The sequence below is a fragment of the Rathayibacter sp. Leaf248 genome, assembly GCF_920939495.1.
Lineage (GTDB): Bacteria > Actinomycetota > Actinomycetes > Actinomycetales > Microbacteriaceae > Rathayibacter > Rathayibacter caricis.
In genome coordinates, this window is the sequence record NZ_CAKLAV010000004.1 from 1 (window position 1) to 54,659 (window position 54,659).

Below are 54,659 nucleotides of genomic sequence, written 5' to 3' on the forward strand. Positions count from 1 at the left end.
CGCTGAGCGCGGAGGGCGCGGAGCTGCTGGCGCGGGCGTTGAAGGCGATGGCGGATCCGGCGAGGCTCCGCCTGGTGTCGATCGTGGCATCGAGCAGCTCGGGCGAGGTGTGCGTCTGCGACTTCACGGAGCCGGTTGGGCTGAGTCAGCCGACGGTGTCGCACCACTTGAAGATCCTCGTGGACGCCGGGATCCTGGCCCGCGAGAAGCGCGGCACGTGGGCGTACTTCTCCCTCGTCCCCGGCGCGCTCGACTCTCTCGCGGGGATGCTCACCCGCGTCTGATCAGGCGGCTGTGACTCTCGCCGCGAGAGCGTCGACGCGCGCGGCGAGCTCGTCGTAGGCGGCATCGAACGCGGCGTCCGTGCCGGCAGGTACCGGGTCGGGGATCGACCAGTGCAGCGCCTCCGAGCCGAGCTCCTCATGCGCGGCGTCGCAGACAGTGATCACGAGGTCGGTGTCGGCGGCGACGTCCGCGAACTGCTGCGGCGCGCCTTCGGGCAGCGGGAGGCCGTGGCGTTCGGCGGTCGCGATCGCGCCGGCCGCCACCGCGGCGGCCGGGTGGGTGCCGGCGGAGGCGACGGGGATGGGGCTGCGCTGCGCCCAGAGCTGCGCGGCGAGCTGGGACCGGGCGGAGTTCGCGGTGCACACGAACAGCACCCGTCGCGCGGCGGCGGTGGTCGAGGGCCCGAGCTGCTCGAACGCGCCGGGGATCAGGTGGACGTAGCTGCGGCGCCGGTCCGCCTCCGAGCGGCGACGGAGGATCATGCCCTCCCGCTCGAGGACGGCCAGGTGGTGCGCGACGAGGTTCGAGGGCATCCCCAGTCGGTCCTGCAACTCCCGCGGCGCCAGGTCTCCGAGGGTGAGCAGGTCCACGATCCGCAGGCGCGCGGGATCGCTGAGGGCCGCGTGCCGGGCGGCCCGCGCTTCCAATTCGGTTCGCTCGGTGTTCATTGACTCAATCTTGACTGAGTGAACGTGAGCGGTCAAGATGGCCGACGACATGGACACCACCTCCCCTCCTCCGCTCGCTCGTCGGGCCGTGGCCGAGTTCCTCGGCACGGGCCTGCTCGTGGCGATCGTCGTCGGCTCCGGCATCGCCGCGCAGTCGCTTTCGCCGGACGACGTCGGCCTGCAACTGCTGGAGAACTCCCTCGCGACCGGGCTGGGACTGGCGGTGCTGATCCTCACCCTCGGCCCGGTGTCGGGGGCGCACTTCAATCCGCTCGTGTCCGCTGTCGACGCGCTCCTCGGTCGTCGCGCCCGCACCGGCCTGTCGGGCCGTGAACTGGCGGTGTTCGTCGGCGCGCAGCTGCTCGGCGGCGTCGGCGGCGCGGTCCTCGCGAACGCGATGTTCGAGGTCCCGACCGCGATCGCGACGACCGAGCGCGTCACCGCCGGGCACCTGCTCGGGGAGGTCGTCGCCACCGCGGGCCTGGTCCTCGTGATCCTCTCCCTCGCCCGCACGAACCGCGGCCCGCTCGCGGCGGCCGCGGTCGGCGCGTACATCGGTGCCGCGTACTGGTTCACGTCCTCGACCTCGTTCGCGAACCCGGCCGTGACCCTCGGCCGTGTCTTCACCGACACCTTCGCCGGCATCGCCCCCGCCTCCGTCCTGCCGTTCGTCGCGGCGCAGCTCGTCGGTGCCGCGATCGGCGTCGGCATCGCCGTGTTCCTCTTCCCGGGCGCCGCCCGGGCCGCCGGGGACCTCGTGGTCCCGGCCACCTCGACCTCTTCGCACGTCTGATCCGAAAGGCCCATCTGATGCATCTCGTCGCTATCGGCGGCAGCGACGCGGGGATCTCCGCCGCGCTGCGCGCCCGCGAGCTCGACCCGTCCGTCGACGTGACCGTCGTCGTCGCCGACTCCTACCCGAACTTCTCCATCTGCGGGATCCCGTACTACTTCTCCCGTGAGGTGCAGCCGTGGCAGTCGCTCGCGCACCGCACCCACGCCGACCTCGAAGCCACCGGCATGACCCTGCGCCTGGACACCTTCGCGACCGACATCGACGTCGCCGGGCAGCAGCTCACCGTCCGCACCCCCGACGGCACGCTCGACCGGATCGGGTACGACGAGCTGATCGTCGGCACCGGCGCCCTCGCCTCCTCCGCCGGCATCGCCGGAGTGGACGAACTGGGCCCGGAGGACGGCGTGCACGTGCTGCACTCGATGGGCGACACCTTCGCGCTCGAGCGCTACCTCGACAGCCGCGACCCGCAGACCGCGATCATCGTCGGCGCCGGCTACGTGGGCCTGGAGATGGCCGAAGCCCTCACCGTTCGCGGCCTGCACGTCACCCAGCTGCAGCGCGGCCCCGAAGTGCTCTCCACCCTCGACCCCGAACTCGGCGCCCTCGTCCACACCGAACTGACCGAGCGCGGCGTCGAGGTGCTCACCCGCACCACCGTCGCCTCGATCGAGAAGACCGCGACCGGGCTCGCCGTGCACGCCGACCACGACGGGACGCCGCTGACCCGGACCGCCGACGTCGTACTCCTGGTCGTCGGCGTGAAGCCGAACACCGACCTGCTCGCCCGCGCGGGCGCGTCCCTCGGCGCCGGCCGCGCCGTCGTCGTCGACGAGGCGATGCGCACCGGCCTCCCGCACGTGTTCGCCGCGGGCGACGGAGTGACGACCCACCACCGCCTCCTCGGCAGCACCTACCTGCCTCTCGGCACAACAGCCCACAAGCAGGGCCGCGTCGCGGGCGAGAACGCCCTCGGCGGCGACGCCCGCTTCGCCGGCTCCGTCGGCACGCAGGTCGTCAAGGTGTTCGACCTCGTCGCCTCCCGCACCGGCCTGCGCGAGCACGAGGCCCTCGCCGCCGGGTACGCCCCGGCGACGACGACCGCGGTCGCGGACGACCACAAGCGCTACTACCCGGGCGCGCAGCCGATCACGATCCGCATCACCGGCGACACCCGCGACGGACGCCTCCTCGGCGCGCAGCTCGTCGGCCGCCTCGGCACCGAGACCGCCAAGCGCGTCGACACCTACGCGACCGCCCTGTTCGCCGGGCTCACCGTCGAGCAGGTCTCCGACCTCGACCTCTCCTACACACCCCCGCTCGGCTCCCCCTGGGACGCCGTGCAGATCGCCACCCAGACCTGGACCCGCACGAACACTGGAGCTGTGACCCCCGCATGACCGAGAAGCCCACCGTCCTCTTCCTCTGCCAGCACAACGCCGGCCGCTCCCAACTCGGCGCCGGCCTGCTCGAAATCCTCGCCGGCGACCGCTACACCGCCACCTCCGCCGGGCTCTCGCCCGCCGACACGGTGAACCCCGCGATCGCCGCGACCGTCGCGGAGCTCGGCCTCGACATCAGCGACCGCACCCCCCGCGCCGTCACAGTCGAAGACCTCGAGAGCGCGGACATCGTCGTCGCGATGAAGCCCGGCCTCACCCTCCCCGCGACGCCGACCGGCCGGTTCCTGGAGTGGAAGTTCCCTGACCCGACCGACTGGAGCGCCGAGAGCGTCCGCCCCCTCCGCGAGGCCGTCGCCGCTCGGATCCAGGCCGAACTCCTCGACTAGGCACGACACGGAGCGGCGCAAAAACGCCGCCACAGAACGCCGAAACTCACACCCGTACGGGACGATGCGAGCGCTAGTCTCCTCGCCGTGATCATTGATCTAGAGCCCGGCGACGCGCGGTGGGCGGCCGCTCTTCTCGTCCTCCGCGAGCTGCGCCCCCATCTCACTGACGAACTGCTCGAGCTGGTACTGCGAGAAGGCGCGCCCCAAGGTCTCCGCTTCACCGCCCTACTGCAAGACGATCGCTGCGTGGCTGTCGCCGGCTGGCGAGTAGTCGTCAACACGAGCGCCATCAGGAAGCTCTACGTCGATGACCTCTCCACCGCCGCCGCCGAGCGATCCCACGGTCACGGCGCGGCACTCCTAGCCGCCCTAGCGGAGCGAGGCCGGGAACTGGGGTGCAGCGCGATCGAGCTCGACTCCGGCGTGCAACGCTTCGAGGCGCATCGCTTCTACCTACGCGAACGGATGGACATCACCGCCCATCACTTCGCTCGACGGCTCGACCAGTAAGTGCAACGGGCTGCCTCCCCGCACCGTTCAGCAGGGGACCGCCACCGGACGCCGGATGTCAGTGGGTAGTTTCACCGTCCGGACGACGATCCCCATACGGGACGGGCCCGCCCCAGGCGCATCGTAGGCTGCCTTCTCGTGCGGTTCCGTCCACAAGCCATCGCTCGCTTCGGTGCGCTTCTCCCGGCCGGCGCCATCTGCGTGCCAACGTTTCCCCTGTGGAACCCGGGCTTACCTCTCGATGACGCCCTCAGTCACCCGGACGGATCCTGCTCTGTGTGAGCCTGTCGATGACCTGGCTCGGCAGGCAACCGTTGTCGGCGAGGACAGCGCGCACGTGCTTCTTCTGGTCGGCCTCTGACAGCTTGCCGGTCGCAGTCGACAGCAGGTTCGCCCACACAATGCCGACGTCAGCGGCGATCCCGCTGACGACGTCAGGGGTGCTCAGGTAGACGCTCGGCCCTGCGATGCGAGCGTGCTGCGGATCGACAGCCAACCGATCGGAAAGCAGGATGATGGGGCTGCCGGCGGGCGCATGGTCGACGCCGCGGTCCGCGGCAAGCTGATCCATCTGCGTGTTCGCCTGTCGGATGTCCTTCACCGGCAGCAACCCGTCGTCGTGCTCCTCCGACTTCGCCTCCACCGTCATCCACATCGCAGTACCCCACGCCCACGCGGAGTCCGCACGGGCCTGACCCTTCGGCTTCTCCGCGAAGGCTCCGAGGAGCAGCCCAAGACTTGTAAGACCACGCTCGTACTGCGCAGCCTCGTCCTGTGCTAGATCCGCCTGCATCTCCGCGAGCCGCGCTTTGATCGCACCCGTCTTCAGCTTTCCCCGCAGACGCGCCACGATCTCGTTCACAGCCACGACGTCCATCGGCTCCAAGTCCGTCTCCGGCGCACCCGGCAACGGCATCATCTCCCGCAGCCACGTCCCACGGTTTGCGGCCTTCCCCGCATCTCGGATCAGGTCACGAGCCTTCGAGCGCTGCGTCTCATCTTGGGCGCCCAGATGCATCCACACCCCAGCGACGTACAGCAGGAGACCCCGATAGCCACGCGTGGCCTCCGGTCCGACCTGCACGACCGCCTCCTGGAGCTTCTCGCTGGCCGCGACCCACTCGCCTGCGTACGCCAGCTGCCACGCCTCCACCTCCAGCGGTGCGGCCTTGCCGAGAGGCTCAGCAGCGGCCGGCTCGACCTTCTTCACGTCCTCGAGGAACTCGGCGACCTTCTCCTCGCCGTACGTGCGCCAGTCCTTGTCGTGCTCGAGGAACGTCTTCACGTTCTCGATGATGTCGTTCGCGTCGACACCCTTGCTGTTCTCCCACCCGAACAGCACCTCCGCCTGCAACTCTGGTTCCAGAGCAACGATGTTCTCCTGGCGCGCGAAGTACTTCGTGAGATCGGTGCCGCGGATGACGACGACCGCGAAGTCGTTCGGACCCCGAGTGCTCCGACCTGCCCCCTGCACGATCCGCGTCCGGATCCGCTCCGACAGAGCTGAGTTGGCTTCCGCCCGCTCGCTCAGGAACCGCTCCTGTAGCCCGACAGCGTCCGGTTTCCCATCCAGGACAACAATCCGGCACGCATCGTCAGGGAGGTCCATACCGTCGTACCGGTTTGCGAGCCCGAGCACCCCGGTACTCGCCTTCGCGAACGCGAGGAGCCCTTGCTTCTCCAGCTCATCCTTTCCAAGCACGGGGACGTCCCGACCGGCGAGCTCAGCTGCCGCGTCCCTCGCACGGTCTACGGTGTCCTGGCTTAGCACGAGGGCTTTGTCCGTAAGCGCCACTATCCGCTTGGTGAGCGCCAGGCTGTCACCGCCGGCGACGAGGTCGGGGAACACCAACAGGCGTCGACCCGATCTCGGCGCCGTCTTCGACTTCAGCGGCACCCGGACGATCGGCGTGCGCCCGAATGCGCGTTCCAGCTCACCCCCAGACCCCAGAGTCGCGGACAGGTACATTCGCTGCCCGGCCTGCGCGAACACCTTGCTCTCCGACGTCGGCGGGACCATCGGACGGATCTGGATGCCGCTGTACGACAGGTATACAAGGGCCGAGTCGAACCCGGCTCGGATCATCGCGTGGTCGTATTTGTGCGGCCTCCCGAGCTTCGCCAACGTTGCATCGAGAACCTTCAACGCTGCCGGGTCGACGGAGGGGACGATGAGACGCACCGCATGATGAGAGCCAGGATCCGGCGCACCTTCCAGGCGTTGGTACTGAATCCCGGACAGGAACGGCTTCAGTGCGGCCAGCACCGCAAGATACGCGGTCTCATCCTTGGATCGGCGGATGTCGACGCCGTGTTTGTGACCGACGAACTGCTCCGCTGCATGCGCGTCATCGAAGATGAGGAGCCGGGGGATGGGCACGTACGGACGGCTGTTGAAGATGGAGCTGTAGGTGGTGAGACCGATCATCTCGCCCGCCTCGACAGCCATCTCCTCGAGCGGATCCCAGTCGTCATGCTTCCCGATGAGAAGACCGACCGGGACGCCCTCGCGCCTCGCCGTCTTCGCGACCTGCTTCGCGAGCTGCGTTGTCGGCGTCGCGTACAGCACCGGGCCCTCACCTTTCCGGCGCACCCACTCACCGATCAGCAGGCCCGGAATCGTCTTCCCGGTGCCGGTCGGTAACTCGAGAGCGAGGTCCGGGGTCTTCGTGTGCTCCTCGGCGTACGAGCGGATCACATCACCCTGGTGCAGCCACAGTCCGGGCACCGCGTTGCTGGTCCGCGGCATCGTCGGGCTGAGGTACATCTCCTCAGGGGTATCGAACTGCTGAACAGCCTTCTTGGTCTTGCCGACGAACGCCACAGAATGCTCCTCTCACGCCGACAGCTCCGCTGATCGAACCGGGCGCTCAACATAGTCTGGCGCAGGCGCACGTCTCGGCACCGCGTTGGGGGATTGGCGGGAACCGCCGCCCGGCCGGAGTGCGTCGAGCCATGCGTCGATGACATCGAATCCGCCAGTGCCCGATAGACGATCCCCACACGGGACGGTTGCACCCAACCATCGCGGGACCGCCATACTCATGCCATGACCACTCCGACGCGAACCTTGCCGCGGCCAGCAATGAGAAAGTTCCTTTGGTTCGCAGTGGGGGTCGCTGGTCTTGAAGCCGTCATAGCTCTCTTCTTCGGCCTCGCGAACTTGCAGTCATCACCTACCGAGTCAGCAGTCCTCCTCGGTCTCGCCGCGTCCGCGGTGGGAATCCTCATGGAGGTCCTGAGCTTGGCGAACACGCCTCGGACCCGCATGGAGCGAGTGGCAACGTGGAGCGCGATCTTCTTGCTCGCGCTCGGCGTGGCGGTCGTAAGCGGTGGCGTCGTGGAGACCATAGCTCCGGGAGTACTCCCCGGCGCTTCAGTCTTGGTTGCCTTGATTACCGCGATCGTGGCGTTCGCCCCCGCAGTGAAGAAACTCGCTTCTTCCTAGGCTGGGCGCATGTGTGGTCGGTTCGTCGTCAAGGACTCCACGGCGGCTCTGCTGCCGGATCTCGTCTCGACCGACTTTGGGGGTCTGCGCCCGAACTACAACGTGGCGCCGACGAATCTGGTGACCGTCGTGCGTGAGCGCGACGGGGAGCGGTCGGCGCCGGACGTGCACTGGGGGTTCGTGCCGGTGTGGGCGAAGGACTTCAAGAAGCAGCGGCCGCAGCCGATCAACGCGCGGATCGAGACGGTTGCGAGCTCGCCCATGTTCCGGAAGGCGTTCGCGACGTCGCGGGTGCTGATCCCGGCGGCCGGCTACTACGAGTGGACGGTGACGGAGACGGGGAAGCAGCCGCACTTCATCTACGAGCCCGACGCGGCCCTCGCCATGGCGGGGATCGTGTCGGCGTGGCCGGACCCGTCGAAGGCGGAGGACGATCCGGAGAAGTGGCGGCTGTCGACGGCGATCATCACCCGCGACTCGCATGTGGCGCCGGGTGAGGTTCACGACCGGATGCCGGCGTGCATCACGCCGGACGGTTACGACGACTGGCTCGGCGGGCACCTCGACGTCGACGCGCTGATGCAGCTGCTCGACCGGGAGTCGTTCGCGGTCGCGCACGACCTCGAGCACTACGAGGTGTCCCGCGACGTGAACAGCGTCCGCAACAACGGACCACACTTGCTCGACCCGCTCCCTCCCGTCACGGAAGGCTAGGCGGGTGGCCTTCGATCCGTTGACGGGTGCGCCGGCCGCGGCAGGCGGTTATCCGCAGCTTGGGTCCGTGCACAAGAACGGCGATCGCCGGTTCGGTATTGCGGGGGCGCGTTCTCAGGTCCTTGCCGATCGTGGGACGCCGATGCTGTCGAGCCTGTATCACTCGACGGTCACTGAGCATGTCGGGTTGGTGCGGGTCGGAGTCGAGCTGCGGGTGGAGTGGAACGGCACTCACTGGTGGGCGTCGTCGCCGGCCGGTGCAGTCGGCCGGCTCTCCTGGTCGAAGGGCCTGCGGACCGACGCGACCCACGTCCGAGAAGGGCGGAGTCCGTACGACTTCAACTCCGGCACTCTGCTGGTGCAGAGCGTCACGGTCGACCGGGAGGGCGCCGTGGTCGACTGCGGCGGCTATGTCGTCCCGGACGGCCACGATCCGTCCGAGTGGTCGACGTCGACGCCGAACGAGTCAGGGCGAGAGCTGCGCATCACACTGGATGCTGCTGCGCCCGGCGAGGCGGCGGGGGCGGAGCCGCCGGCGCCTCGATCGTTCCTTCGGCGGCTCCTCGGACGCGATCGCTGACGGGAGCGGTCAATCTCGTGGACACGTCCAGCCTGCGGTGGGAGGGTGAGGGCATGTCGAAGCCTCGGACCAAGCTCGCGCGTGCCGCGCTGATCAGTAACGGCATGGTGTGGTTCGGGCTGTCGCTGATGCTCTTCTCCATCGCCGGCGAGCAGACTTACGCGGCCTTCAACGGCACCTGGTTGAACGTGCTCGGGTGGTCGCTGATCGTCCTCGTCGCCGCGGGCCTGGCCGTGGTCGGTGTGATCGAGAACCGGAACATCCGGGCGGGGAAGAAGTACAAGCCGCGTCCTCGTAGCTGACTCCCGCTCGAGCGCGCGGCCGTTCCACGTGCTCGGGTGGGGGGTCGAGGGGGCTCTCCCCCTCGTGGGCCGGCACTGCCGGTCCGCCGCTCCCATCGGCGCCGGGTGCGACGATGGGAGCATGTGGGAACTGGCACACCGGACGCGCGCTGAATCGGCATCGACGGTTGTGCAGAGCAACGCGGCGACGTCGGCCGCGGCGATCGCGGAAGTGCGCGCTGCGATCCCGGAGGATCACGTCATCCTCTATGTGCTCCGGCTCGCGGACGGCTCGGCGTAGGGGTTCAGGCCGTCCCGGCGAGGAGGGCGACGGCCGCTGCGGAGAAGAGGACAACGGCCGCCACGAGAGCGCCGCGGGCTCGGGCGCGCTTGTCGACCGCGACCTCGGACACCTGCGCGGAGTGGAGCTCGGAGTCGCGATAAAGCGGCACGACACCGGCGACGACGAGCGCGGCACCCGTCACGGCCAGCAGCAGAGCGATCCCGTCCCACATGCCGATCAACTTACTCAGCCGCAGGGGCGCCGCTGCGGCGGGGTGCGCGCTGAGTGGTTGTGGTGACGACGGCGGTCGCGCGGGTGAGGTTGGGGCCGATGGCGTCGGCTTCGAGCACGCGGCCGGTGCGCCGGTTCTCACCTTCGCCCCAACTGACGGTGCGCTCGTAGCCGACGACGATCACGGCGTCTCCCTTGTGGAGGGAGGCGAGCACGTGCTCGCCCAGCTCGAACTTCGCTTCCACGAAGTGGGTCGTCGGGGCCTCGTGCGGGGTCCACTCGCCGCCGCGGTATTCGCCGGTGTTCTCGATGACGCGCAGCTTCACGATCTGCACGCGGCCCGCCTGCACGGCTTCGGGGTCGGTGGCGAGGTTGCCGGTGATCGTCCTGGTGCTCATCTGTCGTCTCCTGCTCGTGCGGTTCGTGGGTCCCGTCGACGTCGACGGGCTCTCGGTCGCGGGCTCGGCCGCGGGGGTGTCTGTTGGGTCCTCGGCGGGTAGCTCGATCCCCCAGGATGCGAGCGCTTCGCGCCGGGTTATTTCGACAGGCGGCTCGGACAGCGCTCTGCGCTGTTCGAGCTCGGCGCGGGTGACGTGCTGCCCGGGTATGCGGCGTTCGTCGCCGTAGGCGGCGCGGTAGAGCCGGTCGGCGTCGTTCTCCAGCCGGTCCACCTCGGCCTGCCGGTCCGCGAATCCGGCGAGGTAGCCGGCCCGGAACTCATCGCTCGGGATCTCGCCGCTCATGCGGCGTGCTTGTCGATGAGGTCGGGGCGGAATCCCGACCAGTGGTCCTGATCGCTGGCGACGACGACGGGGGCGGCGGAGTAGCCCAGCTCCTCCATGACGTACTCGAGCGCGGCGGGGTTGGTGGTGAGGTCCACGACGTCGTACTCGATGCCCTTCGCGTCGAGGGCTCGGTAGGTCGCGGTGCACTGCACGCACGACGGCTTCGAGTAGACGGTGAGCATCAGTCGGCCCATCCGTCCGACTCGTCGCCGCGGTGTGGGTCGTGCTCGTCGTTGAGTCGGGTCCAGGCGTGCAGCTCGGCCCACTTCTGGGCGGCGTCGTGGTGTCCTGCCTCGGTGAGGAGGTCGATGATCGGCGTCGCGCGCGCGCAGGTGAGCGTCGGGGCGATCGCTTCCGCGACGGCGGGGTCCGAGAGCGTGGCCGCGAACGTCGCCACGGCTGCCTGATAGGTCGCCACCGCATCGGCGGCCTGCTGCTGCTCGGTCATCGCTGGGCTCCTTCGGGGGTGTGGGCGTCGCCCTCGTCGTCGTCGGTCGCGTGCTGCGCGATCCAGAGGTCTGCGGCTTCGTCCCTTCCAAATGCTCGCAGGAGTCCGGCCAGCGCGTCGACCTCGGTGCAGTTGAGGCGCACGGCCAGGTCGTCGGCGGTGTCCCCGTGGGAGAACACGGAGGCGAACTCGGCCACCGCGTCGAGGAGGGTCGGCTTCTCCGGCGCGGGGCTGGTGGTGATGGTGTCGGACATGGCGTCTCCTCCTCGATGGTGGTGCGGGCTACTGCTGGGTGCGGGTGAGGGTGTCCACGAACATGACGCCCTCGGGGCCGGGGATCGTGGCGGTGTGCGCGAGTGCCCACCCGTTGCGGGCGTGGGCGGCAAGGTCCTCGTCGCGCTCCACGATCTTGCGGAACTGGTGGCGCATCCCCTCCTCGGTGGCGGTCGGGACGAAGGTGCTGACGGTCGTGATCTGCTGCATTTCTCTTCTCCTCCTCATCGTTTTTTTGCCGTGATTCTCAATCAGATTTGTCAAGCCAGCGGGGGTGGTCTGGCTCGCCTGTTCTTCCTTCTCTCCCAGCGTTTTTTTGCCTGGAAGGCACGTAGTGCCGAGCAGGGTCGGAGGCGGGAGCGCAACCCGGAGGGCGGCGGAGGAGAGGTTGTCGGCGCGATGTGAGGGAGCGCAGCGACCGCGTGCCGAGAACCTCGGAGGAGCCGGCCGCGCAGCGGCTTGCGTGGACGCCGCAGGCCCGTACGCTGCCGAAGGCTTCCAGGCAAAAATGCGCGCAGCGCACACCACAGCGCCGACCGAGGTCGGCGTCTGCTTGCTCGCGGAGACTTCCGCCGAGGGGGTTCGATCGGCCAGAGGACGAGCCTCTACTGGGAGGCTGTCTGCTCTTGAGCAGGAGCGCGCCGAGTGGCGTCCGCCTCGTGGCAATACAGCGAAGCCCGATCCCACCTGACGAGGTGGCCCGGATCCTCAGCAGTACGGCCGCGGGTACCGTTCCCTGGCGGTCTGCGTGCTCGTTCGCCTCGGTCTGCGCGGGGATGGAGAGCAGCGCGCTGCCTCGGGCCTTCACGCGAAGGAGCGCGCAACGGATCGTCGCTCTCGCTGAAGCCGCCCGCCGCGCGGATGCTCTCCCAGCGATCTTCTCGCCTCGTTGAACGTCCGCGACTGCTGTGTCGTGTCCTCGGTGGGACCACCTCGGCCCCCGCACTACAGGAGGCATCATGCTCAAGCGAATCGCGACCACTGTGACCACTGCGGCGTTCGCCGCCGTCCTTCTCGCCGGATGCTCGACGGCCGCCGGCTCGGCCGCCTCGTCGGAAGCGCCGGCCGACAGCCCTTCCGCCACCGCCTCCGCCTCCGCTGAGACGGCGGCTCTCACGACGGCGTCCTCGCCGCTGGGCGAGATCATCACGGACGAGGCCGGCTCCACCGTCTACACGTTCACGAAGGACACGCAGAACTCGGGCAGCAGCAGCTGCTACGACGAGTGCGCCACGACCTGGCCGGCCGTGTCGGCGTCCAGCACGACCGCCGCGGATGGGATCACCGGAGAGGTCGGCTCGATCACGCGCACCGACGGGACGACCCAGCTGACCGTCGACGGATGGCCGGTCTACCGGTTCGCGAAGGACACCGCACCGGGCCAGGTCAACGGGCAGGGTGTGAAGGACGCCTGGTACGTCCTCCTCCCTGACGGCACGATGAACAAGGAAGCTGCGGGCATGAGCACCGCCACCCCGGCGTCCTGATGCGACGGCGACCCGTCCCCGCGCAGCGAAGCGCATCGCCCGGACGGGTCGCCGGTTCTCGACAGGCAAGGACCGGAAGGGATGACCCGCAGTGATCGGAGCAACCGAGATGACGGAGTGCGCCGTGGCGCTTCGAGGCGGTGAGCACTGTGCCCCGCCCCGTCGATGAGCTCCTGGCGGCGCTGTACGAGAGTCACGGCCCGGCGTTGCGGCGATTCGTGCAGAACCTCACTCGGAACGCGGCGCTGACGGAGGACGTCGTGCAGGAGACGATGGTCCGGGCCTGGCAGCGCCCGCAGGTCCTCGAACGCGACGCCGACGCCGCGCGCGCGTGGCTGTTCACCGTCGCCCGCAACCTCGTCATCGACGACGCCCGCTCCGCTCGGAGCCGACGCGAAGTGCCGGCGAAGGACGAGGACGGCGGCGGCGCCGTCCCCGATCGCACCGACGCGGTCCTGGACAGCATCCTCGTCGCCGACGCTCTCGCCTCGCTGTCGGTGGAGCATCGTCGGATCGTGGTGGACGCGTACTTCCTCGGACACACCGTCCCCGAGATCGCCCGCCGGCACTCCATCCCCGAGGGAACAGCGAAATCTCGATTGCACTACGGACTGCGCGGACTGCGACTGGCTCTGCAGGAAAGGGGCGTCACCCGATGAACGACCACCACGGAAGCTCTGCGACGGAGGACGAGTACCGCGACTGGGACGCGTCCTACGTCCTCGGCGCTCTCCCCGCGGATCAGCGACTCGAGTACGAGCAGCACCTCAGCGGCTGCGCGGCCTGCCGCGCGGCCGTGGCAGAGCTGGCAGGACTGCCCGGCATCGTCGGTCGGCTCTCCGTCGAGGATGCTCTCGCCATCAGCGCATCGGACGACGGCGAGGACGCGCCGCCCTCCCCGGTGACGCTGCCCGCCATCGCTCACCGTGTCCGGACGCGCCGACGTCGGCGCCGGCTGGTGACGTCCCTCGCCGTCGCGGCCGCCGTCACCGCCTCCGTCTTCGGAGGCGTCGCTCTCGGCACGGGCATCGCGGGCGCTCCCGTGGCGAGCGAGGCGATCCTCGAACCGATGGACCCGATCGCGGCCGATCCCGCTCTCGCTGCGGACATCCAGGTCGAGGGGAAGCCGTGGGGCACCCGGCTGGAGTGGAGCTGCACCTACAGTGGTGATGCGCCCGCCGACGCGGAGTACGAACTCGTGATCACCCGCACAGACGGCAGCACGATCACCGTCGCCACCTGGACGGCGGCCGGGCAGCGCGCCGTCGACCTGGCGGCGTCCACGGGCATCGCCCGGTCGGAGATCACCGGTGTCGACATCAGGGTCCGCGGCACGAACTCCCCCCTCGTCCGCACCGACACCTGAGACACCGCCCACCCGCAGGAGACACCGGCACTGCCCGCGGTGCCGCGGACACCGGACAGGAGCAGACCATGAGCACCGAGACCACGCCGCTGCACATCACCCGCGAGGGCCCGAGAAGCTTCATCGGCCGCAACGCGCGAGGAGCCGAGGTCCGCATCGGCGGGTCGGACGCCGACGGCGTGTTCTCGCCCGGCGAGCTGCTGCACCTCGCCCTCGCCGCCTGCGGCATGCTCTCCTCGGACCACCTCCTCGCCAGCCGGCTCGGAGCCGACTTCGAAGCGACCACCGACATCACCGCGACCAAGCCCGAGGGTGAGGACCGCTACGACTCCATCACCGCCGTGATCCGCGCCGACCTGTCGGCGCTCGATCCCGAGCGGATCGCCTCACTGTCCGAACGCACCCACCGGGCCGTGGATCGCCAGTGCACCGTCGGCCACACGCTCGAGCACGGCGCGGCGTACACCGTCGACGTCGTGGACGACCCGGCCGCTCCCGTCAGCGGTCCGAGGACGGGGACCGTCTGAGATCAGCGCCTCATCGGTCACGACGACCGGTGCCGACCGAGCCGCGGACGTCTGCCTTCAGTGCCGTCAGTCTGCGATTCGCCGACCGGATCCGAGACGATTCGCGAGGCGGAGCGCGTTCACGGAGCGGAGGTGCTGGTCGGCGCGGTGACGTCCGTTGGCCGGTGAGGGGTGCGGTGCCGCGAGTACGGGGACGACACGGGGATCATCGTGCAGGGTCAGATAGCGCATGACCCCGTCGAGCGCCACGGTCCCGTAGGTGACGACGGCGTCGAGCGCGGGCAGCAGCTCCAGCAGCTCACCGAGCGCGAGCCGACCCTGCTCGATGTCCGCGGGGCGGACGCGGCCAGGGATCTCCCACGGGATGAGGTTCCATCGGAGGTAGTGGTCGCGGGAGAGTCCGGACTCGATTCGGGCCGCCCGGAACGCGGCGGCGGTGGGCCCGAGGTTGTCCTCGCTGCAGACGGCAGCGGATCCCGCGGCGATCGTCCGAGGGCCGGGTGACTGCATCAGCACCAGGACGCGACTGGCGGTGCCGCCGGAGCGGGGATCGAAGCCCGGAACGAAGCGTCCGGTCGCGTCCGCGGTACTCCGCCAGGTCTCGGCGAGGGCGTTCAGGGTCCGGATGTCCACGATGGTCCTCGATCCCGGTCAGGCCGGTCGCGGTGGTGCGAGCAGGGTTCCGCGGATCACGGAACCGTGGAACGTGCGGGCGGCGACGATGATCCACGCGGCGACCAGGCCGACGTAGTAGAGCACCGCGAGGCCGGCGACGACCGTGAGACCGGAGTGCAGGGCGAGGCCGTTCAGTCCGGTGACGCAGGTGCCGACGGGGAACGTGAACGACCACCACGTCAGGCTGAACGGCAGGTGCTCCTTCGCGGTGCGGAGGGTGATCGCGAGGGCGATGACGGTCCAGAGCAGTGCGAAGCCGAGCATCGCGAAGCCGTACACCAGAGCCACGACCAGCAGCGCACGCGCCGTGCCGGCGTCCACGACGGTGGGCGCGTTCGAGGCGAGCAGATTCACGGCGGTGATCGACTGTCCGACCGGACCGAGGACGATCCACAGCGTCGGCACCATCCCCGCTGCTCCGACCTTGTGCTGCGCGAGCCGGTTCCAGATCAGGGTGATCACCACCAGCGACGCGACCAGGCTGAGGCCGAAGAAGCCGTAGCAGGACCACAGGAGCGTCTCCCGCGCTTGCCCGGCGGGCGCGTACGGCAGCAGCAGTGCGCCGGTGGAAGCGGACACCATCGGCGGAACGATCGGCATCAGCCAGCCGCCGAACGCCGAATCGGGCTTGTTCTCGTGCCGGGTGAACGCGAGGTAGGGCACCAGGACCGCCGTCACCAGCCCGCCGAGAGTCCCCGCACCCCAGAGCACCCAGTCGATGGTGACAGCGGCCGGCAGGCCGATCCAGTCCTTGCCGAGGAGGAGGGTTCCCGCGCCGACGGTGAGGAACGCCATGGGCGGCGCGCCGTAGAAGTGCGAGAGCACGGGATTCAGGTGGTGCGTCACCGCTGTACCGCGGTAGCGGACCCAGTGCAGCCCGGTCGCGACCGTCAGCGCGACGAGCAGCAGTGCGGCGATCGCCCAGACGACGGTGGCCCCGGTGCGGAGTCCGGGGAACTGGAGGGGCAGGGACGCGGCGGCGACCGCGACGATGCCGGTGCCCATGATCGACGCGAACCAGTTCGGCGTCAGGTTCGACACGATCAGTCCCGGATGCTCCAGCTCCCGGAACAAGCGCCTCGACCGCGGAGGATGCCCGATCGAGGAAGATGCGCGGGCGGGGGAGAGAGTTGTCATGACTCCAGCCTGAGCATCGCCGTCACCAGCCGATACAGCGATCGGGTTGGCGGGGCACAATGAGTGCTTGTGGCGACGCGGCGATTGACGGACCGGATCCTGGATCTCGACACGCTGGAGGTGCTCGAGCGCATCGCCGAGGCGGGCTCGCTCTCCCGCGCTGCCGAAGCCCTCGGCGTCACCCAGCAGGCCGTCTCGGCGCGTCTGCGGGTCGCGGAGCGCGCCATCGGGCAGCCGCTCGTGCGCCGCTCTCCGACCGGGTCCCTGATGACCGACGCGGGCCGGCTCGTGCTCGAGCTGGCCGGCCCGGTCCTCGAGGCGTCCCGCCGCCTCGAGGCGGGCGCGGCAGCACTGCGACAGCCGACCGGCTCACTGGTTCTCGCGGCGTCGCAGACCATCGCCGAACTGCTGCTCCCACGCTGGCTCCTCGAATTCCGACAGCGCACACCCGAGGTGAGTGTGCAGCTGATCGCCGGCAATTCAGCCACGGTCACAGAGCTCGTGAGATCCGGTGCCGCGCAACTCGGATTCGTCGAGACACCAGCGTCCACGGCCACGCTCTCCTCTGACGTGGTCACGGAGGACGAACTCGCTGTCGTCGTGGCACCCGACCACCCCTGGGCACGCGCGGCGAGTATCAGCGCCGAGGACTTGGCCGGCACCGCACTGCTGACACGAGAGGAAGGCTCCGGCACCCGGACGACCCTCGAAGCATGGCTCCACGACGCCGGGCTCGCACTCACGACTCCCGCCGCGATCCTTGAAACGACGGCGATCATCCGAGCGAACGCCCGCGCCGGCATCGCGCCCGCAGTCATGAGCATCCTCACCGTCGAAACAGATCTCGCCGCGCGCTCACTGATACGAGTGCCCCTCCGCGGACCAGCACTCGTGCGACCCCTCCGCGCCATCTGGTCCGATCGCATCGGGTCGTCCGCGGCGGCGTTCCTGGAGATCGCGCACGAGATGCGCTGACCGGTGCACGGCTCGTCGCAACGCCGATCACGCCAGCGGCCGTGTCTGCTCGAGCTGGAAGGCGGTTTTCCGCCTTAGCAACCGGAGGGCGCAGTGCAACCAGCTTGTTCAATGGGGGCAGGGATGACGGGTCTGCAGCCCGTGGTCCTCAGATCGTGGATGGTCTCGCTCTAGTGCAACCTGTCGGCTCTTGTGGCCTGGCTTCCTGCGGGCGCGCGGGCCATCCACGATCTCTTGGCGGCGTGGCTCGAGAGAGGCCTGGATGCGTTCTGGAAGCTGGTTTGCCCTCCGCCAAACCCATTGAATGGACTGAGCTGGAGGGCACGACATGTCGACGACGATCATTGGTATCGACCCGCACAAAGAGAGCTGGACAGCGGTAGCTGTCGGCCCTCGCGGTGAACGGATCGGCGCCGTGCGGGCGCCGGTAACGAGCGCCGGCTACCGGCAACTCCGGCGGTTCGCGGCCCGTTTCCCCGAGCCTGTCTGGGCGATTGAGGGCGCCTATGGTCTCGGAGCACCACTGGCGGCGATGCTGACCGAGGACGGAGTCACCGCATGGGACGTCCCCGCGAAACTCGCCGCACGAGTGCGGGTCCTCTCCACCGGCCACAGCCGGAAGACCGACGAGGACGACGCCCTCTCGGTCGCGGTCGCCGCCACGACGTCCAGCAAGCTGCGAACCGTGCAGGTCGACGCGGCCTCCACGGAGCTGAAGCTGCTCACCGAGCATCGCGACGACCTCGTGCGCACCCGTACCCAGACCATCAACCGGCTCCACGCCATCATGACGTTGCTGGTCGTCGGAGGAGCGCCTCGCAGGCTGACCGCAGACATAGCGGCTGCCCTGCTGCGCCGAGTCCGCTCGACCGAGAGCATGACCACAACACGCCGGCTCATCGCGGTCGACCTCGTCGCGGAGATCCGCCGTCTCGACAAGCGGATCTCCACCGCGACTGGACACATCCTCGAGCGGGTCAATGCGACGGAGTCCACCCTCACCGTTGTTCCCGGGATCGGGCAGCTCACCGCGGGGAAGATCCTCGCCCGCACCGGCCCCGTCACCCGATTCGCTACCGAGGCCCACTTCGCCGCTTATGCCGGCGTCGCACCTCGCGAGGTGTCTTCAGGCGACGTCGTGCGGCACCGCCTCTCCCGAAGCGGCGACCGGCAACTGAACTACGCCCTCCACGTGATCGCGCTCACCCAGGTCAGCATGAAAACCAGCCCCGGCCGAGTCTTCTACGAGCGCAAACGCGCCGAGGGCAAGGGCAGCAAGGAAGCGCTCCGCGCCCTGAAACGGCGCCTGGCAACGGTCGTGTTCCGCATCCTCGTCGCCGACCACCTACGCGCAGCGGTGGGTCCGGCGGGACAACCAGGAACGACGCTTCAATCCAGCGCGGCCGGCTCACATCCCAACGCCGACTCTTCGGATAAGTCACTCACCGAACCCACCTCAACAGAGCCTATCCACGTCGCCGCTTGACCAGAGAGGCGCCCGGAGGGCGGCGGGTGGAGAGAGTTTCGGCGCGAAATAAGGGAGCGCAGCGACCGCGTGCCGAAAGTCTCGGAGGAGCCGGTGGCGCAGCCACTTGAACGGAGCCCGTAGGTAGCTACGACCGCAGCGAAGCGGAGGGAGCCGCGAAGGCTTCACGGCAAAAAGCGTGAGCCCACCGGGCGAACTAGGGCGGCCGGCGCAGCCGGGCGGGCCTCTGGGCGGCGCTCCGTCGCCGCTGCGCGAGTGCAGCTCGCGCCCCGGAACGGGACACCGGGGAGTGTGAGGGGGCCGCCCCTCACGGGCCGGCCCGGAGGCCGGCCCTCGCCCGATCAGCTCGCGGCGGCCGTCTCCGTGGCTGCCTCGCGGGCCGCGTCGAGTTCGGCGGCGGTGCGGTGCCCCTGGACGTCGGCGTAGGCGACTTTGTAGGGGCGGGTCCCGTCGTTCCAGTCGAGGGCGACGGTCACGCTCTTGGGGTTCACGCGGGTCACGACGTGCCAGCCGAACCGGTGCTTGATCGCGTCGCCCTTGGCGATCGTCTCGCGGCTGTGGATCGTGACCTGTCCCGCAGCGGCCTGCGCCTCGCGGACGTCCGACCAGTAGTCGCGCTGGTCTTCGAGCTGCGCGCGCTGGGTGAGCAGTCGCTCCCGGTAGGCGCCGGTCGCAGGGGCGGTCGTCTCGATGTAGCCACCGCCGAAGTTGTGGGAGCTGCCCTCTATCTTCCGCGTGTAACCGCGAATCTCGGTGTCGAGGCGGTCGATGCGGCGGGCGACCATTCCGGGGGCGTAGCGGTGTTCGGTGGTGTGGGAGGCGACGTCGGCGCGGGCGCGGGCGCGGATGGCCTCGCGGTCGGCCTCGACGCTGCGACCCATCGCGTTGTGGGCCTTCTCGATCGCGTTACGGTGCCGCGTCTCGGAGTGGTGGCCGATCTTGATCGGCTCGCCACCCTCCGGGAGCCGATCGAACGCGCGGCGCGCGGCCGCGTCGGCGGTGTCGGCGTCCGCGGCGCGGCGGTCGGCCTTCGCGTCGAGCGCGTCGACCCGGGCCGCCTGGCGCTCGATAGTCGCCGCCTCCGCCTCCGCGGTCGAGCGGAACGTCTCGTCGGCCTCGATGGTGACCTCGTGTCCCGCGTCGCGCAGGGCGGTCGCGGCGCGGTTGATGGTCCACCACTTCGGGAGGCGGTCGCGGGACTGCGGGACGTACCAGGCGCCGATGGAGCGGCCCCAGCGCCAGCCGGACGCCTTGAGGATCTCGGCGGTGCCGTCGCCGCGACTGGTGCCCTCGATGAGGGTTCCGGCTTCGGGGGTGTGGGTGATGGTGAGCATGTCGGTTCTCCTTCTCGGTTCGGGGGTTCAGTCGTTGTCGCGGTAGTCGGCGGGCGTCTCGCTGCGGTCGTGCAGCGCGTAGGCGGCCGGGTACAGGTCGAGCGCTCGCGCGACGTCGACCGGGACGACGACGTAGGCGCCGGAGGCCATGTAGCCGACGCGATCCGCGGGCACCGCCTCCACGGGCTCGAAGTGCTGCAACGTCACCCCGGGAAGCCCCGCGCGGCCCTCACGGGTGACCAGGTGCACGGCCGGGGTCTGCTCGGTCACCGGGTCGCGGCCACCGGCGCCGACGATCACCACCTGACGGGCGGTCCGGCTGATGCCCTCCGCCCCGGGTCCGTGGTACTCGCTCTTGATGACCTCGGTACGGGTGCCGCGCTGCTCACTCATGGTGTGTCTCCCTCTGGCTGATCGTTTTTCTTTGCCTCTCCGGCGGGGAAAACCGTTTGAGTGGAGGCGGCGGAGTGACGCCGATCACGAGCGATGTGAGGGAGCGCAGCGACCGCGTTCGGGATCGGTGGCACGCAGCCGGTGGAGCGAAATAGGTTGAAACCGCGGAGAGGTGAAGAAAACGCAGGGGAACGGGCCGCGCAGCGGCCTCCCTCCCCCGGCCTCGCCGGTGCCGCGTCTAGCGGCCCCCGGAACGGGTAGAGGAAGAGTGCGAGCTGCTGACGGGCGCCGCCGGCAGTGGGTCTAGCGGCTTCGGTCGCCGCGGTCCGGCGCCTGCGCCGGCGTCGTGGGGAAGCTGCGGGTAACGGTCGCTCGTGCTTGCGCGAGGGCCGTGTCGATCAGGGGTTCTCCAAACGCGGTGCGCGACTTGTCGACATCGAGCGTGCGCGGCTGTCCCTTGGCGGGCGTGCTGTAGCGGCGGTAGCGCATGACGGTCGGTCCGGTGTCGGCCAGTCGCTCGGCGGCGACCTCGGGGAGGGAACGTCCGTCCGGTCCTGCGTAGACACCGCGGGCGTACTCGCTGGGCACCCATCGGCCGCCGAGCTCGTCGGCCCCGTCGAGGGCGCGTTCGTAGGACTGCTGCCAGCGGCCGGCGATCCGCGACTCCGACAGCTCGAACGGGACCTCCACGTCGATGACCTCGACGCTGTAGCCGACGGACCCGAGTCGCTGCCCCAGCTCGACGGCCTTCTCGGGCGAGGAGAGCACGGTGTCGATCACGACGTTCAGCCCGTCCCGCACCGCTTCGTTGCGGACGCGGATCGCGAGCTGAGAAGACTCCTCGTGCACGAGGGAGGCCAGCTCGAGCGGGAAGAACCGCTCCCCCGCCGCCTCGGCGGCGCGGACCTCGGGCGGCATGATCGCGCGGTCGTAGCTGCCGTCCTTGATCGCCTCGGTGAGCAGGGCCCGCTTGAACTCGTCCGCGTCGACGGTGATCCACGCGCCGCGGTCGGCGCCGAGCACATCCGCGAGGACGGTCGACTTCCCGGCCCCGGGCGGGCCAGCGAGGATGATCGCCTTCCGCTCCGCACGGACGTCAGGGAACTCATCGCGGTAGGCGGCGACCAGGCGGTCGTGCAGCTCCCGGCGCGCAGCGCGCGGCCGGTCCACGCCGTCAGGTTCGCGGACGAACCAGTCGCGGTTGTTGACCGTCGCCCGCTCGCTGGCAGGGCTCAGCGGGCCGCCGGCCCGAGCCCACTCACGCACCGTCTCGCGGTGCGCGGCGATCGCTGACGAGTCCTCGCCCGTCACCGACCTTGCTCGCTGTAGCGGATCAGGATCTCGTCGTACATCTCCGCGTCGATCAGGTGCTCACTGAACGCGCGCCCGACGTCCTCGAACTCCCCCGCATCCGCGGTCGTCCAGTCGAAGCCGTCGCTGGGCGAGCCGGGCCGGTAAGACCAGCGGCCGAGCTCATCGATGGTCTGCTCGCGCGTCAGCTCGCCCGCGTCGTAGCGCTGGGCGATTTCGTACGTGGTGGCGCCGGAGAACCCGGGGCGCACGTCCGGCACGGCGGCCGCGGACTTCAAGGCGCTGTTGACGGAGGGCTGGGAGATACCGATCAGGCGCGCGAGCTGCGTCTGTGTCGTGTCCTGCGCGGCGCGGCGCAGCTCCCGGAGGTACGACACTCTCGTCACGACCTGACGGCTGCGCAGCCGGCGAACGGTATCCCCATCGGGCCTCTGAGCGATCGACATAGCAACCACCTCCTATAGAACAGTCTATCTCAGGGGCTTGCGGGTCAATAGGGGTCAGCGGGCGTGCGCGGTCGCCAGCTCTCCCCAGTGGGTCGTAGCGCGCAGTGAGAGCGCTTCGCGCTTCATCGTCCACACCGGCCCCTTACGGATCCCCGCGAGGCCCAGGCCGACCGCGGAGCGGCCGTGACGCTTCGTCACGGCGTCGATCGTGGCGCCCAGGCCCTTGGAGTCGAACGCCGTATCAAACACGTCGAGGAAGGCATGTGAGTCCTTCGGGGACAGGTTCGTGAGGATGACCCCGGCCCGCACGTAGCGGGCGCCCTCGCGCAGGCGCGGGCGCAGCGTCCCGATCGCGGCCTTCACGATGCCCACCGGGTCATCGGTGGGCACGGGGAAGCCGGCGAGGCCGCCGGCGGACTCGTACGGCGCGTCCGCAAAGGGCGACGTCGACGCGAACACGCTCATCGTCTTCGTGACGGACTCCTGCGCGCGGAGACGGTGGGCGGCGCGCTGCGCGTAGACGGAGAGCACCTGCTCCATGTCCGCGATCGTCGTCACCGGAGTGGCGAACGAGCGGGAGAAGATCAGCTGGTCGCGGACGGTGCGGGCGGGTTCGAGCGGGATGCAGTCGATGCCGCGCAGCTCGTAGACGGAACGCTGCAGGACCACGGAGAACTTCTTGCGGATGAGCGCGGGGTCCGCGTCGCGGAGGTCGCGGATGGTGTGGATGTTCAGCTCCGCGAGGCGCTTGCCGGTGCGGCCGGCGACGCCCCACAGCTCAGTGACGTGCTGGGAGGCCATGAGCGCGTCGAGCTGCGCCGGGGTGTACCAGTCGGTGTCGCAGACGCCGCCCAGGCGCGGGTGCTTCTTCGCTCCGCCCTTGTTGACGAACTTCGCGAGGGTCTTGCTCGGCCCGAACCCGACGCACACGGGCAGTCCGACGTTCTTGGCGACGGCAGTGCGCATCGCGCGCCCCATCTTCGCTCTCTCCCCCACATCGCCATCGACGCCGAGGAAGCTCTCATCGATCGAGTAGACCTCCTGCCAGGCCGAGTACCGGCCGAGCAGTTCCATCACGCGGGCGGACAGCTCGCCGTACAGCTCGTAGTTGCTCGAGCGGGCGATGACCTCCGGAAGACGGCCCGCTCGGATCAGGGGTTCGATCTTGAACCAGGGGGTGCCGTTCTCGATGCCGAGCTGCTTCACCTCGTCGGAGCGGGCGACCACACATCCGTCGTTGTTCGAGAGGACGACGACGGGCCGGCCGGCGAGTTTGGGGTCGAACAGCCGCTCGCAGGAGACGTAGAAGGAGTTCACGTCGACCAGGCCGATGCGCCGCTCAGAGCGCACGGTGCAGCCGGTGGAGACAGACCGTGACGACGCCCCACACCTGGAGGTCGCTCAGCTCGGGCACGAGGATCGGCGGGTACTCCGGGTTCTCCGCCCGCAGCACCACTCCCCTAGCGGTCAGCTCGAGCCGCTTGACGGTCAGCTCGCCGTCGAGAATCGCGATGACGACGCTGCCGTGGGTCGGTGTGATCGACCGGTCGACCACGAGCTCGTCGCCGTCGCTGATGCCGGCGCCGACCATGCTCTCGCCCGAGACGCGGACGATGAAGGTCGACGTCTTGTCCCGGATCAGGTGATCGTTGAGGTCGAGGGAGCCGTCGAAGTAGTCCTGTGCCGGCGACGGGAATCCGGCCGCCACCGAGTCACTGGTGACGAGGAAGGCGACGGAAACGGCCTCCACGGCCGGAGTCACGATGCGATCTACAACGGTCACGCTCATTCTCGGCCCCTTCCCTCGTCGCATCGAACATATGTTCGAATGCGTCCGAGTGTAGGTCGGCTCCACCGACACGCGCTCCCAGTCCGTGCCCTGAGCGGGATCCAGCCCTCGTTACCGGGCGCGTCCTACCTAGATACCTATATAGGTATCTAGGTAGCTTGCTAGGTGGATAGCTAGCCATATAGATTGGCGCCATGCAGACGATGATGATCTACAGCGAGAGCGGCGGTGCGACAAAGAGCACCACCGCCGTCTCCCTGGCGATGGTGGCGGCCGAAGAGGGGCGGCAGGTGATCCTGATCGACCTGGATCCACGAGGCGCGACCACTAAGTGGCTCGACGCGCAGCCCGTCGACGTCGGGCTCGACGTCGGAGCGATCCTGGGCAACGCAGACCCGAGGGGATGGGCGGATGAGCTCGCCGTGCCTTCGCCCTTCCACGCGAACCTTCGAGTGATCCCGTCCGATCGCAGCGTGAGCGCACGCGAGACGGACGATCCCGGAGAAGTCGGGCACCGCTTGGCGGACTCGCTCGAGGATGTGCCTGCGGACCTCGTGATCATCGACTGCCCGAACCGCCAGGGCGGGTCGCTGATCTACAACGCCCTGACGGCGGCGGAGTCAGTGATCTACGCCGCCACGCCCACCGCTGACGGTGTGGACGGATTCATTGGGGCACAGGAGAGTGTGCGCCGCTACAACGACCTCAGCGACCGCGCAGCGGTCGAGGAGGCCGGGATTATCGTCGGCGGATACAAGGAGACGATCACGCCGCGGGAGGCCACGCACAGCATCGAGCAGATGCGAGAGACGGGGCTTCTCCTGACTCCGCTCGTCCCGCACCGGACCATCGTCGGAGAGGTCCGGTACTCGCACGACTGGTACGGAAATTTCCGCAAGGGCGCACCTGTTGCCGCCGCATACCGCGAACTCGCACGAAAGGTCATTCGATGACGAACGAAGATCGCCCCGCCAGCCTCCCACGACGAGCGCAGCCGGCGCCCGACCGCAGCGACCCGATCACGTCGAGGCCGCGCCCGGCTCCGGCCCCTGCATCGGCGCCGATCACATCGTCCCGGACCACGGTCGGCGCAGCGTCCGCCCGACCTCGGAAGGAGCCCACGGAGGTTCTGCACGCGGACATCGCCGCTGAGCTGTCCTACTACGTCGAGGACTTGCGCGCCGCGACCGGTCGCACGAAACGCAGCATTGTGGAGGCGGCGCTGAGTGAGTACCGCGAACGGAACCCACTCGGTTAAACGCCTGATCTCGAGATAGCCAGATACCTATATAGGTATCTGGCTATCTCCCTTCATACGTCAAAGCGTGGTGCTGCACCAGGAGCGCACGGCAGCCTCGAACCGGTCCGAGTCTGCATTCCACTCGAGCGCGTGCCCGGCAGGGTCTGTGGCGACCAGGGTGGCGTTCTGGTGCTCGTCAGTGAAAGCGCGGCTGTTTCGGAAGGGCGTCGTGCGGTCACCCTCTGAGTGGATCAGGAGGGCGGGAACGGGGAGCGGTGCGTTTACTCCAGTCCAGTCGAGTGAGTCGAAGTTGAGGACGACGGGGGAGCCGAGGACACGGCTGAGAATCGGCGCGCTGAGTGCCGCTATGGCGGCCGCGGCGACGAGGCGGGGGACTCCGGCGTTCGCGGCGCTGTAGAGCACGCTGCTGCGCCAACTGAGCACGGGGGAGACGAGGATCAGGCCGATGATGCTCGATCGGTGAGACGAGCTCGTAGCGAGGCGCAGGGCGATGGAGGCACCGCTGGACCATCCGACGAGGAGGATGCGTTGCGCCCCCTGCGCGATCGCGAGAGCGATCGCCGCGTCGACGTCCGGCCATTCGGTCTGTCCGAGCGTGAAAGCTCCGAGCGGCGCTGAGGGGCCTTCCCCGTCGCCACGGAAGGACGGGACCAGTGACGTGTACCCAGTGCCCCTGAGGGCGTGAACGGTGCGGAAGGCGGCGTCTCGACCCGACAGGCTGCCGTGGATGTGGATCGCCCAGGTGCGAGCGGCGTCGCCGTCGCCGGGGAAGAGCCAGGCGGGCGCGTGGCCAAGCTCGGTGCGGACGGGGATCTCGCGGACGCGCGGGTCAAGTTCTCGAGCGCTCGCGAAGACGTTCCCGATGGGTCGGCTCAGAGAACCGGGGGCGGGGGAGGGCTGGTCGACGTCGAGGGTGAGGTGGCGTTCGATGCCCTCCTCTCCGGTTCGGAGGATCGGACCGAGCACGGCATGGCGGGTCTCTTCGTCGTAGAGCAGCCCGAGCGTGCCGGCCTGATTCGTGATCGGCGTGGAGCCGAGGACGATCTGATCGGGCGCCGGCACGGCGAGGACCGGCGTGGGCCGGCTGCGCTGGGGGCGGATGACACGCCGCGCCACGGTCGCGACGACGGCCGCGCCTGCGGCGCCGACGACAGCGGCAGGGATCGCGCCCCAGAACGCTCCCACGGGCCTACGCGGCCTTCTGGAAGCCGCCGCCGATCACCCGTGGGGTGAAGGCCCGATCGGGAGCGATGAGGGCGCGCACGCACGCCACCGAAGCCCGTTCGGCAGTGGTGGAGGGGACGTCCCCTCGGACCTCGGCGTTCTTGGTGAGCACGAGAAGCTGTTGAGCGTGTGCGATCAACCGGCGATCGCTGAGGTAGGTGGTGATTGCCGGACGCTTGATCAGGCCGTGTCGGACGGCTGTTTTAGATGCCCGCGCGACGACGAGCCGGCGCCGGATGGGCATGACGACCGCCGTCCATCCGATACCCAACATGATGATGAGCAAACCGAGGAAGAAGGGAATCTCGGCGGCATTCCAGGCGGAGTAGCGGAAGGCGTCTCCGCCGTAGCCGAAGTGCGACGCGGTGAGGAAGGCGATTTCGATCAAGCACCCGATCGTGGTGACGGCGAATCCGGTGATGAATACGAGCTGGACGCCGCGCCAGTTCTGGCGAGCGTTGTGGATCGAGGAGACGGAGAGCCACACGAGGGTCGCCATGTAGGCCGATCCGTAGAGCCAGACCGCGGTCTGGTCGAGGCGGTCGATGATGAAGTCGACGCTGGTCTGACCGCGATCGCGGATCAGCAGGAACGGCACGATGTAGGAGCCGAACATGACCGCGAGGCCCCAGCGGCTGCCGACGCGGCCTTCTCCGCCGGCACGACGTCCGAGCGCTTCACGGAAGAACCAGAATGCCGACGTCGCCGCGAGGTCGCGAACGAGGGTGATGACGTTGGTGCCGCCGAGCAGCGCGTCGTAGGTGAAGAAGGGGATCGGGAACCCATAGGTGGAGAGCGCGACGGCGCCGCTGACCGTCGCCCAGAATGCGGGGCGCGCTGCGGGCTTCGCTGCGGCGCGGGGAACCCGGACAAGCACCAGCGCAATGAGAAGCGCTAGGCATACCTGCTGGATCATCCGAAATACGTTTCTTCGCTCGTCCGATTAAGTGTCTGGATACGGCGGACCATCGCGAAAGCTACTTCCTCGATGGCAATCTCCGCCTTCGCTTCCGCGCTGTCCGGGTCGTCCGTCGGAGCGCAGAGATGCGTGGCCCCGTGCCGGCGGTTCGGGTGGATCAGTCGCGGGATGTGCTCACTGAACCAGGCGTCCGGAGCGTAGACGAAGAGGATGTGCGCCAGCTCATGGCAGGCGTTCTGGCTCTGGTAGTGCAGCTCGTCGCTCTCGCGGCAGACGACGGTGCCGAACTCGGCCGTGTCGATCCAGAGGCCGGTGACGGACTTCAAGTCGGCGCTGGCGGAGGCGATCAGATAGATCGGCTTGCCGTAGACCTTCTCGACGGAGGCTTGCAGATCGTCCCAGGTCGCGGCGTCCGGGAGCCCGAGCCTGGCCACGAACTCGTCGGCGGCCTGCACGATCGATCCGCTGCGGCCCTGGCCGTTACGGCGGAGCATCCGCCACCGGCCGCGACCACGTTCCGTGGAGTCTGACGGCATCGATGGACTCCGTTCACGCCTGGCCGGGAGAAGCTCATCTACTTTAGACCGGCAATCCGGGGGGAACGGGACGGAACGGCCCTGCGAGACGCTAGCGACGCAGCTCGGTGACAATCTCGGTGACGACCGCGGCGATGCCGCGCAGCTCGTCTGGTGCGATCGCGCCGAGCGAGCGAGCGGCGACGCGCTCGATGCCGAGGCTGCGCATCGCGCCGTCGAACCCCAAGCGCGCCTCAACAGCTTCGACTAGCTGAGGGTCATCGCGGAGAAGGTAATCGGGATCGACGTCGAGCGCTTCTGCGACGGCGAAGAGCACTTCGACGCGAGGGGCAGAAGGGAGTTGCCCGGCCATGAGCTGGCCCCATTCCTGGCTGTCGATCGAGGCCCCGCTGAGCAGCAGGATCTCGGAGATTTTGATGCGGGAGGTCGAGGCATCAAGGCCTCGCGAATTGAAGACCAGGGAGAGACGACGAGCCAGCTCAGCGGGACGCAGAGCACTGGTCTCTTCGCCCGGAGCGGTATCTCCACCTGTGACGTAGCTGACCAGTTCCTTAAAGGCTACCCGGCCCCGAAGCTGCTTCACGAGTGCGTCCAGATCGGCGTTCGTAGCGTGCACGAGAGCCAGGAGTACGGGGACAGGCATGTCCCGCTCGCCCTTGATGTAGCGAAGCACGGTCCGGTAGGGAAGGCCGGCCCGCTCGGATGCGGCCTTCACGTTGAAACCGGCGTCGTAGATGGCGCTCTTGACGGCCTCACCGATTGCGGCATTGACGCTCGTTGAGTCCACCTCCACACCACGATCCTAGGTCGGCGACGGTCGCCGTGCCGTCAGTGTAGGCAGTCAGTGTCCCATTTGGGCACTTCCGAGTGTCCAAACGGGCATTTCTGAGCTAGATTGAGGGTATGGCGATGAGGGGAACCCACCTGATGAGGGACACGAAGCAGCGCACCAAAGCGCAGCTCGGCGGCATGATCGCTGCGGCGGTGGCGTTCACCATGACCGGATGCTCGGCCCCTGCCGCTGCACCGGCACCCGCGTCGACGTCGAGCGCACCAACCTCGACGTCTCAGACACCTTCGGCCTCTGGCCTCCCCTCTGATGCCGCCACCGACGCAGGGGCGTCGGCTGCGGATCCGGCACCCGTGGACGCCGAGCCGGTCCCCGAGCCCGGAGTCGAGAACGACGCGCTCGCCCTTGCCGTAGCAGCAGTGATGGCCTTCTGCCGTCCCGCGCTGGACTACGACACCTGGATCAGCGAGTTGTATCCCTTCCTGACGCAGCAGGCGGCTGTGGCCTACGAGACGGTCGACCCCGCCAACGTCCCGTGCACAGTCCTCACCGGTGACGCGCGCGTCCGCGACGGAGACGGCACCTTCACCATTCGCGTGCTCGTCCCCACCGACGCCGGGGACTACTCGGTCTACGCGCACCGCACCCTCGAGACGGGCCCGTGGGCCGTCGAGCAGATCACACCCCTGGCATCGGAGTAGCTCGGTGCAGAAGGGGGGACTGGGGGTGCTGGCAGCGGTCATGGTGCCGGTGCTGGCGATCGCGATGTTGTTGTGGGTGCTGTTCTTTGGCGGCTCCGCCGCCGCGGCCTGCCTGCCTGGCGGGGGACCGGTCAACGCCTCCGCGATTCCTGCGGATGCGAAGGTCGGTGCCTACGGACACGACCAGCTCGTGAACGCCGCGCTGATCGTGAACGCGGGCGCGGCGAAGGGCCTCGGCGCCGATGGGCAGACGCTCGGCGTGCAGACGGCGATCGGGGAGTCCTCGCTGGTGAACATCAGCTACGGGGACGGTGCGATCAACCCGGACGGGTCGGTCGCTGACTCGATCGGCCTGTTCCAGCAGCAGTCGAGCTGGGGCACCGTCGAGCAGCGCATGGACCCCGCGACCTCGGCCGGCTTCTTCTACGACCGCCTCGTGAAGGTCGAGGGCTGGCAGGCGATGGAGCCCTCCATCGCGATCAACAAGGTGCAGCGCAACGCCGACCCGAACCACTACACGAAGTACCGCGCCGACGCCGTGGCGATCATGACCTACCTCAACAGCCTCGGCAGCAGCACGACCGCACCTACGGCGACCGCCGCCCCGGTCAGCGCCCCGTCGACGCCGACCGGCACCGCACCGGCGACTCCTGCGCCGGTCGGTGGATGCGTCGCCGTCTCCGGTGACGCACAGGCCCTCGCCGCCGGGCTCGTCACGGCGATGGAGGAGGGCCGGCTGCGCCTGCTCGAGGACCGCTACGCGCAGCAGATCCGCGACATGGCCGCGGGGACCGCCAAAGAGAACTGCGGCATCGACGTGCGGATCCTCCAGGTGATCACGATCGCGCTGAACACGTTCGGGAAGGTCGGCGTCTCCGACCTCAACCGCCAATGCACCGGCTCCCTCCTCGGCGCCGGCACCGGCTCGTCCCACTGGATCAACGGTGGCGGCCACGCTGTCGACTTCTTCTCCTTCGACGGGACCGCCACGACCGGCTGCGACCCCAACGCTCTCAAGCTCCTCGACGTCCTCGACCCCCAGGTCCCGGCGGGCTCGCGCGCCGGGCAGATCCAATGCCGCTCGACCAGCTACGAGCACATCACCCAGTTCACCGACACCCCGAATCACCTGCACTTCGATGTCGGATTCGCTGACGGCCCGCTCATCACGGCCTGACGCCCACCAGCTTCACCGGCGCGTCCGCGGCGGTGATCACCCAGAAATACGAAACGGAGCACATCGTGTCTGTTCTTCTCGCAGCAACCGACATCCTCACCACCGCGGGCGCCCTCGGCGCCGTCGTGCCGGACCCGGGCCCCGGCGGCATGCCCCCCGGATTCGAGGCCTTCACCACCGTCATGGGCTGGGCCAAGTGGGTCGGCCTCGGCGTCGCCGTCGTCGGCCTGATCATCCTCGGCGTCACCATGACCGTCTCCGCCCGCCGCGGCGAAGGCGGCGAGATCGGCGGCTGGCTCGGACGCCTGCTCGTCGGCGTGATCATCGTGTCCGCCGCGTTCACGATCGTCGGCTTCCTCATGGGCGCGTAGCGTCCGGAGGAAACCGACCGCACCACCAACGAAAGGCACGACGTCATGAGCGACACGGAGCAGCGCAACCCGTTCACCAGTCGAGGATTCATCTTCGGAGCGATCATCTTCGGGATCCTCGTGCTGGCGGCAATCCTCCTCGCCGTCACGTCCCTGGGCGGTGGTGGCGGGCAGAACACGCCCGCCACCACCGCGTCGCCTCAGACGTCTTCCACTCCGGAGGTCGACGCGGACGCCGCGAGCGTCTGCGACCTGCCGGGCTACGACGAGAGCGGCACCCTCACCGCCGCCCCCATCACCGAGTGGACCATCGTCGGCACGATGGCCGCCCCCTCCTCGGACACCGCCGGCCCCGGCGTGATCGAAGACGACGGCCTGCGCAGCTGCTACGCCCACACCGTTGAAGGCGCACTCTTCTCCGTCGCCAACATCTGGGCGATGGGCACGGACGGTCGCCTCTACTCCGCGATCTTCGAGCGCCAGACTGCGCCCGGCCCCGGCCGTGACGCGGCGATCGAGGCCGCGATCCCCCCGAGCAACACCGGTGGGAGCGTGCAGATCGTCGGCTTCCGCGTGAGCTCGTACACCGCGGACGAAGCCACGATCGACATCGCCTTCCGCTCGAACACCAATCAGCTCCTCAGCTTCCCCGCTCCCGTGCAGTGGGTCGACGGCGACTGGAAGTCGGTCCTGACCGACGACGGTCAGCCCCCGTTCCGCCCGTCGGCGTTGCAGAACCTCGGCGGCTATATCCCTTGGGCAGGTACCGAATGACAGTGACCCCACCCGCAGGCGAACCCTGCTCGCCTCTCGACGTTCCGTGCTGGTCCTCGGCCGGCATCGGAGACATCGTCTCGCAGGCATCGAATGACGCCTTGCAGCAGTTCGTGAACAACATCCTGGAGGGCTACGGCAAAGCGATCGTCTCGCTCGGCACCCTCTGGGTGAATGTTCCCTCCCCGGTGACCGTGGTCGACCGGGGAGGTGGCGTTAACGGCGCTGGAACCACACCACCCGCACCGGAGGCATTCGAGACGATCCTCGGCTACGTGACGTGGGTGACCGCGGGCCTCGCGGTCATGTCGCTGATCGTCGCAGGCGTGATGATGAGCAGCCGTCGCCGACACGGTGACGGCGAGGCTCACATGGGCCGTATCGGCGTCATCATCTTCGCTGTCTTCCTGCTCTCCTCCGCCTCCGCGCTCGTGACGGGCTTCCTGCCCCTGGCGTTGCACCTGAACGAGTCCTCGAGCGTCGTCGGCTGGGTGCAAGGACAGCTCGAGTGGTACGCCGGCGGCCTCGCGATCCTCTCGATCCTCGTCGCGGCAGGCCGCATGGTCTGGACGCAGCGCGCGGGCGAGTTGCGCACCCTCGCCCGGTCCGTGCTGACTCTGATCGCCGTCGCCGGAGCCGGGCTCGTCGTGATCCGCCTCGCTACCCAGGCGGGTGATGAGTTCTCCGTCTGGATCCTCAACAACTCCACCAACTGCGACGTCACCAACGGCGAGAGCAACTGCTTCGGCACGAACGTCTTCGCGATGATCAGTCTCACCGCGACATCGCCCATCGGCCTCATCGGCCTGTTCCTCCTCGGCATGCTCGCTGTCCTGATGACCTACATCCAGGTCGCGCTGATGATCTTCCGCGGGGCGATGCTCGTCGTCCTCGCCGGCATCTTCCCGATCGCCGCGGCCGCGACGAACACCGAAATCGGTCAGCAGTGGTTCAAGAAGACGATGGCCTGGACCCTCGCCTTCATCCTCTACAAGCCCGCCGCGGCGATTGTCTACGCGATCGCGTTCCGGATGACCGGCACCGACCTGTTCAAGTCGGACGGCACCGGGCTGTTCCAGATCGTCACCGGCCTCGCGCTGATGCTCATTGCGCTCGTGGCTCTGCCCGCGCTGATGCGCTTCCTCGTTCCCGCTGTCGCCTCTGTAGGCGGCGGCGGAGGCGGGGCCGGCCTGCTCCTCGGAGCTGCAGCCGCAGGCGGAGCGGCCGAAATCGCCACCGGTGCAATCCGTTCGCGCAGCGGCGGCGATAGCGGCGGAGGCGGCGGCACTCCCGGCGGGGGCGGGTTCGGCTCGGCCCCGAGCGGAAGCAGCGCCTCCGCAGGCAGCAAGGGGTCACCCGCTGCGACCCCTGCGCCCTCCGGAGCCGGAGGCGGAGCAGCAGCCGGCGGCGGAGCAGCAGTAGGCGGCGGAGCAGCAGCAGGCGGCGGAGGCGCAGCAGCAGCCGGCGGAGGCGCCGCCGCCGCGGCTGGCGGACCGATCGGAATCGGCATCATGGCGGCCGGGAAGGCCGCTGAGGGCGCGAAGCACGCAGCAGGAGCGGTCAAGGCCGCCACGGACGACGCCACTGGCGCCAACGAGAGCGGGAACTGATGAGCACCACGACTCCCACGCGCAGCGCTGAGGCGCCGCGGACGTACGGGAACTGGCGCCGCCCGCAGACCGCGGGACTCGGCGGCCTCGGACAGCTCGCCACGGGCGTGCTGTTCGTCGGCATCCTCTCCTCGATCATTGCGTCGATGTTCTCCGGCCTCGGGGCCGCGCTGATCGTCGCCGCGATCTTCGGCGGGATCTTGCTGACGGTGTCGGTGAAGGACAAGCACGGGCAGAGCGCCCTCGGAAGGACGGTGAATCGCGTGAACTGGATGCGCACGAAGGCCAAGGGAGCGAACGTCTACCGTTCCGGCCCCGCGGGCCGGGCGAAGTGGGGCACGTTCCAGCTCCCGGGACTGGCTGCGGCGTCGCAGCTCTCTGAGCACGAGGACTCGCACGGGCGCCGGTTCGCGCTCGTGCACGTCCCCTCGACCAAGCACTACACCGTCGTGATCGCCACGGAGCCGGACGGCGCCGCGCTGGTGGATCAGGAGCAGGTCAACAACCAGGTCGCGGAGTACGGCATCTGGCTCTCCAACCTCGGAGACGAGCCCGGCATCGAGGCCGCCTCCGTCACCGTCGAGACCGCCCCAGACACCGGCACGCGCCTGCGGTCGGAGGTCGAGGGCTCGATGGACCCGGACGCACCGGAGTTCGCTCGAGCGATGCTCTCGGAGGTCGTGAGCAGCTACCCGGTCGGGTCGGCAACGATCCGCGCCTACGTCGCGATCACCTTCTCTTCCCTGTCTCGCATCGGCGGGAAGCGCCGTAACGCGAAGGAGGTCGCCGCCGACCTCGCCGCCCGCCTCCCCGGGCTGACGACGAGCCTCGCCGCAACCGGTGCGGGCGCTGCGCGGCCGCTCGGCGCTCAGGAGCTGTGCGAGGTGATCCGGGTCGCCTACGACCCCGCCGCGGCCGTCCTGATCGATGAGGCCCGCGCATCCGGTGACGTGCCGGAGTTGTCCTGGACCGACGTCGGCCCCGCGGCCGCGGAGTCCCGCTGGGATTCGTACCGGCACGACGGCGCCGTGTCGACGTCGTGGACGATGACCTCCCCGCCGCGCGGAGTCGTGCAGTCCGGGATCCTCGCCCGTCTGCTGGCTCCGCACCGCGACGTCGCCCGCAAGCGCGTCACCCTCCTCTACCGCCCCATCGACCCGGCCCGCGCCGCGGCGATCGTGGAAGCGGACCTGAACGCGGCGCAGTTCAACAGCTCGGCGTCCACCAAGCCCACCGCTCGCTCGACTCTCTCGACCCGCTCTGCTCAGGCGACCGCGGCGGAGGAAGCCTCCGGTGCTGGCCTGCTCAACTTCGGCCTGATCGTCACCGCGACGACCACTGACGCCGTGCACGAGGCGGACGCCCGCGCGGCGATCGACTCGCTGACCGCCGCGGCGCGGCTGCGGGTGCGGCCGGCGTTCGGGTCGCAGGACACCGTGTTCGCCGCCGGCCTGCCGCTGGGGCTCGTGCTCCCGCGTCACCTGCGCCTGCCCACCGAAGTGAGGGAGTCCCTGTGAGCCTGATCACCCGCCTGTTCTCCTCGAACAGCGACAGCGAGCTCGAGCCCGGAGAGGACGTCGTGCCGGACGGTGCGGTCACGGCCGCGCACGGAGAGACGACGGGGGAGGAGCTGCCCGTCGACGGCCTGCCCACCGGCGCCGTCTCGTCCTCCGCTGAGGCCGCAACGACCACTGCGGCGCCCTCGCGGCGAGCTGCACGCGCGCAGAGCGAGAGCCCGGTTGTCGCGGTTGCCCAGCGGCCGACGCTGGCTCGTGAGCGCACCCGCCCGCGCACCAGGCGCCGGGAGGGGAAGAAGGTCGAGATCCCGCACGGCGGGAAGAAGAAGGCCCAAGGGACCGCGCTGCGCCGTCCGCTGCGCCCGACGATCCGCGGGTGGCTCGGCCGCGGAGGTGGTGAAGCCGTGAACGTCACGGCCGCTGATGAGTTCCGTGGCACGACAGTGCAGGTGTGCGGGCTCTACCCGTTCTCGGTCGGGACGGGTACGCCGATGATCGGGGTGCCGCTGGGGAAGAACCTCTCCACCGGCGCCTCCGTCTGCTGCGACCCGATCAGCTGGTTCCAGCGCGCGAACCTCATCAGCAACCCGTCGATGTTCGTGCTCGGCAAGCCCGGCCTGGGGAAGTCCTCGCTGACCCGCCGCATGGCAGCCGGCCTCGCCGGCTACGGCACCATCCCCCTCGTGCTGGGCGACCTCAAGCCGGACTACGTGGATCTGATCGAAGCCCTCGACGGGCAGGTCATCCCTCTCGGCCGTGGCCGCGGCTACCTGAACATCCTCGATCCCGGTGAGGCATCGGAGGCGGCGCAGCGCCTCCGTGACGAGGCCGACCGCTCCCTTGAGCGGGCTGACGAGCTCGCGCACCAGGTCGACGCGCTCGGTGTCTCCGATGACACCGCGGCGATGATCGCGGAGGTCGGCCGGCTGCGTAAGCACGCCGCGAAGGTGCAGCGCCTCGCGCACCAGGTCCTCGCGGACGCCCACGGCCGCCGACACACGATGGTCGCCGCGCTCCTGACGATCCTCCGCTCCCAGCCGCCGACCGACCGTGAAGAAACGATCATCGACCGGGCACTGAAGTACCTGGACGAGCACCACCAGGGCGTGCCGGTCCTCGCGGACCTCCTGCGCGTGATCCAAGAGGCACCGGACGAGATCCGTCAGGTCGCCTTGGACCGCGGCGACATCGAGAAGTACAAGGACGTCACCGAGAACCTCGAAGCCTCTCTCATCGGCCTCACCACCGGTGGACGCCTGGGCGAGGTGTTCTCGAAGCAGACGACCACTCCGATGCGGCGGGACCGGCCCGTGGTCTACGACGTGTCCTCGATCGATGACTCCGAAGGCGACCTGCAAGCCGCGATCCTCCTCGCCTGCTGGTCCGCCGGCTTCGGGACCGTCAACGTCGCGGCCGCCCTCGCGGACGCGGAGCTCGAACCGCAGCGGCACTACTTCGTCATCCTGGACGAGCTGTGGCGGGCGCTGCGCGCGGGCAAGGGCATGGTCGATCGCGTCGACGCGCTCACCCGCCTGAACCGCGCGCGCGGTGTCGGCCTGGCGATGATCAGCCACACGATGTCGGACCTCCTCGCTCTGGCCTCCCAGGAGGACCAGATGAAGGCGAAGGGCTTCGTGGAACGCTCCGGCATGGTCATCTGCGGTGGCCTCCCGGGCGCTGAGATGCCGCTGCTGACCTCGGCCGTGCCGATGTCGATCGCGGAGCAGGGGATGCTCACCTCCTGGCAGGACCCGCCCGCCTGGGACCCCGTGTCCGGGCACGAGTCCGAGCCTCCCGGCCGCGGCCGCTTCCTGATCAAAGTCGGCGGACGTCCCGGGATCCCGGTGCGCGTCGAGCTGACCGCGGCGGAGAAGGAGGTCAACGACACCAACAAGCTCTGGCACGCGACCTCCCGCGCCGGCCGCGCAGCGGAGCCGCTGCCGACCGATCCCGTGAACATCGAGATCCTGCCGTGAGCGTCCTCGTCGCCCTCGGCGCGAGCTGCGTCGCAGCCGGCGCCGGCGGCGCCTCGATCGTCAGCGCGATCCGCGCCCGCCAGCGGACCGCGGACCGCGACCGGTTCCTGCTCACCCTCTGCTGGGCCGGCGTCGCGCTCCTGGCGAGCTTCGTCACCTGGGACCAGTGGGATCGAGTGATCGCATGAGCGCCGCGACCATCGCCACCTTCGCTCTCATCGCCGTGGCCGGCCCTCTGATCGCCGTCCCTACGGCGATGAGTGTCGAGCTGTGGTTCCGGCGCGAGGCGACCGGACGCTACGCGGCCGGAATGGTCGGCCTCGCTGTGGTCGCTGCCGCAGCGCTCTGCTGCGCGAGCGTGCTGGTGAGCCGGCTATGACGTGCCCGTCGACGCTCGCGTTCGAGGGCTACCTCTGGGCCTGCCAACGGGCGGCCCCAGGCGATCACCGGTTCCACACCACCGACCTGCCCCGCTCGTTCGCTGAGAGGGGCCTCGCGGTCCTCTCCTGGGGGACCTCGCAACAAGCATCCGCCGACGACCGCACGCCGCGGTGGACAGGCCCGATCTACACGGAGGAGTCCGCATGAGCACCACCGCCAACAACCGCCGCCGCGAACCCGGCAAGACCGGCAACGACGCCCTGATGCTCGGCGCCGCCCTGACCGCGATCGCTGCTATCGGCATCGTCTGGGTGGCCGTCGCGGTCGGGTCGCAGCTCGACGGAGTGAACGAGGGCCTGCCCTCGGATCCGTTCGAAATCATCTCGGGCCTATTCCGCGGCCGTGTGGTGTGGTCGACGTCCGCGACGATGATCGCCGCGGCCGCTGTCGCGGTCATCGTCCTCGTGGGCCTCTGGCTCGTGTGGATGCGCTCGCTCGGGCGGAAGAACCGCTCGAGCGTGGACCACGCCGCCCGGTACATGGCGACCCCGCGCGACCTGGCGCCGATGATGCGCAAGCAGGCGCTCAAGAAGTCCGCCCGCCTCGGCGTCGCTGAGAACCCCGGCGTCCCGGTGGGCCGGCTACACCTGGGGAAGCAGATGCTCTACGCCTCGTTCGAGGACATGATGCTGCTGATCGCCGGCCCCCGCGTCGGCAAGTCGACCTCGCTCGTCATCCCCGCGATCATGGCCGCCCCGGGCGCCGTGGTCACGACGTCGAACAAGCGCGACGTGCTCGACGCCACCCGCGACGTCCGCGCCGCCAAGGGCCACGTGTGGGTCTTCGACCCGCAGCGGGTCGCGTTCGAGGACGCGACCTGGTGGTGGAACCCCCTCTCCTACGTCACCGACGACACCAAGGCCGCCAAGCTCGCGACGCACTTCGCCTCCGGCACGAGGGCGATGAACGCGAAGACCGACGCCTACTTCGACGGCAAAGGCCAAGAGCTGCTGTCCGATCTGCTGCTCGCGGCCGCGGCCGGGAACCGGCCGATCAGTGACGTGCTGCTCTGGCTGACCTCCGTCGAGGACGAGACGCCCGTCGAGCTCCTGCACGACAACGGCTACCCGACGAACGCGCGAGCGGTCCGCGGCATCATGAACACCGCTGAGAAGGCCCGCGATGGGATCTACTCGACCGCGCAGGGCATGGCGGTGTGCTTGAAGAGCGCCGCGACCGCCGACTGGGTGAACGCCCGCCCGAACGACACCCGCCAGCAGTTCGTCCCGGAGACGTTCGTCACGTCGACGGAGACGCTGTACTCGCTGTCGAAGGAGGGCGCCGGCACCGCCGGACCCCTCGTCACTGCCCTGACCGCCGCGACCATCGAGGCCGCGGAGGAGCACGCCGCGCGCTCCCGCGGAGGCCGGCTGGCGACGCCGCTCGTCGCCGTTCTGGATGAGGCCGCGAACGTGTGCCGGTGGAAGGATCTGCCCGACCTGTACTCGCACTACGGCTCGCGCGGGATCCCGATCATGGCCGTGTTCCAGTCCTGGTCGCAGGGCGTCGGCGTGTTCGGCAAGGAGGGCATGCTCAAGCTGTGGTCCGCCGCGAACGTGAAGCTGTATGCCGGCGGCGTTGCGGAAGACGAGTTCCTGCGCACCCTCTCCGAGCTGATCGGCACCTACGACAAGGAGACCACCTCCGCCAGCTACAACAAGGGCGTGCGGTCGACCACCTCGGCGCTGCGCCGAGAGAAGATCCTCGAAGTCGCCGACCTCACCAGCATGGGCCGCGGACGCGCGATCATGCTCTCCTCCGGCTCCCGCGCCGCCCTCGTCGACACCGTGCCCTGGTACAACGGCCCGAAGGAGCAGGTCGCCGCGATCAACGCCTCCATCGCCGCCCACGACGCCAGCAGCGGACCGGCAAACTCCGCGCCGGTGTCGCCCGTCGTGACGGTCATACCTCCGCTCGAGGCGCAGCCAGCGGCGGACGTCGACGTGGACCAGGACGCGACTCTCCGGGGTGAGCGATGAGCGACGAGGACCTGTTCGACGTCGACACGGATGCGTTCTCGGCCCCGGTTCGACCCGTCAATTTGCACCCCGTCGAGGCGGAGGCTGAGGACGAGGAAGAGGTGCCGGCGACGTACTTCGGATCCGCCGACGAGTGGGTCCGGAAGTTTCTCCGGCCCTCTTACCGACGCCGGGTGACGGCAAAGGGCCAGGCGGCCGGCGATCGGTGGGCGGCTGAGTGGTGGAGCAGCGTCGAGGCGCTGACCCGCATCGAAGCCCTCTGGCGGATGTGGGAAGAGATCCGCACCAGCGCCGGCTCACTCAGCGCCTACTGGATCAACCACCTCGACCCGCACATGCGAGTCCTGCTCTCACCCAGCGGACCGTTCGCAACGTCAACTGACGAGAACCGGCCAGGCGACATGCTTCCCTACACGGCACCGCCGACCGGGATGTTCCCGCCGGACGCGCAGGTCTGATGTCTGATCACCGAAGAAGCCGTGACCTAAACGTCGGAAGAGCCGATCAACTCGAAGACGCCGTGACCGAATCCTTTGACCGACGCGGTGTTCCTGCTGAGGGTGACTCCCTCACCTGTGAGCAGGACCGCTGACGCAGCGATGCTGAGGTCGACGCTCGCCGCCTCTCGACGAGGGTTGATGACGACGAGGTGGGTGCCACCGCGAAGATAGGCGAGGGGGTATCCCGCCGCCAGGATCTGTCGCGACGCATTGGTGCGCAACGCAGGCGTGCTTCGACGAAGCATGACGAGCTCGCGGACGAAGTGCAGGAGCGAGTTCGGATCGGCCAGCTGCTTCGCAACGGTCGGCCGGGCTGGGTCGGGATCCTGCGGCAAGTAGAGGTCGGCTGTCGGCGCCGTGGAAAAGCCTGCGTTGGGGAGCCGGTCATCCCACTGCATGGGGGTGCGGCAGCCGGCGCGGTTGAAGCGCGGGTCCCAGACGCTGCCCTCGGTGTCCGGGAGCCCGTCGAGGTAGCGCATGCCGATCTCATCGCCGAAGTAGATCGACGGGATCGATCCCCAGGTCAGGAGGAAGAGGAAGGCGGCACGCAGCTGCTCACCTGTGCGCGAGCCGGCGGAGAGGCGGGAGAAGTCGTGGTCGGCGGTTGGCAGGACGAGCAGTCGATCGGCGCCGACCTGCTCGACGCGCGGGAAATCAGGCCCCTCCTCGCCGAGAGCGCCCGCGGCATCGAGTTCGCTCCCGCGACCGCCGAGGTCGCTGCACCGATCATCAATCGGATCGGGCTCACGACCGGACTCGAGCGGCTGACGCTCCTCCTCGAGCTCCTCACGCTGCTCGCTCGCTCACCCGCCGGCGACCGCACCCCGCTGGCGACGGAGTTCTTCATGCCGCAGCTCGACGACCGCGCGGCCGCGATCGTCGACATCGTCCTCGAGTACGCCTTCGCCGGCCACGCCGGCCAGGTCAGCGTCGGCGAAGCAGCGGACCTCGTCAGCATGCACGAGGCGACGTTCTCGAAGTACTTCAAGAAGGCCACCGGCCAGAACTTCAGCGAGCTCATCCGCAAGCTCCGCATCGCCCACGCAGGGCGCCTCCTCACGACGACGACGCTGTCCATCGCGGCGGTCTGCTACGAGGTCGGCTACACCAACCTCTCGAACTTCAACCGGCAGTTCCTGGCCGAGAAGGGCGTCACACCCCGCCAGCACCGACGGGACGCCGGGGAGGCGTCAGCGTAGGCGACGGCGGCAGCAGCGACCGCAAACTGCCATGCCTCTCCAGGTGCGCGGCACCTAAACTGACATAATCTCAATTATGAGAAGCGGCATTGGGAAGCGCCCGGGGGAGCGCGCAAGCCCTGTACCGCCCTCGACGGGCTTGCGTACCGTCGCTGACGACCCGCACCACTCCTCGAGGCACCGGACCGGTGCAGAACAGGTGACAGCACATGACTCGCGAGCAGAACATCGCCTCCCAGCAGGCCTTCGGCGAGGCGGTCAACGCCGGCGACTTCGCCGCGTTCGACGCACTCGTCGCGCCCGACTCGGTCGATCACGACCCGGCGCCCGGCCAGGCACCCGGCCCGGAGGGATACGCCGCGTTCTTCGGCGACCTGCGGACCGCGTTCCCCGACATGGCACTCGAGGTCGAGAAGCTCGTCGCGGACGACGACAGCGTCGCGTTCGCCTACACACTGACCGGTACGCAGACCGGTGTGTTCCAGGGCCACGCGCCGACGGGCAAGTCCGTGAAGATCCGCGGCATGCAGATCAGCACCTTCGTCGACGGCAAGCTCGCCGAGCGCTGGGGAAGCAGCGACGAGCTCGGCATCCTCACGCAGCTCGGCCTCGCACCCGGCGCCTAGCAGGCGGGACTCCGGCGGGTTCCGAGGCTCGTGTGCAACCCACACCTCGGAGCCCGTTGAGCGGGGTCCGTGCGAATATACTGACATAACGTCCATTATCGGACATGCGCCACTGAGCAAAACCGGCTGCAGACAGCACACAGGGGCGCCGCGCTGAAGCGAGTGTGGCTCAGGCGCGAGTACCCTCACGCGTGCCGAACACTGCGGCGGCTGGTGCGGTGTCAGACAGTCGGTAGATTCCTCGGCTGCCGAACTTACGATTGTAGGTTTCGCGAAGATCGACGACGATCTGGCGCTCCTCGGGGCTGATCGACTCGGCCTTGCCGGCCGCTATGCGGTCCGCGAGAACGCTTTTGCGAGTTTTCTTCGCCATTTGGACCACCTTCCCTTCGCTTCATTGTCCGCCTCCGCCGACGCCGCGTCTACTTCGGGCGCGATCGCTTCGATGACGTCAATGATCATCTCGAACTCAACCTTCGTCGCGTCAGCCGACAGCGCCCTGAGCGCCCGGAACGCTGTGAGGCGATCTGCCCGCTTGTCGGAGCTCGCTCGCTCGAGCGCCCACTCCGTTCGACTCCACCACGCCTGGCGATCCGCAGTGTCCTTCGCGACTCGGCTGGACCGCCGAGCGGGGTTAAACGCAATCAACGCCGCCACGACGGCCAGAATTCCGGCGGCAGGGGGGCCGCTCCAGAAGTCACGCCAGAAGGGGTCGTCCATCTCGAACGGCGGTAGCAACCCTCGGAGGACAACTCCGGCCAACACTGCGAATGGAGCGACGAGGACAGCTCGCCTCCACCGATCCCACCAGGAGAACCACGCCATCGCCCATGTTGCGCGACGCTCCGCCCAACGAGCGCGGGCGAGGCGCCGGCGCTCAGAGTTCGCCTCCACGACCGAGGACTCGACACCGTCTACCACGACGTCAGACTGCCACGACAGCATCACTTCCACGCCCCCATGCCACGTTCGCAGCGCGGATCTCCCGTAGACACGCCGATTCACAGGCCACCCGGACAGACGCTCCACAGCGGTGGATAACTCTTCAACTTCCGCGAGATTCCGCGGCGTTACACGTGTGACCCTGTGGATGAATCGGGGGAGGAACGGTGGATAACTACACGAATGTAACTACTACATCTTGTAGACCTACCCCCTTGACACCCCAACATGTAGAATTTTGGGCGAACGCAACACGACCCCGTCCTACTCGGGGAAGCCGAGCGGTACGGGGTCGAGGCACCAGTTTGGTCACGGGTACCAAGACCGTAACACCGCAAGGCGCTCACGCAACCTGCATGGGCGCCCTCTTGGCTCAGCTGTAGTTGCCTCAGATAGGCACGTCAATGACGAACCGTTCTCCCCTCAGTCCGGGCGACAAGACGCCCCGCTCCGGCCAGTACGAGATCATCGGCCCGCGCGGGGGTCAGACCGGCAAGGAGCGCACTTCGACGAAGGGCAACCCGCTGCCTCCGACGCCGAAGGCCGGCCAGAGCTACCGGCTCACCGACCCGACGAAGCACTGAAGCCAGCCTGATGGTCACGCGACGCGTCAACGGTCCGATCTACGTCTCCTGCCCCGGGTGCCGGCGCAATCTCGGCCCTTTCTCGAGGCTTTCAACAGGGCTGGCACGCTGCGCGCACTGCGGCACTCAGTTCAACGTTCGCTAGGCAACGTCGTGCGGGCGCTCCGACAGGAGTGCCCGCACGACGGCCGTGGAACGGAACCGAGAAACGGTGCACTGATGACGAGGCGCTACTAGGCCGCGATGTCGGAGGTAGCCGCTACCGTCCCCGTATGAAGCTGTTTCGTCGCTCACGTGAGATCGACGAACAGAAGACGGCTCAGACGACCACCAGCGCTGCGACTCCTCCGGTTGAGCAGCTGGAGTTCGTCCACCGCGAGGTCGAACGTCAGCTGGGTGAGAATCTCGCGGTTCAAGCCAACGTCATCACCCGAGCCACGGTCCTAGTCGCCGCATCTGGCCTCCTCGGCGCTTCCGTTTCCAACGAGGTAGCGAACACCTGGCAGCTCGCCAGCATCGCCTTGGCGCTCGTCGCTGCATGCTGCGGGCTGTGCTCTCTTTGGCTTTGGAAGAGCGAAGGCGCTGAGATTACCGCGTCGACACGGGACAGCTACCTCGCGGCCAGCCCTGATCACGTCCAGTGGGCGATCGTCGAAGACCTGCTGCAGACGCTCGCCGCTCGGCGCGCCGACCTTAAGAAGAAGGCTCGATGGGTCTCCGCCGGGTTTCTAATCCTCGTGGTCTCCTGGCTGCTCAGCATGGGCGCCAGCATCCTTGTCCCCCCATCTACTCAGGGAGGTGAAATGAACGACTCCAAGCCGACTCCCGTAGTGTCCACTCCCCCGTGGTCCACTGACGAGGTCATCGCGCTTCCCAGCATGGTGGGATCTACGCTGACCGCCAGCCAGGATCCTGCTGACTTCAAGACTCACTGAGCACCACGCGAGGGAGAGAAGGGAGCGTGAGTGTGCTCCCTTCTCTCCCTCCGCGACTCCTCAGCGGCTGCGGTCGCCGGGCACACGTCGCCGACCGCCTGTGTCGACAGCGACGTCTAGAAAGATACCTATATAGGTATCTTGGTGCTAGCGGTAATGCACCGTGTACCTACATCTCGGCCGCCTCGGGGTGAATCCCTATGAGGGCTCATCCCAATCGGGGGTGTAGGAGTTGGGGTCTGAAGCCGCCGGTCTCGAGCAGGCTTCGGGCGATGTAGTTGGTCAGGTTGCGGAACCCGAGTGCGGAGCCGCGCAGGTGTTCGAGCCGTCCGTTGAGCGCCTCGGTCGGCCCGTTGCTGGTGCCGGGTCGTTCGAAGTAGGCGCGCACGTCAGCGGCTCGCTTCTTCAGGGTCCGGCCCAGGGTGGTGAGCTCGGTGAGCACCTTGGGGACGCCGGCGCTGAGGTCGGTGATCAGCTTCTCCATGAGCTCGCGGCCACGTCGCCGGTCCTCGTGGCGATAGGCGGCGATCATGCGCTGGTAGACACCCCAGGTCACCTCGACCTCGACGTGAGCGTCATCAACGAACAGCGCGCGTAGCCTGTCGCTCTGCTTGTCGGTGAGCAGGTCCGCGCCGGTGTGCAGCGTGCGCCGCGACTTGTAGAGCGGGTCGTCCCTGAACCCACGGTGCCCGTGGATCGCGAGTTGGACCCGGCGCCGGCACCTGTCGAGGGCGTCACCGGCCAGGCGCACGACGTGGAAGGGATCCATCACCGTGACCGCGTCCGGGATCTCCTCTGCAGCGGCGGTCTTGAACCCGGTGAAGCCGTCCATCGCGACCACCTCGACCGCGTCACGGAAGGCGTCGTCGCGGTCGGCGAGCCAGGTCTTGAACGCCGCCTTCGACCGGCCCTCGACCATGTCCAGCAGCCTTGCTGGACCGGCGCCATCGCGGACCGGGGTGAGGTCGATGATCACGGTGACGTACTTGTCGCCACGCCTGGTGTGGCGCCAGACGTGCTCATCGACGCCAATGACCTTCACGCCCTCGAACCGCGTGGGGTCGTTGATCAGCAGCCGCTTGCCTTCAGCCAGGACCGCGTTGTTGGCGGTGTCCCACGCGACCCCGAGTCCCTCGGCGACACGTGCGACGGTGAGGTGTGCGACCACGATCCCTTCCAGCGCCCACCGCAGCCCGGTGCGCGAGAGCTTCGCGCGTAGCTCCGCCGCGGCGCTGGTGTCTTGGCGCCACACGTGTCCGCAGTCGGCACAGCGGTAGCGGCGCACTACAACTTCCAGCACGGTCGGTCGCCAGCCCAGCGGCTCGTGGGCCAACCGCCGGATCACGGTGTCACGAGCAGCGCCTTCGCTGCCGCACCGTCGGCACCACTGATCTGGTTCCACCACGCGGCACGCGAGGACCGCACGATCCGGTTCAAGTCGTTGTCCGGTCACGCTCAGACCGAGGCCGTCGAGTCGAGCGAAGGCGGTCAGGTCAGGGCGGCCGAAGCCGGCCGGCGGGATAGCGTCGGACACGTCGAGGTCTTTCGGATGGATGGCGTAGGAACCTCCGTCGTCGGGAGACCTCGACGTCTATCTGCGGACCGACGCTCTCGGCCGACCTACACCCTCATCTGAGAAGACCCCTGAAACGTCTTCGCCGACGACGGGGCCGGCGAGGAGGAGGGCGCGGTGAGCTAAAAGAATGGAGCTTGCTCGGCTTCGACGCCGCCGCAAGCTCCGGTGAAACGGTCGGTACTGGTCGGTCGTCGTCGGTCACCACCGGATGGCGGCGTCCTCCACGCTCGGCGTTTGCGCAGGTCAGCGGCTCGTTCGCCCAGTGGGCGCATCAAGCGATAGACGCAAAGCCGACGTGATCAGGTCGTCCGTTCGATTCCGACAGGCGGCTCCGGCGAACCGTTCTGGCGGTCGCGCGATGCGCTGGCCTCACGGCTCTGCCCGACACCGACGTCCCTCTCCTCTGCGACGGACCCCTCGCCGGCCGAGCGCTCGCGGCCGGCATCCTGTCCGTGTGCTGATAGGCCTCGCACCGCTCGGCAACGCAGCGTGGCGTTGCGTCGCGACCTGGCGACGGCTCGGCGGGGCGCGATCGTCTCGTGCGTTGGCGGACTACGGGAGCTTGGACGCGAGGACGTCGGCCGCCAGGATCTCGGGTGCTGCGCCGAGGAGGTGCTGGTTGGCCATCAGGGCTGCGACGATGGCGCCGTTGGCGTGGGCGTCGCGAGCGGCTTCGTCGGGGAATGCATCGAAGATCCAGAAGGTGTCGGCGTGGGTCCTGACCGCGAACCAGACAATCGTTCCTACTTCTTCGTTGGCGAGTGCGACAGCGCCGGCGAGCAGATCGGCGACCGCGTCGTGCTGTCCATCGGCCGCGACGATCTTGGCGACGAAGGCATACGGAAGTGATGCGGGTGTGGACATGAGGGACTCTCCTTGACGTCGGGGTTCTTCGTGGGACGAGTTCAGCGTATGACGAGCGAGGGCCGGTGGGGAGTGGCGTATACGGCAGTATTGCTATTGTTTACGTCATGCGTATCGGACTGATCGCGATCGACGGCTGCTTCGGTTCGGCTATCGCGTCGATCATCGACATCGTGCGGGTGGCCGACGGAGCCCGCGGCGATGTCGACCCGCGGATCGACCCGATCGAACTCGCCATCCTCGGACCGAAACGGCGAGTGACCACGACGGCATCAATGACCCTGTCGGTGGACCACCCGCTGTCGGAGTCCGGAGAGTTCGACGTGGTCGTCGTCCCTGCGCTTGGAACCCTTACGGCCGCCGCTACCAACGACGTCCTCCAGAGCCGAGATGCTCGTTCGGTCATCGCCTCGCTCGGGCGCCTCGACGAGGCGACCACCCGGATCGCCGCGGCGTGCACCGGCGTGTTCGCTGTCGCCGAGACCGGACGGATGCATCATCGGAGGGCGACGACCAGCTGGTTCCTGGGGCCGGAGTTCCTGAAGCGCTATCCGACCGTCGCCCTCGATCTCGACACCATGGTCGTGGTCGACGGGAACCTCGTCACCGCCGGCGCCGCGTTCGCCCACATCGACCTCGCGCTCTCACTCGTGCGATCGATCAGCCCCGACCTGGCCCAACATGTCGCCAAGCTCCTCATCATCGACGAGCGTCCGTCGCAGGCGGCCTTCGTCGCCTACGAACATCTCCGGCACGAGGACCCGATCGTCGTCGAGTTCGAACGCTTCGTGCGCGCCCGCCTGGACGAACCGTTCAACGTCGCCTTCGTCGCGCAGTCGCTCGGCACCAGCCGGCGCACCCTCGAACGACGAGTCCGTGCGGCGCTCAACCTCACTCCGCTCGGCTTCGTCCAACGGCTTCGCATCGAACGAGCTCGGCACCTCTCAGCAACCACGGACTTCACCTCCGCCGAGATCGCGCTACGGGTCGGCTACGCGAACGCCGAGACTCTGCGCTCCCTCCTGCGCAGGGAGCGACGCCGTTCCTGACCTATCGCCATGCCTGTAGCCGGTGTCCTAGCGCTCGACTGGAACCACCTCTCAGCACGTCGCGTCGACGCTCCTGCGTCGCCCCTGGACGACCCACTCGACACGCCCGCAGCACAGGTCATGTGACGTGTCCCGGCTTCCCGGACGGTCGGGGTTGGGTGGCTGTGATGTCGCTGCGTTCTCGTCGGGGGGGTCAGCAGACTCGATCAGGGTCGACTGGGATGAGACGCGAAGGCGGTCAGGTCAGGGCGGCCGAAGCCGGCCGGCGGGGTAGCGTCGGTCACGTCGAGGTCTTTCGGACGGATGGCGTAGGAACCTCCGTCGTCGGGAGACCTCGACGTCTATCTGCGGACCGACGCTCCCGGCCGACCTACACCCTCATCTGGGAAGAGCCCCTATGAGCAGGCCCGAGGGACGCGCGGTTTGCGCGCAGATGACGTAATCGCAGTTGGTGGACTGGGATGTTCTCGGCCAATCCTCATTCCGCAGTTTCACACTGAGGCCCTGAACGCAAAGGAGCATTCGTAAGGGACAGCAGCAGAACCCGCCGCCGAAGCCGCCGTCGAAGCCCGGGCCTAACCAGCCCAATCCGCTGGGTAAGCCGCACTGATCGACGTGAACGAGGAAGGGCCCGCGACACCATTCGGTGTCGCGGGCCCTTCCCGTTTTGGCGTCAGCGGCCGGGTTCGGATCGTTCGATCTGGCGGCCCTGTCCGCGTCCGCCGCGCGTCGACGGGACTCGTGTGCGCGCTGCGGGGTCCGCGCCGCGAGCGGGAGTCGCGAAGGAGGCATCCACGGTCATCCGCGCGTTGATCTGCTCCTGCGGGACATCCTGGGCCTGCATCGCGTTCGCGGTGTGAGCCCGGCGTTCGGCGCTGTCGTAGGCGAGTTCCCCTTCGGAGCGGGCCGCTGCTGCGCGTCCCGCGTCCGTCGCTGCAGGAACGCCGCCAGGGGCGTTCTGAACGCCGCTGTCGTCGCGGTAGAGGGCGACTTGGGATCGAGCATCCTCGGCGAGGGTGCGCAGCTCCTCGGGGCTCTGCGTGGGCGTACCGCCGGCATCGGCGTCGCGGTCGTACTGGGCGGCCTGCTGCTCGAGCTCGTCCGCGCGACGTGCGGCGTCGATCGGGATCTCGGTCGGTGTGACCTGGGCGGATGCGTCGTTGGCGCGATCGAGGCGGTCAGCCTCCGCGATCATCATCTGAGCCTCGGTCACGTCCCGCTGAGACTGTGCCCGCTCGGAGTCTCCGGCGTCGACGGCCGGGCCTCCGGCCTGGTCTGTGCGCCACTCCTGCACGAGAGCTGCGCGGGCGGCTTCGGCCACGGCGGGGTCCGCGGGCTGCACCCGTCCGTCGTCATCGAAGGCGACGGCCGTCTCGACGCGGTAGTCCTGGTAGCCGACCGGATCGTTGGCGCGCTTCCACTCCTCCGCGAGGCTCAGGTGCATCGCGGGGATGTCTCCTGCGACCGCCGCGCGGTAGTCCTCGATGAGTGCCCGTTCAGCGGAAGGGTTGGGCTCGCGAGTGTCACCGACAGGCATTGTGAGACGGTCTTCGTCGTGGCGGTGGTAGCCCTCCGGTGCCGCGGTGGTGGCCCACTGCTTCGCGAGGTCCAGCTCGGTCGGGGTGTCGCGGGCGATGCCCTGCAGCGTGGCGACGTCGACGCCGTAGCGCTCCGTCGCCTCCGACGCGATCAGTGCACTGGCGGACGCGATCTGCGGGTCCGCGTCCTTCCACGCCGCGGCCGTCTCCGCGACGCGAGCGACGTCGTGCACGGTCGCCTGATCCCACCACTGCGGATCGTTGACGACGGCCACCGCCTGCCGCGCCGAGGCCCGCTCGCCCTCGTACCGGGCCGCAAGCTCGCGCGCCTCGATTGCGCTGCGCTGCTGCGCTTCGCGCATCGCCTCCTGGTAAGCGCGGGCCAGCTTCTCGCCCAGCTGGATCGCGATGGTGAGCGCGATCCGTGCGGACGAGTTGATGGACTCCTCCACGCCTCCGTCGTCGTCAGCCATAGTGATTCCTCCCCTTCACTCGCGTGGGTCTAGCGTTCGTGTCCGTCGCGCTCGCGCGGCTCAGGGCCGCGCTGCGGGGCAGCGGTCGTGGTGACGGTCGGCTCCGCCTTGGTGAGCTTCGTCGGCACCGGGCTCCCGGTCGCGAAGCTCGCCTGCACCGTCTCGCGGGCGCGGCGAGTGTCCTCCGGCAGGGCATCCCAGGCGTTCTTCTGGATCTGCGCGTTGTAGCCCTCGTGAACCGTCTTCAACTGGTTCCGGATCGTCCCCGCGAGCTCGCGCGTGCGGCGGACGTCACCGGCGGCCTTGTGGGCGTCCATGATCGCCCGTGTGGTGCGCACGATCTGGCGCAGCAACATGGCCTCCTCGGCGGCCTTGTTGCGCTTCCCGGCGGTCGCGAGGATCAGCATCGTCGTGCCGGCCATCGACGGCATCGCGGCCGGCCGCGGAGTCGACTCATGCGCGCGAAGGTGCGCGGATCGGGCGAGCTGACGCGACGCTTCCGCCAGCGGTCCGGGAGTCGGCTCGAGGCGCCGCGACCATGCCGCGTACGCGCCGGATGCCTCCCGTGCAGCGTGCGCCCACGTCGCACGGTCGGACGGGTCGACGGTGCGCAGGTAGTCGTGGAGCCGGGTCATGTCCTTGGCGTAGGTCGAGTACAGGTCAGTCGACAGATCGGCTTCCTCGCGGCCCGGCTTCACCGGCTCGTAGCGCCACGGATTCTTCGCGGTGGCGCGCCACTCGTCCACGGCGGCCTGAGCCGTCTCCAGCTCGTCCGGCCACCCCTTCCGCAGCTCCGGAAGGGTCAGGTCGCGAGCGAGGCGCCCGCCGCCGTGCCAGACGGCCGGCGCTCCCTTGTCCGGGCGCAGCGCGACGGAGTAGCCGGCGACAACGTCGTCTCGACCGGCGGCGTAGCGGGGACGGATGAGGACGCCCGCCTGTCGCATCCGGCGCACGAACTCGCCCTCGTCCGCGGAGCTGGTGGCGGCGGATCGGACGGCGCGCTCGAGGCGGTGCGCGTCGACCTCGACGGCGCCTCGTCGGCGTGCAGATTCACGCTCGCCGGGAACGACTCCGCGCTCTCCCAACTCGCGCTCCGGAGAATGGAGGGGCTGGAGATCGAAGTCGCGTTCCAGCTCGCGGCTGACCTTCTGGGCGAGGCGCTTGTCGTAGGGGATGTACGCCTTCGTGCCGTCCTCGCGCACACGGGAGACGGCGACGTGGATGTGGTCGTTGCCGTTCTTGGAGAGGCCGTGACGAACGGCGACCCACCGGCAGTCGGCCTTGCCGATGTCCTCGCCAGCGAACCCCATCCGGCGCACGAACTCGGTGGCGATCTGGCCCCACTTCTCGTCGCTCAGCTGCCCCTCCTCCGCTTTCAGCGAGAGGGAGCAGTGCCACACGTCGGCGTCGACCTTCTCGGTGACCGGCTTCCCGGTACGGGAGTCGATCATCAGCTCACCGGTGGTCGAGTCGGTGATCTTCTCCGCGCGCTGCACGGTGACGCCGAATGCCTCCTTGGGGAGGTTCAGATCGCGCGCGACAGCGAGCGCGGCGGCGTGGTCGAGGATGCTCTCTCCGTGCATCGCCATGATCGCGCCGTTGCCGGCGATGAGGTGCTGTTCGGTGTGCTCGTTCGAGCGCCCCTCGCCCGCGAGGTAGGTCATCAGGCCGTCCATACGGCCGCCGTAGGTGACGTTCGGAATCACAGGCCGGCCACCCGACGAACGGCGTCGCGAATCTCGGGAGCGAGCTTCTGGAACTCGCGGTAGATCGCCGCAGCCTCGTCGGGGAATCGGCCCTCGGTGTTCGCGAACTTGGCGAGCTGGTTGACGTTGTTCGTCAGGTTCTCGAGCCGAGAGTTCACGGAGAACAGCTCGGCGACAGCCTGCTTCCACTCCGTGTCGGTCCGCACCTGGGCGTTCATCGCGGACTCGAAGAGCAGCCGGGGAACCGTGACGCTCTGCACGACCGCCCGAGCCTCAAGCTGCACCCGCTCCTCGTCGGTGACGTAGACGCGATACGGCTTGTCCCGCTTCTCGTCTCCCTCGACGTTCGCTCGCCGCTTCCGGCTGAACAACGCACGACCGCGATCGTCACTCATCGGCGCGTCCTTCCTGTCCTTCGGCCCAGCGCAGCGAACCCGCCAAATCGGCGGGGACCATACGACCAGTATGCCCCCGGCCGGCGCGCAGCGCCAGGTCGGCAAGCGAGTTACCGGCGGTAAGTCGACAGCTTGCTCCGCAAACCGGCCGTGCGCGAGCGTAGCGAAGGAGCACGAAGCCGGACCGCCGGCCCCGTTCCGCGGCGCTAGAACTGAGCCTCCGGAACGGAGACTCAGTCGCGCCTTCCAGATGCCCATTTGGGCATGTACCCTGACGGCATGAGCGACAACACCAGAAACCCAGAGGACGCGGCTGACGCTGCGCGCCGCCTCCTCGAATCGACTGTCGAAAAGCGCGTCGATGCCGTCCGAGCGATCGTCACCGCAGCGAACGACACGGACGCTGCTCGGACCGCTCTCACTGACGCGCAGAACCGTCACGCAAAGGCCTGGGCGGAGGCTCTGGCGTCGGGTTGGTCGGAGAAGGAACTCCGCGCAGCAGGAGTGCCGCGACCGGACCAGCCGCGAGCGCGCGTCACCCGCTCTCGACGGCCGGCTACTGCTGACGCCCCCGCCACCGAACCGACGGAGAACAACGGCGCGGAGTCGACGGAGAACGTGGCATGACCGACGACGACTCCGCTGTTCTGCACGCGCAGGTCCGCTCCTGGGCGGAGGGCTCAGATCCTCTCTCCGCGGCCGTCGAACTTCTCATCCGATCGCGTCTCGTCTACGCCGGTTCGCCGTGGATCAAAACCGACAACGCCTGGCAGACGAGCGCCGTCGACTTCGACCGCCTCGCATACGAAATCGGAGCGCTCAGTGGAGGCGAGCAGCGCATCGCGCGGATCGCCTCGTCTCTCGGCCAGGGTGTCCCGGTCGACCTCCGCGAGGACGTCGCCGGCCTTGACATGGCGCACACTCGACTTGTCCTCGCAGCGGTCGCACACGCGGCCGGACTCGGAGAGCCCGGTACGACGATCCAGACCGTCGGCGGAGTGCCGACGATCGTTCACTACGACGCCTTGGCGACGTGGCCGGACGAGTAATCTGATCGTGCACGACGACCCCCCTCGTCGCTGTGGAGGCACCCGCTAGAGCATTCATGCTCGCGGGGGCTTCTCCGTTCTCACGACGAGCGCGCCGGCTGCGGTCCGGCCGTCCATCCGACGCTTCACTCTTGCCTGCGCCGATCGACCGTCAAGAGCGCTGCGCGTCCCCTCGGGATGCCCCTGCGGGGCACTCCTGACGGCCGCCCGTCTCCGGCATCGCGCCGCTTATCGGATGGATGGCCTCGGTGCGTGCTCAGCCCCGAGAGCGCAATTCCGCAGCGCGCGCAGCCAGCTCCTCGCGGGCCTCGGCGGCGGCGCGCTTGCGGGCCGTCTCGCGGTCACGAGCTGCACGCTCGAACTCGCGCTGATCGGCTTTCATCTGCGCGATGATCCGGTCCACCTCGTCCTGGTCGATGCTCGCCAGGCGAGCGGCCTCGGCCGCGCGCTCCGCAACGGCCCGAATACGGTCGGCGTCGCGCTGCGCAGCAGCGACCCGGCGGGCGGTGTCGAGCTGCGAGTGCTCGGTGATGACGCTGCGGATGACCCACCCGTAAAACCCGAGCGCGTTGCGGCTCGTGAACGTCTCCGGGACGCGGCGACCGTCGCGAGACAGCCAGGCGTTCATGGCGAACATCAACCCCTCGACGCTCCACTCGGAGACGTCAATACAGGTGCGATCCAGCATCCCGACGACATGCCCGATGTGCACTCCACGGGCGAGCCAAGGGATGCGATGAGCCAACGCAGCAGCGAAGCGCTGCAACTCAATCGATCTAGGAACCGCCGGCCGACCTGTCGAGCTGCGTTTCGCATCACTCCGTCGTCTCGGCTGCCGCGAAGCGGCTCCTGAGCGCGGTTCACCGCGCGTTGGTGAGTGTTTCTTAACTGGACTTGTAGATGTAACTGGGCACCTACGGGGTAGCTGGACATTTTCCACAGAACCGAAGGATTCGCCCGTTCGTGACGTCGGTGCAGCCACGGTCGCCGGCGTGGGACGCGGCATGACCAGCGCCCTCGTGGAGGCCATGCGGAGCTGGCGGCCACCGTGCGCCGCGTGCGCCGCGTCACGCTCAGCACGAGTCAGGTAGCGGCCCTCGAGAACCGTCGCGGCGAAGCCCAGCGACTCCATCAGCGCACGAGCCCGCTGCACCGTCTTGCCGCACATTCCCAGCGCGGCCGCGACCGTCTCGTGTGCTGTCGTCACACCGCGCCCGGTGTCGACGTCAGCCGCGAGCCAGTCGGCGCGAGCGACGCGCAGCAGCGTGTCCGGAGCGACACGTGCAGCGCGGCGCAGCTCCTCCCCCGTCGACGTCCCCAACGCGTCCATCAGCGCGTCGAACCAGCGCGCTCCGGACGTCCACGCCGGAAGCGGACCGTACGCGCCTGGCGTTGGCTCGGGGCTCCATGATGAGCCGGCTCGAGAACTGTTCGGCCGCGACGCGGCCGCCTGTGGCGCCTCAGGTGCACGATCGGCCGACTCCTCCCCTGAAAAAAGGGTGGGTCGGACGTGCACGGAGACGAACTCCGCTGTTACGATGTGGTCATTCCTTCCGGGTACGTTCCGGCGGGTACACCGAAGGCCCGGCTGGTAACCGGTTCTTGGGTGGGACTGCTTCACACCTCTGAGTCGCCAAACTGTGCGAGGTGGGAAGCCAAGGCTTCTAGGCCCGTCGCGTGAGCGGCGGGCCTAATGCGTTAACGGGTGTCGATGGGCAGCTCCTCATCGGACAGAAGGGTTGGCTGGGATGGCCACCACGAGGGGACCCCCTCGTCGGTCAGCTCGCTCCGGACGTGCTCGACCAGGCGCTCAAAGAACACCGCGGCCGATACGTTCGCGTGCAGCGCCATGTCGTTGAAGTCATCGCGCGCCTGCCGCTCGACCGTCCAGGCAACGTTGGTGGGCTCCACCATCGTTCCTCGGGGA

64 protein-coding genes are annotated in these 54,659 nt (G+C 68.7%); 35 read left to right on the forward strand and 29 right to left on the reverse strand.

All coding sequences use genetic code 11. The features are described 5' to 3' along the window. Positions 1–2: 2 nt before the first annotated feature. Positions 3–284 (forward strand): ArsR/SmtB family transcription factor, encoded by a 282-nt coding sequence (locus tag LRG51_RS18985; RefSeq protein ID WP_230674207.1) that lies wholly within the window; start codon positions 3–5, stop codon positions 282–284. Here the strand turns inward: LRG51_RS18985 and LRG51_RS18990 are convergent, their stop codons facing one another. Continuing rightward, complete coding sequence (locus LRG51_RS18990; RefSeq protein ID WP_230674213.1) at positions 285–953, reverse strand: arsenate reductase/protein-tyrosine-phosphatase family protein; 669 nt, start codon at positions 951–953, stop codon at positions 285–287. 49 nt (positions 954–1,002) lie between these two features. Between LRG51_RS18990 and LRG51_RS18995 the strand changes: the two genes are divergently transcribed. The 4 genes from LRG51_RS18995 (at position 1,003) to LRG51_RS19010 (ending at position 4,051) form a co-directional block, all read left to right on the forward strand. Further along, the gene (locus LRG51_RS18995) at positions 1,003–1,746 is read left to right on the forward strand and encodes an aquaporin (RefSeq protein ID WP_230674214.1); all 744 of its coding nucleotides are present in this window, start codon (positions 1,003–1,005) and stop codon (positions 1,744–1,746) included. A gap of 17 nt (positions 1,747–1,763) precedes the next feature. Beyond that, positions 1,764–3,149, forward strand: coding sequence for an FAD-dependent oxidoreductase (locus LRG51_RS19000; RefSeq protein ID WP_230674215.1), 1,386 nt, complete (start codon positions 1,764–1,766; stop codon positions 3,147–3,149). Further along, entirely contained in the window at positions 3,146–3,538 is a 393-nt protein-coding gene (locus tag LRG51_RS19005; RefSeq protein WP_230674216.1) for an arsenate-mycothiol transferase ArsC, read from the forward strand. The genes LRG51_RS19000 and LRG51_RS19005 overlap by 4 nt, the downstream gene beginning before the upstream one ends. A gap of 87 nt (positions 3,539–3,625) precedes the next feature. After that, positions 3,626–4,051, forward strand: coding sequence for a GNAT family N-acetyltransferase (locus LRG51_RS19010; RefSeq protein WP_104234413.1), 426 nt, complete (start codon positions 3,626–3,628; stop codon positions 4,049–4,051). A 250-nt stretch (positions 4,052–4,301) separates the two neighbouring features. Here the strand turns inward: LRG51_RS19010 and LRG51_RS19015 are convergent, their stop codons facing one another. Continuing rightward, positions 4,302–6,875: a DEAD/DEAH box helicase gene (locus LRG51_RS19015; protein WP_230674217.1), complete on the reverse strand. Its 2,574-nt coding sequence runs from the start codon at positions 6,873–6,875 to the stop codon at positions 4,302–4,304. A gap of 225 nt (positions 6,876–7,100) precedes the next feature. Here LRG51_RS19015 and LRG51_RS19020 point away from each other — a divergent pair, with 225 nt between their 5' ends. From LRG51_RS19020 to LRG51_RS19040, 5 genes are all read left to right on the forward strand, one after another. Next, positions 7,101–7,499 carry a hypothetical protein gene (locus LRG51_RS19020; RefSeq protein WP_230674218.1) on the forward strand — a complete coding sequence of 133 codons (399 nt, stop codon included), beginning with the start codon at positions 7,101–7,103 and terminating at the stop codon, positions 7,497–7,499. 9 nt (positions 7,500–7,508) lie between these two features. Continuing rightward, a complete protein-coding gene (locus LRG51_RS19025) occupies positions 7,509–8,213 on the forward strand; it encodes an SOS response-associated peptidase (RefSeq protein ID WP_230674219.1) in 705 nt (234 codons plus the stop codon). 4 nt (positions 8,214–8,217) lie between these two features. Continuing rightward, positions 8,218–8,793, forward strand: coding sequence for a hypothetical protein (locus LRG51_RS19030; RefSeq protein WP_230674220.1), 576 nt, complete (start codon positions 8,218–8,220; stop codon positions 8,791–8,793). A 53-nt stretch (positions 8,794–8,846) separates the two neighbouring features. Next, positions 8,847–9,095: a hypothetical protein gene (locus tag LRG51_RS19035; RefSeq protein WP_104277726.1), complete on the forward strand. Its 249-nt coding sequence runs from the start codon at positions 8,847–8,849 to the stop codon at positions 9,093–9,095. Positions 9,096–9,216: 121 nt separating this feature from the next. After that, on the forward strand, positions 9,217–9,375 hold the full coding sequence (locus LRG51_RS19040) for a hypothetical protein (RefSeq protein ID WP_181110226.1): 159 nt from the start codon (positions 9,217–9,219) through the stop codon (positions 9,373–9,375). Between the two features lie 4 nt (positions 9,376–9,379). Here the strand turns inward: LRG51_RS19040 and LRG51_RS19045 are convergent, their stop codons facing one another. Genes LRG51_RS19045 through LRG51_RS19070 form a run of 6 tightly spaced genes read right to left on the reverse strand, consistent with a single transcriptional unit; the run spans position 9,380 to position 11,304 of the window. Continuing rightward, entirely contained in the window at positions 9,380–9,589 is a 210-nt protein-coding gene (locus LRG51_RS19045) for a hypothetical protein (RefSeq protein WP_230674221.1), read from the reverse strand. Positions 9,590–9,599: 10 nt separating this feature from the next. Beyond that, positions 9,600–10,331 (reverse strand): single-stranded DNA-binding protein, encoded by a 732-nt coding sequence (locus tag LRG51_RS19050; protein ID WP_230674222.1) that lies wholly within the window; start codon positions 10,329–10,331, stop codon positions 9,600–9,602. Next, on the reverse strand, positions 10,328–10,558 hold the full coding sequence (gene nrdH / locus LRG51_RS19055; RefSeq protein WP_104268997.1) for a glutaredoxin-like protein NrdH: 231 nt from the start codon (positions 10,556–10,558) through the stop codon (positions 10,328–10,330). The genes LRG51_RS19050 and nrdH overlap by 4 nt, the downstream gene beginning before the upstream one ends. Next, complete coding sequence (locus tag LRG51_RS19060) at positions 10,555–10,821, reverse strand: hypothetical protein (RefSeq protein WP_104305047.1); 267 nt, start codon at positions 10,819–10,821, stop codon at positions 10,555–10,557. Before LRG51_RS19060 ends, nrdH begins: the two co-directional genes overlap by 4 nt. After that, positions 10,818–11,075 carry a hypothetical protein gene (locus tag LRG51_RS19065; protein WP_230674223.1) on the reverse strand — a complete coding sequence of 86 codons (258 nt, stop codon included), beginning with the start codon at positions 11,073–11,075 and terminating at the stop codon, positions 10,818–10,820. The genes LRG51_RS19060 and LRG51_RS19065 overlap by 4 nt, the downstream gene beginning before the upstream one ends. Before the next feature lie 28 nt (positions 11,076–11,103). Further along, positions 11,104–11,304, reverse strand: a complete 201-nt coding sequence (locus LRG51_RS19070) for a hypothetical protein (RefSeq protein WP_230674224.1) — start codon at positions 11,302–11,304, stop codon at positions 11,104–11,106. Between the two features lie 749 nt (positions 11,305–12,053). On the opposite strand from LRG51_RS19070, the gene LRG51_RS19075 reads away from it, so the two are divergent. The 4 genes from LRG51_RS19075 (at position 12,054) to LRG51_RS19090 (ending at position 14,474) form a co-directional block, all read left to right on the forward strand. Next, a complete protein-coding gene (locus LRG51_RS19075) occupies positions 12,054–12,581 on the forward strand; it encodes a COG4315 family predicted lipoprotein (protein ID WP_056045783.1) in 528 nt (175 codons plus the stop codon). A 149-nt stretch (positions 12,582–12,730) separates the two neighbouring features. After that, complete coding sequence (locus LRG51_RS19080) at positions 12,731–13,240, forward strand: sigma-70 family RNA polymerase sigma factor (protein WP_056045897.1); 510 nt, start codon at positions 12,731–12,733, stop codon at positions 13,238–13,240. Then, positions 13,237–13,947, forward strand: coding sequence for an anti-sigma factor family protein (locus LRG51_RS19085; RefSeq protein ID WP_173236009.1), 711 nt, complete (start codon positions 13,237–13,239; stop codon positions 13,945–13,947). The genes LRG51_RS19080 and LRG51_RS19085 overlap by 4 nt, the downstream gene beginning before the upstream one ends. A gap of 68 nt (positions 13,948–14,015) precedes the next feature. Then, a complete protein-coding gene (locus LRG51_RS19090; RefSeq protein ID WP_055794432.1) occupies positions 14,016–14,474 on the forward strand; it encodes an OsmC family protein in 459 nt (152 codons plus the stop codon). A gap of 66 nt (positions 14,475–14,540) precedes the next feature. On the opposite strand, the gene LRG51_RS19095 is transcribed toward LRG51_RS19090, so the two are convergent. Further along, positions 14,541–15,107, reverse strand: a complete 567-nt coding sequence (locus tag LRG51_RS19095) for a uracil-DNA glycosylase family protein (RefSeq protein WP_230674225.1) — start codon at positions 15,105–15,107, stop codon at positions 14,541–14,543. Between the two features lie 18 nt (positions 15,108–15,125). After that, positions 15,126–16,190 carry a TDT family transporter gene (locus tag LRG51_RS19100; protein ID WP_230674226.1) on the reverse strand — a complete coding sequence of 355 codons (1,065 nt, stop codon included), beginning with the start codon at positions 16,188–16,190 and terminating at the stop codon, positions 15,126–15,128. Between the two features lie 165 nt (positions 16,191–16,355). Between LRG51_RS19100 and LRG51_RS19105 the strand changes: the two genes are divergently transcribed. Beyond that, positions 16,356–17,261, forward strand: coding sequence for a LysR family transcriptional regulator (locus LRG51_RS19105; protein ID WP_173235914.1), 906 nt, complete (start codon positions 16,356–16,358; stop codon positions 17,259–17,261). A 328-nt stretch (positions 17,262–17,589) separates the two neighbouring features. Continuing rightward, entirely contained in the window at positions 17,590–18,747 is a 1,158-nt protein-coding gene (locus tag LRG51_RS19110) for an IS110 family transposase (protein WP_104308586.1), read from the forward strand. 341 nt (positions 18,748–19,088) lie between these two features. Here the strand turns inward: LRG51_RS19110 and LRG51_RS19115 are convergent, their stop codons facing one another. The 6 genes from LRG51_RS19115 to LRG51_RS19140 form a co-directional block, all read right to left on the reverse strand. Further along, complete coding sequence (locus tag LRG51_RS19115; RefSeq protein ID WP_230674227.1) at positions 19,089–20,081, reverse strand: DUF3560 domain-containing protein; 993 nt, start codon at positions 20,079–20,081, stop codon at positions 19,089–19,091. Between the two features lie 27 nt (positions 20,082–20,108). Then, entirely contained in the window at positions 20,109–20,474 is a 366-nt protein-coding gene (locus LRG51_RS19120; protein WP_230674228.1) for a hypothetical protein, read from the reverse strand. A 303-nt stretch (positions 20,475–20,777) separates the two neighbouring features. Then, positions 20,778–21,785, reverse strand: coding sequence for a zeta toxin family protein (locus LRG51_RS19125; RefSeq protein ID WP_230674229.1), 1,008 nt, complete (start codon positions 21,783–21,785; stop codon positions 20,778–20,780). Next, entirely contained in the window at positions 21,782–22,231 is a 450-nt protein-coding gene (locus LRG51_RS19130) for a helix-turn-helix domain-containing protein (protein ID WP_104288573.1), read from the reverse strand. The genes LRG51_RS19125 and LRG51_RS19130 overlap by 4 nt, the downstream gene beginning before the upstream one ends. A 54-nt stretch (positions 22,232–22,285) precedes the next feature. Beyond that, entirely contained in the window at positions 22,286–23,581 is a 1,296-nt protein-coding gene (locus LRG51_RS19135) for a Y-family DNA polymerase (RefSeq protein WP_230674230.1), read from the reverse strand. Beyond that, positions 23,571–24,020 (reverse strand): LexA family protein, encoded by a 450-nt coding sequence (locus LRG51_RS19140; protein WP_230674231.1) that lies wholly within the window; start codon positions 24,018–24,020, stop codon positions 23,571–23,573. The genes LRG51_RS19135 and LRG51_RS19140 overlap by 11 nt, the downstream gene beginning before the upstream one ends. A gap of 194 nt (positions 24,021–24,214) precedes the next feature. Here LRG51_RS19140 and LRG51_RS19145 point away from each other — a divergent pair, with 194 nt between their 5' ends. Beyond that, complete coding sequence (locus LRG51_RS19145; protein ID WP_230674232.1) at positions 24,215–24,973, forward strand: ParA family protein; 759 nt, start codon at positions 24,215–24,217, stop codon at positions 24,971–24,973. Between the two features lie 365 nt (positions 24,974–25,338). On the opposite strand, the gene LRG51_RS19150 is transcribed toward LRG51_RS19145, so the two are convergent. The 4 genes from LRG51_RS19150 to LRG51_RS19165 all read right to left on the reverse strand — a co-directional run bounded on the left by LRG51_RS19150 (position 25,339) and on the right by LRG51_RS19165 (position 28,753). After that, positions 25,339–26,466, reverse strand: coding sequence for an alpha/beta hydrolase family protein (locus LRG51_RS19150; RefSeq protein ID WP_230674233.1), 1,128 nt, complete (start codon positions 26,464–26,466; stop codon positions 25,339–25,341). A 4-nt stretch (positions 26,467–26,470) separates the two neighbouring features. Further along, positions 26,471–27,421 (reverse strand): hypothetical protein, encoded by a 951-nt coding sequence (locus tag LRG51_RS19155; protein ID WP_230674234.1) that lies wholly within the window; start codon positions 27,419–27,421, stop codon positions 26,471–26,473. Next, a complete protein-coding gene (locus tag LRG51_RS19160) occupies positions 27,418–27,879 on the reverse strand; it encodes a hypothetical protein (protein WP_230674235.1) in 462 nt (153 codons plus the stop codon). Before LRG51_RS19160 ends, LRG51_RS19155 begins: the two co-directional genes overlap by 4 nt. 172 nt (positions 27,880–28,051) lie before the next feature. Next, positions 28,052–28,753 (reverse strand): helix-turn-helix domain-containing protein, encoded by a 702-nt coding sequence (locus LRG51_RS19165; RefSeq protein WP_230674236.1) that lies wholly within the window; start codon positions 28,751–28,753, stop codon positions 28,052–28,054. 350 nt (positions 28,754–29,103) lie between these two features. Between LRG51_RS19165 and LRG51_RS19170 the strand changes: the two genes are divergently transcribed. The 11 genes from LRG51_RS19170 to LRG51_RS19220 all read left to right on the forward strand — a co-directional run bounded on the left by LRG51_RS19170 (position 29,104) and on the right by LRG51_RS19220 (position 39,754). Next, positions 29,104–29,451, forward strand: a complete 348-nt coding sequence (locus tag LRG51_RS19170) for a hypothetical protein (RefSeq protein ID WP_230674237.1) — start codon at positions 29,104–29,106, stop codon at positions 29,449–29,451. A gap of 4 nt (positions 29,452–29,455) precedes the next feature. Next, a complete protein-coding gene (locus LRG51_RS19175; RefSeq protein WP_230674238.1) occupies positions 29,456–30,628 on the forward strand; it encodes a hypothetical protein in 1,173 nt (390 codons plus the stop codon). Between the two features lie 65 nt (positions 30,629–30,693). Next, complete coding sequence (locus LRG51_RS19180; protein ID WP_230674239.1) at positions 30,694–30,999, forward strand: hypothetical protein; 306 nt, start codon at positions 30,694–30,696, stop codon at positions 30,997–30,999. A gap of 45 nt (positions 31,000–31,044) precedes the next feature. After that, the gene (locus tag LRG51_RS19185; RefSeq protein WP_230674240.1) at positions 31,045–31,773 is read left to right on the forward strand and encodes a hypothetical protein; all 729 of its coding nucleotides are present in this window, start codon (positions 31,045–31,047) and stop codon (positions 31,771–31,773) included. 101 nt (positions 31,774–31,874) lie between these two features. Next, positions 31,875–33,383: a hypothetical protein gene (locus tag LRG51_RS19190; protein ID WP_230674241.1), complete on the forward strand. Its 1,509-nt coding sequence runs from the start codon at positions 31,875–31,877 to the stop codon at positions 33,381–33,383. Further along, entirely contained in the window at positions 33,383–34,900 is a 1,518-nt protein-coding gene (locus LRG51_RS19195; protein ID WP_230674242.1) for an SCO6880 family protein, read from the forward strand. The genes LRG51_RS19190 and LRG51_RS19195 overlap by 1 nt, the downstream gene beginning before the upstream one ends. Positions 34,901–35,205: 305 nt before the next feature. Then, the gene (locus LRG51_RS19200) at positions 35,206–36,876 is read left to right on the forward strand and encodes an ATP/GTP-binding protein (protein ID WP_442966681.1); all 1,671 of its coding nucleotides are present in this window, start codon (positions 35,206–35,208) and stop codon (positions 36,874–36,876) included. Continuing rightward, entirely contained in the window at positions 36,873–37,064 is a 192-nt protein-coding gene (locus LRG51_RS19205; protein ID WP_230674243.1) for a hypothetical protein, read from the forward strand. Before LRG51_RS19200 ends, LRG51_RS19205 begins: the two co-directional genes overlap by 4 nt. Further along, positions 37,061–37,255 carry a hypothetical protein gene (locus LRG51_RS19210; RefSeq protein ID WP_230674244.1) on the forward strand — a complete coding sequence of 65 codons (195 nt, stop codon included), beginning with the start codon at positions 37,061–37,063 and terminating at the stop codon, positions 37,253–37,255. The genes LRG51_RS19205 and LRG51_RS19210 overlap by 4 nt, the downstream gene beginning before the upstream one ends. Positions 37,256–37,460: 205 nt before the next feature. Further along, positions 37,461–39,296 (forward strand): type IV secretory system conjugative DNA transfer family protein, encoded by a 1,836-nt coding sequence (locus LRG51_RS19215; protein ID WP_230674245.1) that lies wholly within the window; start codon positions 37,461–37,463, stop codon positions 39,294–39,296. Then, a complete protein-coding gene (locus LRG51_RS19220; protein WP_104288556.1) occupies positions 39,293–39,754 on the forward strand; it encodes a DUF4913 domain-containing protein in 462 nt (153 codons plus the stop codon). The genes LRG51_RS19215 and LRG51_RS19220 overlap by 4 nt, the downstream gene beginning before the upstream one ends. A 26-nt stretch (positions 39,755–39,780) precedes the next feature. Here LRG51_RS19220 and LRG51_RS19225 read toward each other — a convergent pair whose 3' ends face one another. Beyond that, positions 39,781–40,416: an alpha-amylase family glycosyl hydrolase gene (locus LRG51_RS19225; RefSeq protein ID WP_442966683.1), complete on the reverse strand. Its 636-nt coding sequence runs from the start codon at positions 40,414–40,416 to the stop codon at positions 39,781–39,783. Here LRG51_RS19225 and LRG51_RS19230 point away from each other — a divergent pair. Together LRG51_RS19230 and LRG51_RS19235 are read left to right on the forward strand one after the other, a co-directional pair. Then, positions 40,390–40,995, forward strand: a complete 606-nt coding sequence (locus LRG51_RS19230) for a helix-turn-helix domain-containing protein (protein WP_230674246.1) — start codon at positions 40,390–40,392, stop codon at positions 40,993–40,995. The genes LRG51_RS19225 and LRG51_RS19230 overlap by 27 nt on opposite strands. 209 nt (positions 40,996–41,204) lie before the next feature. Then, positions 41,205–41,621, forward strand: a complete 417-nt coding sequence (locus LRG51_RS19235) for an ester cyclase (protein WP_056045707.1) — start codon at positions 41,205–41,207, stop codon at positions 41,619–41,621. 169 nt (positions 41,622–41,790) lie between these two features. On the opposite strand, the gene LRG51_RS19240 is transcribed toward LRG51_RS19235, so the two are convergent. Continuing rightward, positions 41,791–41,994, reverse strand: a complete 204-nt coding sequence (locus LRG51_RS19240) for a hypothetical protein (protein ID WP_230674247.1) — start codon at positions 41,992–41,994, stop codon at positions 41,791–41,793. Positions 41,995–42,967: 973 nt separating this feature from the next. Between LRG51_RS19240 and LRG51_RS19245 the strand changes: the two genes are divergently transcribed. Together LRG51_RS19245 and LRG51_RS19250 are read left to right on the forward strand one after the other, a co-directional pair. After that, complete coding sequence (locus tag LRG51_RS19245) at positions 42,968–43,147, forward strand: hypothetical protein (protein WP_230674248.1); 180 nt, start codon at positions 42,968–42,970, stop codon at positions 43,145–43,147. A gap of 272 nt (positions 43,148–43,419) precedes the next feature. After that, entirely contained in the window at positions 43,420–44,082 is a 663-nt protein-coding gene (locus LRG51_RS19250; protein ID WP_230674249.1) for a hypothetical protein, read from the forward strand. Between the two features lie 208 nt (positions 44,083–44,290). Here the strand turns inward: LRG51_RS19250 and LRG51_RS19255 are convergent, their stop codons facing one another. Next, positions 44,291–45,616 (reverse strand): ISL3-like element ISPfr2 family transposase, encoded by a 1,326-nt coding sequence (locus tag LRG51_RS19255; protein ID WP_230674250.1) that lies wholly within the window; start codon positions 45,614–45,616, stop codon positions 44,291–44,293. A 594-nt stretch (positions 45,617–46,210) separates the two neighbouring features. Then, entirely contained in the window at positions 46,211–46,522 is a 312-nt protein-coding gene (locus tag LRG51_RS19260) for a putative quinol monooxygenase (RefSeq protein ID WP_033107114.1), read from the reverse strand. Positions 46,523–46,629: 107 nt separating this feature from the next. On the opposite strand from LRG51_RS19260, the gene LRG51_RS19265 reads away from it, so the two are divergent. Beyond that, entirely contained in the window at positions 46,630–47,571 is a 942-nt protein-coding gene (locus LRG51_RS19265; RefSeq protein ID WP_053548963.1) for a GlxA family transcriptional regulator, read from the forward strand. 673 nt (positions 47,572–48,244) lie between these two features. Here LRG51_RS19265 and LRG51_RS19270 read toward each other — a convergent pair. Genes LRG51_RS19270 through LRG51_RS19280 form a run of 3 tightly spaced genes read right to left on the reverse strand, consistent with a single transcriptional unit; the run spans position 48,245 to position 51,683 of the window. Then, positions 48,245–49,582, reverse strand: coding sequence for a hypothetical protein (locus LRG51_RS19270; RefSeq protein WP_230674251.1), 1,338 nt, complete (start codon positions 49,580–49,582; stop codon positions 48,245–48,247). Positions 49,583–49,611: 29 nt separating this feature from the next. Continuing rightward, positions 49,612–51,246 (reverse strand): relaxase/mobilization nuclease domain-containing protein, encoded by a 1,635-nt coding sequence (locus LRG51_RS19275; protein ID WP_230674252.1) that lies wholly within the window; start codon positions 51,244–51,246, stop codon positions 49,612–49,614. A 38-nt stretch (positions 51,247–51,284) separates the two neighbouring features. Continuing rightward, positions 51,285–51,683 (reverse strand): plasmid mobilization protein, encoded by a 399-nt coding sequence (locus tag LRG51_RS19280; RefSeq protein WP_230674253.1) that lies wholly within the window; start codon positions 51,681–51,683, stop codon positions 51,285–51,287. A gap of 279 nt (positions 51,684–51,962) precedes the next feature. Here LRG51_RS19280 and LRG51_RS19285 point away from each other — a divergent pair, with 279 nt between their 5' ends. Continuing rightward, positions 51,963–52,310: a hypothetical protein gene (locus LRG51_RS19285; RefSeq protein ID WP_230674254.1), complete on the forward strand. Its 348-nt coding sequence runs from the start codon at positions 51,963–51,965 to the stop codon at positions 52,308–52,310. Beyond that, positions 52,307–52,732, forward strand: a complete 426-nt coding sequence (locus LRG51_RS19290; RefSeq protein ID WP_230674255.1) for a hypothetical protein — start codon at positions 52,307–52,309, stop codon at positions 52,730–52,732. The genes LRG51_RS19285 and LRG51_RS19290 overlap by 4 nt, the downstream gene beginning before the upstream one ends. 256 nt (positions 52,733–52,988) lie before the next feature. Here LRG51_RS19290 and LRG51_RS19295 read toward each other — a convergent pair whose 3' ends face one another. Both LRG51_RS19295 and LRG51_RS19300 read right to left on the reverse strand, forming a co-directional pair. Then, entirely contained in the window at positions 52,989–53,477 is a 489-nt protein-coding gene (locus LRG51_RS19295; RefSeq protein ID WP_230674256.1) for a hypothetical protein, read from the reverse strand. 953 nt (positions 53,478–54,430) lie between these two features. Further along, positions 54,431–54,646: a hypothetical protein gene (locus LRG51_RS19300; protein WP_230674257.1), complete on the reverse strand. Its 216-nt coding sequence runs from the start codon at positions 54,644–54,646 to the stop codon at positions 54,431–54,433. Positions 54,647–54,659 lie beyond the last annotated feature (13 nt).

Coding starts and splice junctions, on each gene's coding strand:
- LRG51_RS18995 (WP_230674214.1), top strand. CDS start 1,003: ATGGACACCACCTCCCCTCCTCCGCTCGCTCGTCGGGCCGTGGCCGAG.
- LRG51_RS19035 (WP_104277726.1), top strand. CDS start 8,847: ATGTCGAAGCCTCGGACCAAGCTCGCGCGTGCCGCGCTGATCAGTAAC.
- LRG51_RS19020 (WP_230674218.1), top strand. CDS start 7,101: ATGACCACTCCGACGCGAACCTTGCCGCGGCCAGCAATGAGAAAGTTC.
- LRG51_RS19290 (WP_230674255.1), top strand. CDS start 52,307: ATGACCGACGACGACTCCGCTGTTCTGCACGCGCAGGTCCGCTCCTGG.
- LRG51_RS19145 (WP_230674232.1), top strand. CDS start 24,215: ATGCAGACGATGATGATCTACAGCGAGAGCGGCGGTGCGACAAAGAGC.
- LRG51_RS19245 (WP_230674248.1), top strand. CDS start 42,968: ATGACGAACCGTTCTCCCCTCAGTCCGGGCGACAAGACGCCCCGCTCC.
- LRG51_RS19155 (WP_230674234.1), bottom strand. CDS start 27,421: ATGATCCAGCAGGTATGCCTAGCGCTTCTCATTGCGCTGGTGCTTGTC.
- LRG51_RS19070 (WP_230674224.1), bottom strand. CDS start 11,304: ATGCAGCAGATCACGACCGTCAGCACCTTCGTCCCGACCGCCACCGAG.
- LRG51_RS19060 (WP_104305047.1), bottom strand. CDS start 10,821: ATGACCGAGCAGCAGCAGGCCGCCGATGCGGTGGCGACCTATCAGGCA.
- LRG51_RS19280 (WP_230674253.1), bottom strand. CDS start 51,683: ATGAGTGACGATCGCGGTCGTGCGTTGTTCAGCCGGAAGCGGCGAGCG.
- LRG51_RS19115 (WP_230674227.1), bottom strand. CDS start 20,081: ATGCTCACCATCACCCACACCCCCGAAGCCGGAACCCTCATCGAGGGC.
- LRG51_RS19250 (WP_230674249.1), top strand. CDS start 43,420: ATGAAGCTGTTTCGTCGCTCACGTGAGATCGACGAACAGAAGACGGCT.
- LRG51_RS19210 (WP_230674244.1), top strand. CDS start 37,061: ATGAGCGCCGCGACCATCGCCACCTTCGCTCTCATCGCCGTGGCCGGC.
- LRG51_RS19195 (WP_230674242.1), top strand. CDS start 33,383: ATGAGCACCACGACTCCCACGCGCAGCGCTGAGGCGCCGCGGACGTAC.
- LRG51_RS19130 (WP_104288573.1), bottom strand. CDS start 22,231: ATGTCGATCGCTCAGAGGCCCGATGGGGATACCGTTCGCCGGCTGCGC.
- LRG51_RS19185 (WP_230674240.1), top strand. CDS start 31,045: ATGAGCGACACGGAGCAGCGCAACCCGTTCACCAGTCGAGGATTCATC.
- LRG51_RS19270 (WP_230674251.1), bottom strand. CDS start 49,582: ATGGCTGACGACGACGGAGGCGTGGAGGAGTCCATCAACTCGTCCGCA.
- LRG51_RS19075 (WP_056045783.1), top strand. CDS start 12,054: ATGCTCAAGCGAATCGCGACCACTGTGACCACTGCGGCGTTCGCCGCC.
- LRG51_RS19260 (WP_033107114.1), bottom strand. CDS start 46,522: ATGTCCACACCCGCATCACTTCCGTATGCCTTCGTCGCCAAGATCGTC.
- LRG51_RS19050 (WP_230674222.1), bottom strand. CDS start 10,331: ATGAGCGGCGAGATCCCGAGCGATGAGTTCCGGGCCGGCTACCTCGCC.
- LRG51_RS19005 (WP_230674216.1), top strand. CDS start 3,146: ATGACCGAGAAGCCCACCGTCCTCTTCCTCTGCCAGCACAACGCCGGC.
- LRG51_RS19285 (WP_230674254.1), top strand. CDS start 51,963: ATGAGCGACAACACCAGAAACCCAGAGGACGCGGCTGACGCTGCGCGC.
- LRG51_RS19090 (WP_055794432.1), top strand. CDS start 14,016: ATGAGCACCGAGACCACGCCGCTGCACATCACCCGCGAGGGCCCGAGA.
- LRG51_RS19220 (WP_104288556.1), top strand. CDS start 39,293: ATGAGCGACGAGGACCTGTTCGACGTCGACACGGATGCGTTCTCGGCC.
- LRG51_RS19110 (WP_104308586.1), top strand. CDS start 17,590: ATGTCGACGACGATCATTGGTATCGACCCGCACAAAGAGAGCTGGACA.
- LRG51_RS19275 (WP_230674252.1), bottom strand. CDS start 51,246: ATGACCTACCTCGCGGGCGAGGGGCGCTCGAACGAGCACACCGAACAG.
- LRG51_RS19265 (WP_053548963.1), top strand. CDS start 46,630: ATGCGTATCGGACTGATCGCGATCGACGGCTGCTTCGGTTCGGCTATC.
- LRG51_RS19085 (WP_173236009.1), top strand. CDS start 13,237: ATGAACGACCACCACGGAAGCTCTGCGACGGAGGACGAGTACCGCGAC.
- LRG51_RS19045 (WP_230674221.1), bottom strand. CDS start 9,589: ATGTGGGACGGGATCGCTCTGCTGCTGGCCGTGACGGGTGCCGCGCTC.
- LRG51_RS18990 (WP_230674213.1), bottom strand. CDS start 953: ATGAACACCGAGCGAACCGAATTGGAAGCGCGGGCCGCCCGGCACGCG.
- LRG51_RS19140 (WP_230674231.1), bottom strand. CDS start 24,020: ATGAGCGTGACCGTTGTAGATCGCATCGTGACTCCGGCCGTGGAGGCC.
- LRG51_RS19235 (WP_056045707.1), top strand. CDS start 41,205: ATGACTCGCGAGCAGAACATCGCCTCCCAGCAGGCCTTCGGCGAGGCG.
- LRG51_RS19025 (WP_230674219.1), top strand. CDS start 7,509: ATGTGTGGTCGGTTCGTCGTCAAGGACTCCACGGCGGCTCTGCTGCCG.
- LRG51_RS19120 (WP_230674228.1), bottom strand. CDS start 20,474: ATGAGTGAGCAGCGCGGCACCCGTACCGAGGTCATCAAGAGCGAGTAC.
- LRG51_RS19240 (WP_230674247.1), bottom strand. CDS start 41,994: ATGGCGAAGAAAACTCGCAAAAGCGTTCTCGCGGACCGCATAGCGGCC.
- LRG51_RS19040 (WP_181110226.1), top strand. CDS start 9,217: ATGTGGGAACTGGCACACCGGACGCGCGCTGAATCGGCATCGACGGTT.
- LRG51_RS19300 (WP_230674257.1), bottom strand. CDS start 54,646: ATGGTGGAGCCCACCAACGTTGCCTGGACGGTCGAGCGGCAGGCGCGC.
- LRG51_RS19000 (WP_230674215.1), top strand. CDS start 1,764: ATGCATCTCGTCGCTATCGGCGGCAGCGACGCGGGGATCTCCGCCGCG.
- LRG51_RS19215 (WP_230674245.1), top strand. CDS start 37,461: ATGAGCACCACCGCCAACAACCGCCGCCGCGAACCCGGCAAGACCGGC.
- LRG51_RS19065 (WP_230674223.1), bottom strand. CDS start 11,075: ATGTCCGACACCATCACCACCAGCCCCGCGCCGGAGAAGCCGACCCTC.